The organism is Fictibacillus iocasae (genome assembly GCF_042665465.1).
Classification (GTDB): Bacteria; Bacillota; Bacilli; order Bacillales; family Fictibacillaceae; genus Fictibacillus; species Fictibacillus iocasae.
In genome coordinates, this window is the sequence record NZ_JBHTCP010000002.1 from 172,575 (window position 1) to 228,143 (window position 55,569).

61 protein-coding genes and 1 riboswitch (2 of these 62 running past the window's edge) are annotated in these 55,569 nt (G+C 45.0%); of the genes, 37 read left to right on the forward strand and 24 right to left on the reverse strand.

What is annotated here, in order from left to right:
- Positions 1–477, forward strand: partial view of a hypothetical protein gene (locus tag ACFQPF_RS00755; protein ID WP_379745030.1) — the 3' portion only. The gene continues 177 nt to the left of window position 1, outside the view; 477 of the gene's 654 nt are visible here — the last part of the coding sequence; the start codon falls outside the window, past its left edge; the stop codon is at positions 475–477.
- A gap of 126 nt (positions 478–603) precedes the next feature.
- Here the strand turns inward: ACFQPF_RS00755 and ACFQPF_RS00760 are convergent, their stop codons facing one another.
- Together ACFQPF_RS00760 and ACFQPF_RS00765 are read right to left on the reverse strand one after the other, a co-directional pair.
- Complete coding sequence (locus ACFQPF_RS00760) at positions 604–1,446, reverse strand: TIGR03943 family putative permease subunit (protein WP_379745033.1); 843 nt, start codon at positions 1,444–1,446, stop codon at positions 604–606.
- A gap of 14 nt (positions 1,447–1,460) precedes the next feature.
- Positions 1,461–2,312: a permease gene (locus ACFQPF_RS00765; protein WP_379745485.1), complete on the reverse strand. Its 852-nt coding sequence runs from the start codon at positions 2,310–2,312 to the stop codon at positions 1,461–1,463.
- Between the two features lie 400 nt (positions 2,313–2,712).
- On the opposite strand from ACFQPF_RS00765, the gene corA reads away from it, so the two are divergent.
- From corA to ACFQPF_RS00810, 9 genes are all read left to right on the forward strand, one after another.
- Complete coding sequence (gene corA, locus ACFQPF_RS00770) at positions 2,713–3,663, forward strand: magnesium/cobalt transporter CorA (RefSeq protein ID WP_379745036.1); 951 nt, start codon at positions 2,713–2,715, stop codon at positions 3,661–3,663.
- A 74-nt stretch (positions 3,664–3,737) separates the two neighbouring features.
- Positions 3,738–4,181: a general stress protein gene (locus ACFQPF_RS00775; RefSeq protein ID WP_379745039.1), complete on the forward strand. Its 444-nt coding sequence runs from the start codon at positions 3,738–3,740 to the stop codon at positions 4,179–4,181.
- Positions 4,182–4,470: 289 nt separating this feature from the next.
- Positions 4,471–4,578: riboswitch (SAM riboswitch) on the forward strand.
- A 199-nt stretch (positions 4,579–4,777) separates the two neighbouring features.
- On the forward strand, positions 4,778–6,577 hold the full coding sequence (locus ACFQPF_RS00780) for a PLP-dependent aspartate aminotransferase family protein (protein ID WP_379745042.1): 1,800 nt from the start codon (positions 4,778–4,780) through the stop codon (positions 6,575–6,577).
- A gap of 23 nt (positions 6,578–6,600) precedes the next feature.
- Entirely contained in the window at positions 6,601–7,581 is a 981-nt protein-coding gene (locus ACFQPF_RS00785; protein WP_379745045.1) for an aliphatic sulfonate ABC transporter substrate-binding protein, read from the forward strand.
- 75 nt (positions 7,582–7,656) lie between these two features.
- A complete protein-coding gene (locus ACFQPF_RS00790) occupies positions 7,657–8,433 on the forward strand; it encodes an ABC transporter permease (protein WP_379745488.1) in 777 nt (258 codons plus the stop codon).
- A 12-nt stretch (positions 8,434–8,445) separates the two neighbouring features.
- Positions 8,446–9,177, forward strand: a complete 732-nt coding sequence (locus tag ACFQPF_RS00795; RefSeq protein ID WP_379745048.1) for an ABC transporter ATP-binding protein — start codon at positions 8,446–8,448, stop codon at positions 9,175–9,177.
- Positions 9,174–10,871, forward strand: coding sequence for an acetate--CoA ligase (acsA, locus tag ACFQPF_RS00800; protein ID WP_379745051.1), 1,698 nt, complete (start codon positions 9,174–9,176; stop codon positions 10,869–10,871). The genes ACFQPF_RS00795 and acsA overlap by 4 nt, the downstream gene beginning before the upstream one ends.
- Positions 10,840–11,907, forward strand: coding sequence for a homoserine O-acetyltransferase MetX (gene metX / locus ACFQPF_RS00805; RefSeq protein WP_379745054.1), 1,068 nt, complete (start codon positions 10,840–10,842; stop codon positions 11,905–11,907). The genes acsA and metX overlap by 32 nt, the downstream gene beginning before the upstream one ends.
- Positions 11,908–11,997: 90 nt before the next feature.
- On the forward strand, positions 11,998–13,002 hold the full coding sequence (locus ACFQPF_RS00810; RefSeq protein WP_379745057.1) for a homoserine dehydrogenase: 1,005 nt from the start codon (positions 11,998–12,000) through the stop codon (positions 13,000–13,002).
- Positions 13,003–13,077: 75 nt separating this feature from the next.
- Here ACFQPF_RS00810 and ACFQPF_RS00815 read toward each other — a convergent pair whose 3' ends face one another.
- Both ACFQPF_RS00815 and ACFQPF_RS00820 read right to left on the reverse strand, forming a co-directional pair.
- On the reverse strand, positions 13,078–13,839 hold the full coding sequence (locus ACFQPF_RS00815) for a MerR family transcriptional regulator (RefSeq protein WP_379745060.1): 762 nt from the start codon (positions 13,837–13,839) through the stop codon (positions 13,078–13,080).
- A gap of 335 nt (positions 13,840–14,174) precedes the next feature.
- The gene (locus ACFQPF_RS00820; protein WP_379745063.1) at positions 14,175–14,273 is read right to left on the reverse strand and encodes a YjcZ family sporulation protein; all 99 of its coding nucleotides are present in this window, start codon (positions 14,271–14,273) and stop codon (positions 14,175–14,177) included.
- 222 nt (positions 14,274–14,495) lie between these two features.
- On the opposite strand from ACFQPF_RS00820, the gene mscL reads away from it, so the two are divergent.
- Positions 14,496–14,942, forward strand: coding sequence for a large conductance mechanosensitive channel protein MscL (mscL, locus tag ACFQPF_RS00825; RefSeq protein ID WP_379745066.1), 447 nt, complete (start codon positions 14,496–14,498; stop codon positions 14,940–14,942).
- Between the two features lie 39 nt (positions 14,943–14,981).
- Here the strand turns inward: mscL and ACFQPF_RS00830 are convergent, their stop codons facing one another.
- On the reverse strand, positions 14,982–16,805 hold the full coding sequence (locus ACFQPF_RS00830) for an APC family permease (protein WP_379745069.1): 1,824 nt from the start codon (positions 16,803–16,805) through the stop codon (positions 14,982–14,984).
- A 157-nt stretch (positions 16,806–16,962) separates the two neighbouring features.
- Between ACFQPF_RS00830 and gltP the strand changes: the two genes are divergently transcribed.
- The 7 genes from gltP to msrA all read left to right on the forward strand — a co-directional run bounded on the left by gltP (position 16,963) and on the right by msrA (position 23,423).
- The gene (gene gltP, locus ACFQPF_RS00835) at positions 16,963–18,225 is read left to right on the forward strand and encodes a glutamate/aspartate:proton symporter GltP (RefSeq protein WP_379745072.1); all 1,263 of its coding nucleotides are present in this window, start codon (positions 16,963–16,965) and stop codon (positions 18,223–18,225) included.
- A 189-nt stretch (positions 18,226–18,414) separates the two neighbouring features.
- Positions 18,415–19,623, forward strand: a complete 1,209-nt coding sequence (locus ACFQPF_RS00840) for a M20 family metallopeptidase (RefSeq protein ID WP_379745075.1) — start codon at positions 18,415–18,417, stop codon at positions 19,621–19,623.
- Positions 19,624–19,767: 144 nt separating this feature from the next.
- Positions 19,768–20,598, forward strand: a complete 831-nt coding sequence (locus tag ACFQPF_RS00845; protein WP_379745491.1) for an aldo/keto reductase — start codon at positions 19,768–19,770, stop codon at positions 20,596–20,598.
- A 98-nt stretch (positions 20,599–20,696) separates the two neighbouring features.
- Positions 20,697–21,362 carry a type 1 glutamine amidotransferase domain-containing protein gene (locus ACFQPF_RS00850; RefSeq protein WP_379745078.1) on the forward strand — a complete coding sequence of 222 codons (666 nt, stop codon included), beginning with the start codon at positions 20,697–20,699 and terminating at the stop codon, positions 21,360–21,362.
- Between the two features lie 413 nt (positions 21,363–21,775).
- Positions 21,776–22,309, forward strand: coding sequence for a type 1 glutamine amidotransferase domain-containing protein (locus ACFQPF_RS00855; RefSeq protein WP_379745081.1), 534 nt, complete (start codon positions 21,776–21,778; stop codon positions 22,307–22,309).
- Positions 22,310–22,427: 118 nt separating this feature from the next.
- Positions 22,428–22,823, forward strand: coding sequence for a hypothetical protein (locus ACFQPF_RS00860; protein ID WP_379745084.1), 396 nt, complete (start codon positions 22,428–22,430; stop codon positions 22,821–22,823).
- 72 nt (positions 22,824–22,895) lie between these two features.
- Positions 22,896–23,423 (forward strand): peptide-methionine (S)-S-oxide reductase MsrA, encoded by a 528-nt coding sequence (gene msrA, locus ACFQPF_RS00865; RefSeq protein WP_379745087.1) that lies wholly within the window; start codon positions 22,896–22,898, stop codon positions 23,421–23,423.
- 32 nt (positions 23,424–23,455) lie between these two features.
- Here the strand turns inward: msrA and ACFQPF_RS00870 are convergent, their stop codons facing one another.
- Genes ACFQPF_RS00870 through ACFQPF_RS00880 form a run of 3 tightly spaced genes read right to left on the reverse strand, consistent with a single transcriptional unit; the run spans position 23,456 to position 26,685 of the window.
- Positions 23,456–25,429 (reverse strand): DUF6449 domain-containing protein, encoded by a 1,974-nt coding sequence (locus tag ACFQPF_RS00870; protein WP_379745091.1) that lies wholly within the window; start codon positions 25,427–25,429, stop codon positions 23,456–23,458.
- The gene (locus ACFQPF_RS00875; protein ID WP_379745494.1) at positions 25,404–26,303 is read right to left on the reverse strand and encodes an ABC transporter ATP-binding protein; all 900 of its coding nucleotides are present in this window, start codon (positions 26,301–26,303) and stop codon (positions 25,404–25,406) included. Before ACFQPF_RS00875 ends, ACFQPF_RS00870 begins: the two co-directional genes overlap by 26 nt.
- Positions 26,296–26,685 carry a GntR family transcriptional regulator gene (locus ACFQPF_RS00880; RefSeq protein WP_379745094.1) on the reverse strand — a complete coding sequence of 130 codons (390 nt, stop codon included), beginning with the start codon at positions 26,683–26,685 and terminating at the stop codon, positions 26,296–26,298. Before ACFQPF_RS00880 ends, ACFQPF_RS00875 begins: the two co-directional genes overlap by 8 nt.
- A 249-nt stretch (positions 26,686–26,934) precedes the next feature.
- On the opposite strand from ACFQPF_RS00880, the gene ACFQPF_RS00885 reads away from it, so the two are divergent.
- Together ACFQPF_RS00885 and ACFQPF_RS00890 are read left to right on the forward strand one after the other, a co-directional pair.
- Positions 26,935–27,843 (forward strand): manganese catalase family protein, encoded by a 909-nt coding sequence (locus tag ACFQPF_RS00885; protein ID WP_379745097.1) that lies wholly within the window; start codon positions 26,935–26,937, stop codon positions 27,841–27,843.
- A gap of 161 nt (positions 27,844–28,004) precedes the next feature.
- Complete coding sequence (locus ACFQPF_RS00890; protein WP_379745100.1) at positions 28,005–28,166, forward strand: DUF4025 domain-containing protein; 162 nt, start codon at positions 28,005–28,007, stop codon at positions 28,164–28,166.
- Positions 28,167–28,182: 16 nt separating this feature from the next.
- Here the strand turns inward: ACFQPF_RS00890 and ACFQPF_RS00895 are convergent, their stop codons facing one another.
- Positions 28,183–28,365 carry a hypothetical protein gene (locus ACFQPF_RS00895; RefSeq protein WP_379745103.1) on the reverse strand — a complete coding sequence of 61 codons (183 nt, stop codon included), beginning with the start codon at positions 28,363–28,365 and terminating at the stop codon, positions 28,183–28,185.
- A 98-nt stretch (positions 28,366–28,463) separates the two neighbouring features.
- On the opposite strand from ACFQPF_RS00895, the gene ACFQPF_RS00900 reads away from it, so the two are divergent.
- From ACFQPF_RS00900 to ACFQPF_RS00910, 3 genes are all read left to right on the forward strand, one after another.
- The gene (locus ACFQPF_RS00900; protein ID WP_379745106.1) at positions 28,464–28,724 is read left to right on the forward strand and encodes a hypothetical protein; all 261 of its coding nucleotides are present in this window, start codon (positions 28,464–28,466) and stop codon (positions 28,722–28,724) included.
- An 88-nt stretch (positions 28,725–28,812) separates the two neighbouring features.
- Positions 28,813–29,103: a DUF3817 domain-containing protein gene (locus ACFQPF_RS00905; protein WP_379745109.1), complete on the forward strand. Its 291-nt coding sequence runs from the start codon at positions 28,813–28,815 to the stop codon at positions 29,101–29,103.
- Positions 29,104–29,188: 85 nt separating this feature from the next.
- Entirely contained in the window at positions 29,189–29,407 is a 219-nt protein-coding gene (locus ACFQPF_RS00910; protein ID WP_379745112.1) for a hypothetical protein, read from the forward strand.
- Here the strand turns inward: ACFQPF_RS00910 and ACFQPF_RS00915 are convergent.
- Genes ACFQPF_RS00915 through ACFQPF_RS00925 form a run of 3 tightly spaced genes read right to left on the reverse strand, consistent with a single transcriptional unit; the run spans position 29,404 to position 33,181 of the window.
- The gene (locus ACFQPF_RS00915) at positions 29,404–30,498 is read right to left on the reverse strand and encodes a GerAB/ArcD/ProY family transporter (RefSeq protein ID WP_379745115.1); all 1,095 of its coding nucleotides are present in this window, start codon (positions 30,496–30,498) and stop codon (positions 29,404–29,406) included. The genes ACFQPF_RS00910 and ACFQPF_RS00915 overlap by 4 nt on opposite strands.
- A gap of 14 nt (positions 30,499–30,512) precedes the next feature.
- The gene (locus tag ACFQPF_RS00920) at positions 30,513–31,703 is read right to left on the reverse strand and encodes a Ger(x)C family spore germination protein (RefSeq protein ID WP_379745118.1); all 1,191 of its coding nucleotides are present in this window, start codon (positions 31,701–31,703) and stop codon (positions 30,513–30,515) included.
- Positions 31,700–33,181, reverse strand: coding sequence for a spore germination protein (locus ACFQPF_RS00925; protein WP_379745121.1), 1,482 nt, complete (start codon positions 33,179–33,181; stop codon positions 31,700–31,702). Before ACFQPF_RS00925 ends, ACFQPF_RS00920 begins: the two co-directional genes overlap by 4 nt.
- A gap of 308 nt (positions 33,182–33,489) precedes the next feature.
- Here ACFQPF_RS00925 and ACFQPF_RS00930 point away from each other — a divergent pair, with 308 nt between their 5' ends.
- Positions 33,490–34,224: a YqcI/YcgG family protein gene (locus tag ACFQPF_RS00930; RefSeq protein WP_379745124.1), complete on the forward strand. Its 735-nt coding sequence runs from the start codon at positions 33,490–33,492 to the stop codon at positions 34,222–34,224.
- A 45-nt stretch (positions 34,225–34,269) separates the two neighbouring features.
- On the opposite strand, the gene ACFQPF_RS00935 is transcribed toward ACFQPF_RS00930, so the two are convergent.
- Both ACFQPF_RS00935 and ACFQPF_RS00940 read right to left on the reverse strand, forming a co-directional pair.
- Positions 34,270–34,482: a hypothetical protein gene (locus tag ACFQPF_RS00935; RefSeq protein ID WP_379745127.1), complete on the reverse strand. Its 213-nt coding sequence runs from the start codon at positions 34,480–34,482 to the stop codon at positions 34,270–34,272.
- Positions 34,483–34,570: 88 nt separating this feature from the next.
- Positions 34,571–35,134: a maltose acetyltransferase domain-containing protein gene (locus tag ACFQPF_RS00940; protein WP_379745130.1), complete on the reverse strand. Its 564-nt coding sequence runs from the start codon at positions 35,132–35,134 to the stop codon at positions 34,571–34,573.
- A 165-nt stretch (positions 35,135–35,299) separates the two neighbouring features.
- Between ACFQPF_RS00940 and ACFQPF_RS00945 the strand changes: the two genes are divergently transcribed.
- Positions 35,300–36,160 (forward strand): dimethylarginine dimethylaminohydrolase family protein, encoded by an 861-nt coding sequence (locus tag ACFQPF_RS00945; protein WP_379745133.1) that lies wholly within the window; start codon positions 35,300–35,302, stop codon positions 36,158–36,160.
- Positions 36,161–36,283: 123 nt separating this feature from the next.
- Here ACFQPF_RS00945 and ACFQPF_RS00950 read toward each other — a convergent pair whose 3' ends face one another.
- Positions 36,284–36,610 carry a hypothetical protein gene (locus ACFQPF_RS00950; RefSeq protein ID WP_379745136.1) on the reverse strand — a complete coding sequence of 109 codons (327 nt, stop codon included), beginning with the start codon at positions 36,608–36,610 and terminating at the stop codon, positions 36,284–36,286.
- Positions 36,611–36,781: 171 nt separating this feature from the next.
- On the opposite strand from ACFQPF_RS00950, the gene ACFQPF_RS00955 reads away from it, so the two are divergent.
- The 5 genes from ACFQPF_RS00955 to ACFQPF_RS00975 all read left to right on the forward strand — a co-directional run bounded on the left by ACFQPF_RS00955 (position 36,782) and on the right by ACFQPF_RS00975 (position 41,027).
- Positions 36,782–37,495, forward strand: a complete 714-nt coding sequence (locus tag ACFQPF_RS00955; protein WP_379745139.1) for a gamma-glutamyl-gamma-aminobutyrate hydrolase family protein — start codon at positions 36,782–36,784, stop codon at positions 37,493–37,495.
- 230 nt (positions 37,496–37,725) lie between these two features.
- Positions 37,726–38,550: a sensor histidine kinase gene (locus tag ACFQPF_RS00960; RefSeq protein ID WP_379745142.1), complete on the forward strand. Its 825-nt coding sequence runs from the start codon at positions 37,726–37,728 to the stop codon at positions 38,548–38,550.
- On the forward strand, positions 38,550–39,179 hold the full coding sequence (locus ACFQPF_RS00965) for a response regulator (RefSeq protein ID WP_379745145.1): 630 nt from the start codon (positions 38,550–38,552) through the stop codon (positions 39,177–39,179). The genes ACFQPF_RS00960 and ACFQPF_RS00965 overlap by 1 nt, the downstream gene beginning before the upstream one ends.
- 107 nt (positions 39,180–39,286) lie before the next feature.
- Entirely contained in the window at positions 39,287–39,529 is a 243-nt protein-coding gene (locus tag ACFQPF_RS00970) for a hypothetical protein (RefSeq protein WP_379745148.1), read from the forward strand.
- A gap of 127 nt (positions 39,530–39,656) precedes the next feature.
- Complete coding sequence (locus ACFQPF_RS00975) at positions 39,657–41,027, forward strand: PepSY-associated TM helix domain-containing protein (protein WP_379745151.1); 1,371 nt, start codon at positions 39,657–39,659, stop codon at positions 41,025–41,027.
- 535 nt (positions 41,028–41,562) lie between these two features.
- On the opposite strand, the gene ACFQPF_RS00980 is transcribed toward ACFQPF_RS00975, so the two are convergent.
- From ACFQPF_RS00980 to ACFQPF_RS00990, 3 genes are all read right to left on the reverse strand, one after another.
- Positions 41,563–42,396 carry a serine/threonine protein kinase gene (locus ACFQPF_RS00980; protein WP_379745154.1) on the reverse strand — a complete coding sequence of 278 codons (834 nt, stop codon included), beginning with the start codon at positions 42,394–42,396 and terminating at the stop codon, positions 41,563–41,565.
- 6 nt (positions 42,397–42,402) lie between these two features.
- Positions 42,403–42,582 carry a hypothetical protein gene (locus ACFQPF_RS00985; RefSeq protein ID WP_379745157.1) on the reverse strand — a complete coding sequence of 60 codons (180 nt, stop codon included), beginning with the start codon at positions 42,580–42,582 and terminating at the stop codon, positions 42,403–42,405.
- A 296-nt stretch (positions 42,583–42,878) separates the two neighbouring features.
- A complete protein-coding gene (locus ACFQPF_RS00990; protein WP_379745160.1) occupies positions 42,879–43,088 on the reverse strand; it encodes a hypothetical protein in 210 nt (69 codons plus the stop codon).
- Positions 43,089–43,305: 217 nt separating this feature from the next.
- On the opposite strand from ACFQPF_RS00990, the gene ACFQPF_RS00995 reads away from it, so the two are divergent.
- Genes ACFQPF_RS00995 through ACFQPF_RS01005 form a run of 3 tightly spaced genes read left to right on the forward strand, consistent with a single transcriptional unit; the run spans position 43,306 to position 44,033 of the window.
- A complete protein-coding gene (locus tag ACFQPF_RS00995) occupies positions 43,306–43,464 on the forward strand; it encodes an FMN-binding negative transcriptional regulator (protein WP_379745163.1) in 159 nt (52 codons plus the stop codon).
- A 1-nt stretch (position 43,465) separates the two neighbouring features.
- Positions 43,466–43,606 (forward strand): hypothetical protein, encoded by a 141-nt coding sequence (locus tag ACFQPF_RS01000; protein WP_379745166.1) that lies wholly within the window; start codon positions 43,466–43,468, stop codon positions 43,604–43,606.
- Positions 43,590–44,033, forward strand: coding sequence for an HIT family protein (locus ACFQPF_RS01005; protein WP_379745169.1), 444 nt, complete (start codon positions 43,590–43,592; stop codon positions 44,031–44,033). Before ACFQPF_RS01000 ends, ACFQPF_RS01005 begins: the two co-directional genes overlap by 17 nt.
- Positions 44,034–44,073: 40 nt before the next feature.
- On the opposite strand, the gene ACFQPF_RS01010 is transcribed toward ACFQPF_RS01005, so the two are convergent.
- Together ACFQPF_RS01010 and ACFQPF_RS01015 are read right to left on the reverse strand one after the other, a co-directional pair.
- Complete coding sequence (locus ACFQPF_RS01010; RefSeq protein ID WP_379745172.1) at positions 44,074–45,729, reverse strand: methyl-accepting chemotaxis protein; 1,656 nt, start codon at positions 45,727–45,729, stop codon at positions 44,074–44,076.
- A gap of 75 nt (positions 45,730–45,804) precedes the next feature.
- A complete protein-coding gene (locus ACFQPF_RS01015) occupies positions 45,805–46,263 on the reverse strand; it encodes a GNAT family N-acetyltransferase (RefSeq protein WP_379745175.1) in 459 nt (152 codons plus the stop codon).
- 528 nt (positions 46,264–46,791) lie between these two features.
- Between ACFQPF_RS01015 and ACFQPF_RS01020 the strand changes: the two genes are divergently transcribed.
- Positions 46,792–48,726: an endonuclease MutS2 gene (locus ACFQPF_RS01020; RefSeq protein WP_379745178.1), complete on the forward strand. Its 1,935-nt coding sequence runs from the start codon at positions 46,792–46,794 to the stop codon at positions 48,724–48,726.
- Positions 48,727–48,772: 46 nt separating this feature from the next.
- Here ACFQPF_RS01020 and ACFQPF_RS01025 read toward each other — a convergent pair whose 3' ends face one another.
- Positions 48,773–49,876 carry a citrate synthase/methylcitrate synthase gene (locus ACFQPF_RS01025; protein WP_379745181.1) on the reverse strand — a complete coding sequence of 368 codons (1,104 nt, stop codon included), beginning with the start codon at positions 49,874–49,876 and terminating at the stop codon, positions 48,773–48,775.
- Positions 49,877–49,983: 107 nt separating this feature from the next.
- On the opposite strand from ACFQPF_RS01025, the gene ACFQPF_RS01030 reads away from it, so the two are divergent.
- Complete coding sequence (locus ACFQPF_RS01030) at positions 49,984–50,862, forward strand: LysR family transcriptional regulator (protein WP_379745184.1); 879 nt, start codon at positions 49,984–49,986, stop codon at positions 50,860–50,862.
- 29 nt (positions 50,863–50,891) lie between these two features.
- Positions 50,892–51,368: a GNAT family N-acetyltransferase gene (locus ACFQPF_RS01035; protein ID WP_379745187.1), complete on the forward strand. Its 477-nt coding sequence runs from the start codon at positions 50,892–50,894 to the stop codon at positions 51,366–51,368.
- Positions 51,369–51,400: 32 nt separating this feature from the next.
- Here ACFQPF_RS01035 and ACFQPF_RS01040 read toward each other — a convergent pair whose 3' ends face one another.
- The 3 genes from ACFQPF_RS01040 to ACFQPF_RS01050 all read right to left on the reverse strand — a co-directional run bounded on the left by ACFQPF_RS01040 (position 51,401) and on the right by ACFQPF_RS01050 (position 55,230).
- The gene (locus tag ACFQPF_RS01040; RefSeq protein WP_379745190.1) at positions 51,401–52,288 is read right to left on the reverse strand and encodes a diacylglycerol/lipid kinase family protein; all 888 of its coding nucleotides are present in this window, start codon (positions 52,286–52,288) and stop codon (positions 51,401–51,403) included.
- A 107-nt stretch (positions 52,289–52,395) separates the two neighbouring features.
- Positions 52,396–52,956, reverse strand: a complete 561-nt coding sequence (locus tag ACFQPF_RS01045) for a biotin transporter BioY (RefSeq protein WP_379745193.1) — start codon at positions 52,954–52,956, stop codon at positions 52,396–52,398.
- Positions 52,957–53,121: 165 nt separating this feature from the next.
- The gene (locus tag ACFQPF_RS01050) at positions 53,122–55,230 is read right to left on the reverse strand and encodes a DNA topoisomerase III (protein WP_379745196.1); all 2,109 of its coding nucleotides are present in this window, start codon (positions 55,228–55,230) and stop codon (positions 53,122–53,124) included.
- Positions 55,231–55,349: 119 nt separating this feature from the next.
- Here ACFQPF_RS01050 and ACFQPF_RS01055 point away from each other — a divergent pair, with 119 nt between their 5' ends.
- Positions 55,350–55,569: the 5' end (the start) of a GNAT family N-acetyltransferase gene (locus ACFQPF_RS01055; RefSeq protein ID WP_379745199.1), read on the forward strand. Its footprint extends 356 nt past the window's final position; the window shows 220 of its 576 coding nt (coding positions 1–220); its start codon is at positions 55,350–55,352; its stop codon lies off the right edge, out of view.

A 55,569-nucleotide genomic window follows, 5' to 3' on the forward strand; every position in this document is an offset into this window, starting at 1 on the left:
TCTGCAGCGGTTCAAGGCGAAATGAATTTTCTACAGAATCTGAAAGACCGTACATATAAGGAAGCCGCAGTCTTTCAAGAAGGTGCGGAAAATGAGGTGCTGAACATTATTTCAAAACAGCATTCATATTTGAACAACTTGGTTGGATTTGGCGGAGCGGATGTGTTCAAGGCTGACTATGTTCAAACCAGTACAGGATGGATTGAGCTTAAGGAGGATATTGTCTGGCTGCGTGAAAAAGGATTTGCTGAGTCGAATGTATGGAATGATATGGACCGTGCACGTGCATTGATGCTTGTCACGATTCATTATGAGGATACGATGTCATTGCGTTATTTGCACCGCATCTTTCATGACTTGGATGTTGAATTGAATGGATACAGTGATAAAGACAAGAAGTATTGGAACGTGACCGACGCTTTTGGAAAGAATGGCGATAAAATACAAAACCATTTAAACGGTGCGAAAGCGGAATAACATGAAACAAACCTGGCAGCTTCAGGTTATGCAAAAGGCTGATTCTCGGAAGGAAGAGAATCAGCCTTTTGCGTTGTTTATAGCATTGCAAGCAATCGGCACAATGGCTTGTATGGGAGTTATGCTCTAATTCCTGTAAACGTACGGATCCTTTGGTTTTGATGTCGTTTTCCAGCTGCTAACTTTGACGTACGGTATTGCAGCTTTAAATGGCTGGTAATACATTTCGGAGATTTTTCCTTTTACTTCAATCCATTCGTCATCTTTAAAGTTAACGTCGTCCGGAAATTCGATCAGCATGCCGAACACACCTGAATCAGCGACACAGTGAATGATGCCGAAACGAAGCAGAAATACCTGTCTTTTGTTTCTCAGCTCGTTGCTGTTAAACGTAAAGCCATGCATCTGTATGTCTTTGCCAATAAATTCACCTGGAGCGTAATAGATCAGCTCTAGCCCTTTTAAGTAGTCTTTTTCGTTTAAAAGGATGGTGTCCTTGTTTTCAAAGGCTTTCTTTTCTTTGCCGATGATGTTTTCGTAGCCTTCCTCTCCATAATAGACGCTCAAGTCAGGTTTCAAGAATTGATGCTCTCCAAAATCTCCTTCATTTTCAACGCCTTTAAACGCAAATCCTTTTGTTTTCACTGTTTGAGAGTCTAGTGTGGCTACTGGGAGAAAAAGACCTGCAGCGACAGGAATCAGCAGGACGGTGTTAACGAGCAGGGAACGCCAGCCAGGCTTTTTCTCGTGATCGTGGTCATGCCCGCAGTCTGGCGAATCGCAGTGCTCTTCTGATCGGTCACCTTTACCATAAATATAGAACTGGACAAGCATGAGCAGACCGAGAAAAAAGATAGCAGAAAAAGAAATATACGCATATTTCATGTTAATGTATTTGCTGATGTCACCTGTGGCGTGCAAATGCATGAACAAAAACGTATAGCCGAGCAATATGAAAATTCGAAACATCGTACACACCTCCTCTAAAAGAATAATGAACCAACAAATACGAGCAATGTTACGTAGGTGATAATGCTGATTACAAGGCGCTTCTTAAAGGTGCCAAGCATCATGAGCGTATTTTTTACATCAAGCATCGGTCCGTATACAAGGAACGCGACGAGTGATCCTGTAGAAAAGGTCGTTTGGAAGGAAGAGGCGATAAAAGCGTCCGCCTCTGAACAAAGCGACAGCACGAAAGCGAGTCCCATCATCACAAGTGAAGAAGCGGCTTCGCTCTGGCCGATTTCAAGCAGGGTGGATGTTTGGATGTATGTCTGCATCGCGGCCGCGACCAACGCACCAATCACCAAATACTTTCCAACCGAAAAAAATTCGTCCACAGCATGAGTGAGTGTACCGAGCAGCTTTCGGCCAAACGGCACGTTCGCAGTACTTTGGCTTGTAGTGACAGGATGGAGCAATAATGGCTCGTTCTTAAATTGATAGGAAAGAATGATGCCGACAAGCGCGGCAACCAGCATCGCGAGACCACCGCGGTAGATCATCATGTCCCAAGAATTTCCGAACGCCACGTATGTAGAAAATAGGACGACTGGGTTGATTACAGGCCCTGTGAGCATAAAGGCGATTCCCGCATACATTGGAACACCCTTGGAGACGAGCCGCCGGACGATCGGGATGATGCCGCACTCGCATGCGGGAAACAGTGCGCCTAGAATGGTAGCCATCAAGACGGCAAGCACCCGGTTCTTTGGCATGATGCGTGCGACCATCTGCTCACTCACAAACATCTGAATAATGCCTGCCAAGAAAACGCCAATCAATACGAATGGCAGTGATTCTATTAAAATCGAGATGAACACCGTATTCATCTGAAGTAAAGTTTTATCAAACAATGAACACACTTCCGATCGTTATTTTTATGAAAAAATGTTGCTGAACATCGTTTAAAATCTTTTTCAATGCCTGATTCTTACCCATCTTTTTATTTTAGAATTGACTACAAAGACTTGTTCAATCATCAACTTTGAATCCATATTTGAAAAAGTTGACCGCAGTAGAATAAGTCAAAGAACCCTGCTTTACGCCACGCCCCGCGGAAAGCATGCACCTGTAACGGAGATCAACCACTTCGAAGAAGAAATCTTAAAAGAACTTAAATTAAACCATAATCATGACCACAGTATACAGCAAAATCTGTTCTTTCATAAATGCCTCGTGTGGGAAGGATATACTATAATAGGGATGAAGCTTTGAGGTGAGGGGATTATCATGATTAGAATCGTTGCAAAAAAAGAGAAGGATTTGCTGTTCGATCTGCCGATGGAACAAATAATGAACCAGGAGATAAAATGGTTTTGGGTGGATATCTCAGAGCCAACTCCAGAAGAGGCATCCTTGCTGCTGGAGTTCTTCCACTTTCATCCGCTCGCTGTAGAGGACTGCTTAAACGAGCTGCAGCGTCCGAAGCTGGAGTATTATGAAGACCATCAATTTTTGGTTGTTCATGCCATAAATGAGCAGACACTAAAAGCAGAGGAAGTGGATGTGTTTTTTGGAGCGAATTTCATCGTTTCGTTTCATCAGACTAACCTGAAGGAACTGGACTACGTTTATGAGTATGTGAAGAAAACAAAGAAACCTGACCAAATGAACCCGATGCAAATTTTATATAAAGTGATGGATAAACTAGTGGACACGTATTTTCCCATTTTACACAGAATGGAAGATACCGTGCTGGCGCTTGATGATGAGCTGGAACTGGAAAAGCCGAAGCTGATCAACGAACTCTTTGATATAAGAGGAGAGGTTCTCCGTCTGCGTAAAACGATTGTTCCTATGAGAGAGCTGCTGTACAGGATGCTAGAGTCCAAGCGGATCACGATCAGCGACAAACGAAAAGCATATTTTCACGATATTTACGATCATCTGATAAAACTATCTGAAACGCTCGACTCCATAAGAGAGATGACTTCAGATATTCGGGACAATTATATTTCACTTAGTTCACATAGGATGAACACCATCATGAAGACACTGACCGTCATAACGACCATTTTCATGCCGCTGACCTTTATTGCCGGAATTTACGGTATGAATTTTTCCCATATGCCGGAGCTGCATTATCGTTACGGCTATTTTGCGGCAGTAGGCTTTATGGTGCTGATCGGCATGTCGATGTTTTTATGGTTCAAGCGAAAAGGGTGGTTCGATCAGAAGTAAGGAATCCATGTAGTTTAGACCTCACCAAGCAGGGTACATAATAAGATAGAGATGCACCCATAGGAGGGATAACAATGAAAAGACACATCACAGGCGCCTACGAAACAGAAAGAGAAGCTGTCAGCGCCATTAAAGAAATGATACATCGAGGGTATGAATCCCAGCATATCTCGATAGTAGCGAAAGATGATGATACGCTCTCATCTATAGCTGACCAGACTCATGTAATTGAAAAGCGTGTAGTAGAGGACGATTTAGACAACGCGACCTATGGAACGATTGCCGGTTTTCTTGCAGGCATCGGTGGAGGCATTGCAGTCCCGGGATTAGGCGTACCGGGTGTCGGCCCGCTGCTCGCAGCAGGACCATTTGCATCCATGTTCACACATGATGAAAAAGATTTTAAAGAGGTGCTGCTTGAGCAGGACTTATCAGAAGAAGAAGCAGAAAAGTACACAACCGCATTGATCGACGGGAAGATCATTGTTATGGTCGACGAAAACCACACACCTGCCTGAACGGCGAGTGTGTGGTTTTTTTGTGAATATTAAGGTTTGGGGGTACGGTACATATTTTTACGAACGGCGTGATTTAAAGGAATGTGGAGAGAAGTACCGTACCCCTCACACAATTGGTGAAAATATTTTTTTCTGCTAAAAGTTCCCGCTATTAAGCTATTTTGATCATGCCTGTGTGCTTGAAATAATATAATTTTCTGAAAATGTGTTGACGGATTGAATGTTGCTGTCATATAATCCATTTCAAGCAATAAAATGTTTTTATCACCACCACACATTTAAATAGCAACTCTTATCCAGAGCGGCGGAGGGAATAGGCCCTATGAAGCCCGGCAACCTTTAAACAGCAGTTTAAAAAGGTGCTACATCCTACAGACACAAGTCTGGAAGATAAGAGGAGGATTCTACATAACCCTCTTCTTATGAAGAGGGTTTTTTATATGCCCTCTTCATAAACCTCATGTTACACACCATCTTTGTATACATTCTTCCGGAATTTTAAAAACACAAACAGAAGGAAAGGAGCTTCTTATACTTTAATCCGTAGTTTTCGCATAGGGATAATAAAATTTAAATGATAAAAAGGAGAGATTATAGTGGCTAATTCTTTTGACAGCTATGATATTGAAACGGTGCTTTTGCATGGGGGACAGTCTCCCGATCCGACGACAGGTTCACGGGCGGTTCCGATTTACCAGACAACGTCATATGTGTTTCATGATACCGATCACGCACAAAGCTTATTTGCGCTCGATGAGCCTGGCAACATTTATTCCCGTATCGGCAACCCGACGGTCGATGTGTTCGAGAAACGAATCGCTCTTCTTGAAGACGGAGTAGCGGCGGTTGCTACCTCTTCCGGAATGGCGGCGATATCGCTTGCGATCTTCAACCTCGCTCACGCAGGTGACGAAATTGTCGCAGCATCCAATCTTTATGGAGGCACGTACAATTTGTTTGCCATCACGCTTCCTAAATACGGAATCAATGTAAGGTTCGTTGATGCGTCGGATCCCGAAAATTTCCGCACAGCCATCACACCAAAGACGAAGGCCATATTCGGTGAGGTGATCGGCAATCCAAGTTTGAATGTCCTCGATATTGAAGCTGTTGCGGATATCGCACATGAAAACGGAATTCCGCTCATCGTCGACAGTACATTCGCGACACCTTACCTTTGCAAGCCGCTCAGCTGGGGTGCCGATATCGTCGTACATTCGGCGACAAAATGGATCGGCGGACACGGCACCGCGATAGGCGGCGTGGTCGTTGATGGCGGCCGCTTTAACTGGAACAGCGAAAAGTTTCCAGGCTTTACGGAGCCGGATAAAAGCTATAACGGCATCCGTTATGCAACAGACTTCGGAACATTGGCGTACAGCGCAAAATTGCGCGTTCAGCTGCTGCGCGACTTTGGTGCATGCTTAAGCCCGCAAAACGCGTTTCTCTTATTGCAAGGCTTGGAAACGCTGCACCTTCGTGTAGAAAAGCATACAAAAAATGCGCTTGAAGTCGCACGGTATTTAGAGAAGCATCCTGCGGTGGATTGGGTGTCCTACCCAGGCCTTACCACGCATGGAGCTCACTCTCTTGCACAAAAATATTTGCGCAATGGCTTCGGCTCTATCGTGAACTTCGGGATAAAAGGCGGTAGAGAAGCCGGCAAGAAAGTCATCGATAACATCGCGCTCTGGTCGCATGTCGCAAACGTCGGTGATGCCAAATCATTGATCATCCATCCAGCGTCAACGACACATCAGCAGCTCGGTGCCGACGAACTCAAGACAACGGGCGTAACAGAAGAACTGATCAGGCTTTCCATCGGCCTTGAGTCGGTGAAAGATTTGACGAACGATCTTGATCGTGCGATCCAGATTGCAACGGGAACTTCTTTTAATGGGAATGAAAAAGCGGAAGTGGCCGTGAATGATGAGGGCGTGATCCGCTGGGCGCTTCAATCGCCGATCTATCGAGCGACCGAAAACGGCCAGGAAATTCAGCGGCCGAAAACGCTCGCGGTTGTCGGGCTAAGCTCCAATCCTGCACGGCCTAGCCACAGGCTGGCACGTAAAATGCAGCGCCTCGGCTATAAAATTGTACCCGTAAATCCGGGAGAAACTGAAGTTCTTGGAGAAAAAGCGTATCCAGATCTCAAATCTGTTCCATTTCCGCTCGATGTTGTGCAGATCTTTAGAAGCCCTGAAGCGGCAATCGAACTGGCGAAGGAAGCGGTCCTCGTTCAGCCGAAAGTGTTCTGGCTGCAGGAAGGCGTTATTTCTCCAGAAGCAGCATCCATAGCCAAAGATGCTGGAATCGATGTTGTTCATAATCGCTGCACATATAAAGAAGCACAACGGCTGCGTGGAACGATCGCCACGTACGCTTGTGAAGTGTAAGCAGAGAGAAAAGGAGAGAGATCATGAAAAAATGGGGAAAACAGCTGCTGCTGACTGCGGCGGCAGCCTTCCTGCTCGCAGGATGCTCAGACAAAGCAAGCGGCGGGGATGAAAAACCGAAGACGATTAAACTGGATTATGCCTATTATTCACCAACAAGCCTTGTTTTGAAGAAGTTTGGCTGGGCTGAAAAGGAGTTAAAGAAAGAAGGTATTAAGGTAGAGTGGGTGCAGAGCCAGGGCAGCAACAAGGCACTTGAGTTCTTGAATTCTAAAAGCGTCGATTTCGGCTCAACGGCAGGCGCTGCCGCTTTTATCGCCAAGTCTAAGGGCGCCCCGATCGAGTCGGTCTACATCTTCTCTCAGCCAGAATGGACGGCTCTCGTCACAAAAAGCAGCTCCATTTCTTCCGTCAAAGACTTAAAAGGCAAAAAGATAGCCGCCACCATTGGTACAGATCCTTATATCTTCCTTCTGCGAGCATTGCAAGAGGAAGGTCTAAGCTCGAGTGATGTGGAGATTGTGAACCTGCAGCATCAGGATGGCGCAAACGCGCTTCTTACCGGGCAAGTGGATGCCTGGGCAGGGCTTGACCCGCATATGGCTAAGGTGGAATTAGAGTCGGGCGGCGAATTTTTATACCGCAACCCAGAATTTAACACGTATGGCACTTTGAACGTCCGTTCAGCGTTCGCAGAGAATTATCCAGAATACGTGGAAAAAGTGATCGCTCTTTATGAAAAAGCTAGAAAGTGGACGGATAAAAACCCGGATGAAGCAGCAGAAATTTTATCAAAAGAATCCGGGCTTTCACTAGATGTCGCAAGAAAACAGCTTGAACGCAACAATTTTGAACAGCCGATACCAGGAGATGATCAAATTCAGGCGATTTCCGCCGCTGGAGAGGTGCTGAAAGCCGAAAAAGTAATCAGTCCAAATGCTGACATTGAAAAGCTTGTTAATGAGCTAATCAATCCGTCATACGCGAAAAGGGCTGTGAAATAGTCAGGAGGATTCATGATGGCTAGTAAAACGGAGGTTTGGCAAACGGCAGCTAGAAAAAGGAAGCAGCCGTTGGCAATGGCAGGCTGGAAGTGGCAAGGAAGCTGGCTCGGGCTGATCATCCCGGTCCTTCTTCTTGCAGGATGGGAGATTGCGAGTTCAAGAGGGCTGTTTGAAGCTCATCTTCTTCCTGCACCAAGCGCTGTACTTGAGAGAGTAGCGGCAATGGTAGCTGAAGGAACGCTTTATGGTCATATAGGAATCACGTTATATCGAGTGTTCATCGGATTTGCCATTGGTACGGCGAGCGCTCTTGTTATTGGATCGCTTGTCGGCTACTGGCGGCTTGCCGAGCAGCTTCTCGATTCGCTGCTTCAGGCATTCCGCTCGATTCCATCACTCGCGTGGGTTCCCTTATTTATTCTTTGGATGGGAATTGGTGAAACGTCCAAAATCGTGCTGATCGCCGTGGGAGTGTTTTTTCCGGTCTACCTGAACACCGTATCAGGCATTCAAGGCGTTGATCGAAAGCTGATTGAAGTGGGGCGAATTTATCAGTTTACGAGCTTTCAGATTGTGAGAAGAATTATCCTTCCGTCCTCGCTCCCTAGCTTTATAACAGGTGTGAGAAGCGGGCTTGGTGTCGGCTGGATGTTCGTGGTAGCGGCAGAATTAATGGGTGCAAGCAAGGGTCTCGGCTACTTGCTAGTTGAAGGGCAGAACACGTACTCACCTGATGTGGTCATTGCCAGTATATTATTGTTTGCTTTGCTGGGAAAAGGAACCGATTCACTGTTAAAACTAGCAGAAAAGAAGGCATTGCATTATCAAGATAATCTAGCAAACCAAGGGTAAGGAGGGTCTGTGATGCTGGCTGTACAGCAGCTTGAGAGAGTGTTCAATGACGGAAGCGCTGGCTTTCGCAACATCAGCTTTACTGTCCAAGACAGCGAGGTGATCGGCATCCTCGGAACGAGCGGCTGCGGCAAAAGCACGCTGCTCAGGGTGCTTGCCGGACTTGATCCCAACTATACAGGGAAATTGAGGAATGCCAACAACAATGGCAAACAGCCTGGCATGATGTTTCAAGAGCCAAGGCTGATGCCGTGGCTGAACGTAAGAGAAAACATCGCATTTGGTTTGAAAAATAAAGAAGAGCAGTCTAAGGAAGTGCAGCAGTTTATCGACTTGGTCGGACTGACTGGGTTTGAAGAGCAATACCCGAAAGATTTGAGCGGCGGCATGGCACAGCGCACGGCGATTGCACGCGCGCTGATCACGAACCCGTCTGTTTTATTGCTTGATGAGCCATTCAGCGCGCTCGATGCTTTCACGAAAATGCAGCTGCAAGACTTGCTGCTGTCGCTATGGGAAGAGCGAAAGACGACGATGGTGCTCGTGACGCACGATATTGATGAAGCGCTCTATTTATGTGACCGGATTTTCGTGTTAAAAGGTCAGCCGGGAGAGCAGTATGCAGAGATTATTCTGGATATTCAAAAGCCCCGTCAGCGCGGCAGTGTGGAGCTGGCAGAAAGAAAATCGAACATATTAAATTTATTGGATGTAAGCAGGGCAGGAGGCGGACTAAATAGATGACGGCAACAAACTTACAGCCTGCTGATGTTTTCAGCAACCTTGAAAAAGATGGAGGGCGAAGCAATTTTTCGTGGGAGGCAGTAGAGAAACGGTTCAAAGGATATTCAGAGAATCGTGTGAACATGGCGTATGAGTGCGCTGACAGGCATGTGGTAGAAGGGCGCGGTGGGAAAACAGCGCTGCACTTTATTAATGAAAGGGAAGAATGGAAAATCAGCTACCGCGAATTGAAAGAGCGGACCGATCAGCTGGCGGCCGTGTTAAAAAAGCATGGTGTGAAAAAAGGCGACTTTGTGTTTATCTTTTTGCCAAAACATCCTGACTGTCATATCGCGATGCTCGCGGCAATCAAGCTTGGCGCAGTAGCAGGACCGCTGTTCGAAGCGTTCATGACTGACGCGGTGCGCGACCGGATCGGGGACTGTGAAGGAAAGTTTTTGATTACAGATAGTGAGCTTCTTACCCGCGTTCCTCGTGAAGAACTGCCGCACTTAACGACCGTCTTTTTAACGGACGGAAAAGGCGAAGAAAGAGACATATCGCTGCTCGAAGAACTGCAAAAGCCGCTTGATACCTCATCTGTTCTGGAATGGGTTGAGGTCGATCATGGACTAAACATCCATTATACGAGCGGCTCAACAGGAAAACCTAAAGGCATTATCCACGCTCACCGTGCGATGGTGCAGCAATATCAGACAGGACGCTGGGTGCTTGATTTAAACGAGGATGATGTGTATTGGTGCACGGCGCATCCTGGCTGGGTGACGGGCACAGTGTATGGCGTATTTGCACCGCTTTTAAATGGTGCCACAGTCGTCATTCACGGCGGAAGATTCAGTGCTGAACAGTGGTATGAAACACTTGAAAAAACGGGTGTGACCGTCTGGTACAGTGCGCCGACCGCGTTTCGCATGCTGAAGGCTGAAGGCGATGAGCTGCCCCGAAAATATGATCTCTCCCGCTTGCGTCATATTTTAAGTGTCGGTGAGCCGCTTAATCCGGAAGTGATATATTGGGGTGCCGATGTGCTTGGCCTTCGCATTCACGACACATGGTGGATGACGGAAACAGGAGCTCAGCTTATCGTGAATCTGCCGTCAGAAGTGATCAAGCCTGGATCGATGGGAAGGCCGTTTCCAGGCATTGAAGCCGCTGTTCTTGATGATTTTGGTAAAGAACTTCCTAGAGGTGCTCTCGGGCATCTGGCAGTCAAAGCTCCATGGCCGGCAATCATGAAAGAGGTTTGGCAGAACGAAGAGAAGTATAAAACGTATTTTCCGTATGAGAACTGGTACGTTTCTGGTGATCTTGCTGTGATGGATGAAAAAGGATATCTCTTTTTCCAAGGTCGCAGTGATGACATGATCAATTCATCAGGAGAGAGGATCGGACCGTTTGAGGTCGAGAGCAAGCTGATCGAACATCCGGCTGTTGCTGAGGCTGGCGTGATCGGCAAGCCCGATCCTGTAAGAGGAGAAATCGTGAAAGCGTTCATCGTGCTGAAAAAAGGATTCGCTGATACTCCTGAGCTGAAAGAAGAGGTGCGGAAATTCGTTCGCAGTGAATTGGCTGCTCACTCAGCACCGCGAGAGATAGAGGTAGTAGAAGAGCTGCCGAAAACGAAGATATCAGGAAAAATTTTGCGAAGAGAGTTGAAAGCCCGTGAACTTGAAAAGCTCAGTCCAGGCGCCTGATGTGACCATTCGGAAAGTGAAAATTGGCAGCATTCTTCTCGAAAGCGGAAAACAGCTTGATGATGTTGAGCTTGCGTATGAGAGCGCAGGCAGTACAACCGGTCCGGTCATTCTTGTATGCCATGCGCTTACCGGCAGCCAGTATGCGGTAGGAACCGAAAAAGAACCTGGCTGGTGGGCAGGGCTGATCGGGAGTGGTCAATATGTAGACACCTCGCGATACAGAGTATTGACGTTTAATGTTCTTGGCGGTTGCAGCGGGTCGACGGGACCACGGTCGGTTTGTAAAAAGTCGGGACAGACGTATCGAGCTGATTTTCCTCACATTTCTGTAAGGGACATGGTAAGAGCTCAGAAAAAAGCGCTTGAAGTCCTCGGTATTTCAGAACTATTCGCGGTGATGGGCGGTTCGCTAGGCGGCATGCAAGTGTTTGAATGGGGAGTGATGTATCCTTCATTCATGAAAAAGCTGTTTGTTTTTGCGTCATCACCATATTTGAGCGATTACGGCATCGCGTTTAACAGGATCGGCATCACGGCCATCTGCAACGATCCTGCGTTCAACGGCGGTGATTATACAGAAGGTGCTGTGCTGAAAGGTCTTGAAATCGCACGTATGGCTGGACTTGTCACGTACCGGACCCCTGCTCTGTTTGACGGACGGTTCCGCCGTGAAGAAGCAGATGACGGTGAAAGACCATATTATCAAGTGGAATCGTATTTGAATTATCAAGGAGAGAAGCTGGCTAAACGATTCGACGCTAACAGCTATTTATCATTGCTGTATGCGATGAATGCACACGATATTGGAGCAGGGCGGGGCGGCTGGGAACAAGCATCTAACACGATACAAGCAGAGTTTTATGCGTTCGGATTTGAAGGCGATTTGCTTTATGACCCAGATGTGCTCCGTGCTTGTGCAAGTACAGTTAAATCGGGACATTATTTTCACGTTGAGACCTTGTTCGGGCATGACGGGTTCCTAACGGAATACGACCGCTGGGGCGGTTATGTTTCAGAAGCGCTTGAAAACTAAAAGTCGGGGTCCGGTACCATTTGATAAGAAGATTGAATTGGAAGCATTCTCGGTAAATGGTACCGGACCCCAGCACATAAGGGGGTACGAATGACGGTTATAAAAGCAGCACTTCTCGGGTTCGGCACGGTCGGGCAAGGTGTTTATGAAGCAATCCAGACACATAGTGAACAGTTAAAAAAGCTGCTGGGAGCAAGTGTTTCCGTTGAAGCTGTTCTTGTTAAAGATATAACAAAAGAACGGCCAGGGGTGCCGCGTGAGCTGTTGACGGATAACTTTAATGACATTCTTTCTATACCCGACTTGCAGATAGTATTTGAAGCCATTGTCGGAGTTGAGCCGGCATTAGGTTATTTAAAGCAGTCTATTGCGAAAGGATGCCACATCGTGACGGCCAATAAAGTACTTTTTGCACAGCATGGAAATTCTCTGCAGCAGGAAGCCAGCCGGAAAGGAGTAACGGTAGGGTTCGAGGCGACGACCGCTGGGGGCGCACCCGTCATCAGGACGATCAAGGAACTGTTGAGAGTGAACAAGATCAGCCGGATTGAAGGCATCCTCAACGGCACATCCAATTATATTTTGACATTGATGAGAGAAGAGAATTATACGTTTGAAGCCGCGCTAAAGCTGTCACAAGAAAAAGGCTATGCTGAAGCGGATCCGGAAAATGATGTGGAAGGATATGATGCTTTAAATAAGCTGCTTATTCTCAGTGAACTCGCGTTTGGTGAAAAGCCAGATTTGTCTGTATCAGGGGTAGAGGGTATTACACGCATTACGTTAGAGGATATCCAAAAAGCGAAGAAGGCAGGTCAGCGCTATAGGCATCTTGTAAGCGCCGAAATGACCGAGCACGGTGTTGCTGCAAGCATCAAGCCTGTCTTGCTAAGCGAAGACCATCCGCTGTACAGTGTGGATGGCGTGCTGAATGCAGTCGCGATCACCGCCAGTCTCGCGGGCACAGTGACCATCAAGGGTGCTGGCGCCGGTAAACTGCCGACAGCAAGCGCCATGATCGAGGATGCAGCAGCACTTTCAGGTAAACTGCAAACGGTTCAACCGCTAAGTGCGCGCAGCTTATTTGCAGGTTAAGAAGTAAGCATTAAAAAGACCGCTTCAATGTGTGCCGTTATCTTTTGAACGGACACTTGAAGCGGTCTTATGCATTTAGTTGGATTGACGGTCACAATAAATGTGCATGGCATCTCTCATAAAAGCGGCAAGTCCTTTTTTGTGTTTATCAATATTCTTTGTGAATCGCGGATCATCCACATACAAATCACCAAGGCCGCGAAAAATATCAAGCGTGCACTCATAAAAGTGATCAGTGATCAGCTGTCGCCATTTAGCGATCACTTGCTGAACTACTTCGTCATCAGGACCGTGATCCATACGAGAAGCTAGGGTGCGATAAATTTCATCGCTTTTAGCCTGAATACGAGCCCAATCTTCTTTGCTGTATTGCTGTGTCTTTTTTTCTGATTCGGCTACGATGGTTTTATCGTATTTCTTTCGCACTTCTTCTTTATATTTTTCTTCGTGCTTTCGAATATCTTCCATGCTAAAGCTGTCGAACATTTCCTTTTCTTTCATAGTTGTTCCTCCTTCAATGGATCGAATGGTCTTATCCACCGTTTTAATAATGTTTTCAAGCCGTTCTTTTTTCTTTAAAAGAAGCTCTTTATGCGATATCATCGCTTCTTTTCGGTCAAAACCAGGCTGATCTAAAATCTCTTTGATCTGCAGCAGGCCAAATCCGAGTTCTTTAAAGAATAAAATTTGCTGCAAACGCTCCAGATTCGATTTGGAATAAAGACGGTATCCCGAAGCTGAGGAAGAGTCAGGAACAAGCAAGCCGATTTCATCATAATGATGAAGCGTCCGGACACTCACACCTGATAAAACAGCCATTTCCTTGACTTTATACATGTCACTCACCTCCATATATGTATCGTAAATCATCACGTAACGTTAGGGTCAACAAAAAAAAATAAAAATAATGAGGGGTCCGGTACGATTTCCTTCTTTCTGCAAAGTGACGCCTCTTAGCGAGAAGTGTACCGGACCCCAAAAAACCAAACCCCCCAAAAAAAAAAGACGCGGAAAACCCTCTTTCAGATTGAAAGAGGGTTTTCCGCTGTGTCATCGTATGGGAGTTGCCGCTCTTCGTGCAGTGCTTTTTTTTAAGAAGGTTTGAAGCGGGCGTGACGAACGCATGCAGCTTGCATTCAGTTCTTTAAATAAAAGCAAAAGCATTCAGTGGATTAGTATCCGCACCAGCAAGCACCGATAATGATTAACAAGATGAACAACACAATGATCAAAGCGAAGCCGTGGCCATAACCGCAACCTTTAGTTCCCATCCCTTACACCTCCTTCATCTCTACACCCCTAACATATACACCGTACAAGTTAGGCGATTGGGCGGATGACTATAGGAATAAGCCTATTTTTAAAAAAAGAGGTATTTCTTTTAAATATGGAGACCATACAAGAATAAATTGGAATCTTAATGGGATTTGTCATTCACAGCTTTTTATGTAAAATAGACAGTAACATGGCTTAAGAAAGGAGCTCTTTCAAACATGTGGCAAGAATTTAAAACATTTATTATGAGAGGGAACGTGATTGACCTGGCAGTGGGTGTCATCATTGGAGCTGCCTTTTCAAAAATTGTCACGTCGCTTGTAGAGGATGTCATCATGCCGCCGATAGGGCTGCTGCTAGGGAAAGTGGATTTCAGCAACCTGTACGTGAACCTGAGCGGTAAAGGCTACAGTTCTCTTGCCGAAGCGCAAAAAGCAGGTGCGGCTACCATCAATTACGGGCTGTTCTTCAACAGCTTAATCAACTTCCTTATTATTGCGGTTGTTATATTTCTAGTTGTTAAACAAGTGAACCGTTTTAAAAAACAAGAAGAAGTGAAAGAACCGGATACAAAAGAATGTCCGTACTGCCTTTCACAGATTCCTCTTCGCGCAAGAAAGTGTCAATGCTGCACAGCCGATCTTGCTGTTGAAACAGATGCATAAAACAAAAACGCGGTCATCCTAAATGGAGACCGCGTTTTATCATTTTTTAAACCGGTATGGAACGGTCGTCACGATCACATTTTTTACATAAAGCAAATACGTTCTCAGCAATAAGCTGGATTGGTTGTGCAGTATGTTATGCCAGCTTTTTTTCGTGATAAATTGCGGAATCAGCACGGTGACCGCATACGAATCTTCTTCTGCTTTAGCCGCCACAATATCGATGAACTTCGTTAACGGCTGTGTCACGCTACGGTAATGGGACATAAGCGTCACGAGGCGAATGTCTGGGTAGCGAGCTCGCCACTTTTCCTCCATCTCCAGTTCGCTTTCCCTGTCGAACGCAACATAAACAGCGATAACTTGATCGCCAATTGATCTTGCATATGTTAATGAATTTTCAACGACCTTCGTTATTCCAGCCACAGGCACAATGATGACGTTGCCCTTTATGTGAGGAGCAGGAGTCTGGTTATCCAGTCTTAACTGGCTCCCAACATCCTGATAATGACGGTTGATCCGGATAAATATATACACAATGATTGGAAGGAAGATGAGAACCGACCACACTTGAGCAAACTTGGTCACAAACAAAATCGACAGGACCGTGAACGTGATGACCGCCCCTACAGCGTTGGTTAACAGCTTGAGCTGCCACCCTTTAGGTTTGTCGCGCAGCCATTTTATGATCATGCCTGACTGAGACAGCGTGAACGGAATGAACACACCGACTGCATACAGAGGTATCAATTCCTCCGTCATGCCACTGAAAGCGACAATCAGTACGATAGAAGACACACCAAGCGTGATGATCCCGTTCGAATAGCCTAAACGGTCACCGCGCTGCAGAAACATTCTCGGCATATATTTGTCGCTCGCTAGATTATAAGCGAGCAGAGGGAAGGCGGAAAATCCGGTGTTCGCCGCCAGAACGAGAATCAGTGCTGTGGTTGCTTGGATGAAATAATACATCGTTTCCCTTCCGAAAATGGTAGAAGCGATTTGAGACACAACGGTTTCATCTGCCTTTGGCGATATGCCAAGGTAAAATGCTAAATAAGTGATGCCGGAAAACAGCACGGCAAGGATGATGCCCATTAAAACAAGCGTGCGTGCCGCATTTTTAGGTGCGGGATCTTTAAAGTTTGGTATTGCGTTAGAAATCGCCTCAACTCCTGTCAAAGCCGAGCAGCCGGAAGCGAACGCACGCAGCAAGAGAAACAGCGTGATGCCAGGTACGGCTGTGCCGACAGGATCATGAAGATCAGGAGAAATCTGCCCGGTGGCAATTCGGTATCCTCCAACTGCAATCATTGCAACAAGTGCGAACACGAATAAATAAACAGGATAAGCAAGAACAGAAGCGGATTCGGTCACACCTCTTAGATTAAGGATCGTAATAAAAATGACCAGAACAGAGGCGATGACGACATTGTAATCGTGAAATTCAGGGAATGCAGATGTGATTGCGTCAGCTCCGGCTGACACGCTCACCGCCACGGTCAGTATGTAATCCACGAGCAGAGACCCGCCTGCGATCAAACCAGGCGTAACTCCTAGATTTTCCCTAGATACGACGTATGCTCCTCCACCGTGCGGATACGTGTAGATGATTTGACGGTAAGAAAGAATAAGTGCTGCGAGCAAGAAAAGCACGCCTGCAGCGATCGGGAGCGAGTACCAATAAGCAACTGTCCCGACAACGGCAAGCACGAGCAATATTTGCTCTGTGCCATACGCGACGGATGACAAGGCATCGGATGACAAAATGGCAAGCGCTTTCAACTTGGCTAACTTTTGTTCACCAAGTGCGGAAGATTTAAGCGGTCGGCCGATCAATATTCGTTTTATGGTAGAAAACATAGTGCACCAGCTTTCTGAAAAATATTACTTGACGATTTTATCATACAGAACTTTATGTGTAAGCTGTTATTTAACAGTTGAATTGACAATTTTAGTTTAAAATAATAAACTTGTAAACATGTGTTAGTGTCATAATTTGTCGAAAGGAGTCAACAACATGAAAAGAATTGGATTAGCATGGCAGATTCTGATCGGGTTAGCACTAGGTATTGCGGTAGGCGCCATTTTTTATGGAAACCCTTCCGTACAGACATATCTGCAGCCAATCGGCGATATCTTTATAAGGCTCATTAAGATGATTGTCATCCCAATAGTCGTTTCAAGCTTGATCGTCGGAGTGGCAAGTGTAGGCGATATTAAGAAGCTTGGACGTCTCGGGGGAAAGACAATCCTTTATTTTGAAATAATAACCACCATCGCTATCATTGTAGGCCTAGCGGTTGCCAATATTTTTAAACCAGGTGCCGGAATCAATATGTCAGCTCTGTCAAAAGGCGATATCTCCAGTTACATGGGAACTACTGAGGAAGTGCAGAGCCACGGTTTTGCTGACACATTCATTAATATGATTCCTTCTAATCTGTTTCAGTCGCTCGCAGAAGGGAATATGCTAGCGATCATTTTCTTCAGCGTCATTTTCGGAGTTGGTGTAGCAGCGATCGGTGAAAGAGGGAAGCCTGTTCTTTCGTTCTTTCAAGGCGTAGCAGATGCTATGTTTTACGTGACGAACCAAATAATGAAGTTTGCTCCATTCGGAGTTTTCGCCCTTATCGGTGTAACGGTATCAAAATTTGGCGTACAATCGCTTATCCCATTAAGTAAGCTCGTGCTTGTCGTATACGGCTCGATGTTCTTCTTCGTTTTTGTCATTCTTGGAGCTGTTGCATTCATGTTTAAGATTAATATTTTCAACATGATCAAGCTGTTGAAGGATGAATTGATTCTTGCATACTCTACAGCAAGTTCTGAAACCGTCCTTCCTAGAATCATGGAAAAGATGGAGAAGTTTGGATGTCCAAAATCCATTACGTCTTTCGTGATTCCGACTGGTTACTCGTTCAACTTAGATGGATCTACCCTATACCAAGCAACTGCGGCAATATTTATCGCACAGATGTATGGAATTGACCTTTCCATTTCAGAGCAGATTTCACTAATGCTTGTTCTTATGGTAACTTCTAAAGGGATTGCAGGAGTTCCCGGCGTTTCGTTTGTCGTCCTTCTTGCAACCTTAGGAACAGTTGGAATTCCATTAGAAGGACTTGCATTTATAGCAGGTATCGACCGAATCCTTGATATGGCTCGAACAGCGGTAAACGTTGTGGGTAACTCGCTAGCTGCTGTGGTCATGTCTAAATGGGAAAGACAGTATGATGACCAAAAAGGCGCGCAATATTTGAACGAACAAAAAATAGCATAATGAGCAAAAAGACCAGTTCATCATCATTTGATCTGGTTTTTTTTTTTTTTTTTTTATGAAAAACTTGAATTTAGAGGTTAAGACAGGTAAAATGTTAAGAATTTAAATTTTCTGATTTTTTTAAAACGAGTTATCAAAAGGAATTAGGAAGACTCATCGAGAAGTAGCAGTAAAAGGAGGCTGATAATTTTGGAACATCTGTATAAAAAACTGGAAAGCTATTATGCTGAAATGGTGGAGATTCGCCGCCATTTGCATCAATATCCGGAGCTGTCTTTTCAAGAAGTACAGACGCCAAACTATATTGCTGCCTATCATGAGCAGCTCGGGCTAGAAGTACGAACGAACGTAGGAGGAAGGGGTGTTGTCGCCACGCTAAAAGGAGGCAAGCCCGGACGAACGGTCGCGCTGAGAGCAGACTTTGACGCCCTCCCGATTCAGGAAGAAAATGATGTTCCTTATGCCTCTAAAGTACCGGGTGTGATGCACGCCTGCGGCCATGATGGCCATACCGCGACACTGCTCGTACTCGCCAAAGCACTGTCAGAAATGAAGGATGAATTAGAAGGAAACATCGTGTTCATCCATCAGCATGCAGAAGAGCTTGCCCCAGGCGGAGCAATCGCCATGATTGAAGACGGCTGCCTGGACGGTGTGGACGTCATATACGGCACACACCTATGGACGATCCTTCCTTTTGGAGATGTCGGCTACCGCTCAGGGCCAGTTATGGCAGCGGCTGATTCATTTAAAATCAAAATACAAGGAAAAGGCGGCCATGGAGCGCAGCCTCACCGTACAAAGGATTCTGTTGTGGTTGGTGCACAGCTTGTCGGCAACCTGCAGCAAGTCGTCAGCCGCCGCACGAACCCGCTTGATCCGGCTGTATTGACAGTGGCCTCATTCGTTGCCCAAAACGCATTTAACGTCATTGCCGATACAGCGGAGCTTGTCGGAACAGTAAGAACGTTTAAAGAAGAAACACGCTCGCTTATTGAGAAAGAAATGGAACGAATTATCGGCGGAACATGTGCTGCTGCCGATGTGAGCTATGAATTTGATTACAGCCGAGGCTACCCGGCTGTCGTGAATCATCAAGAAGACACGGAGTTCGTAGCGGGGCTGGCTCCTCACGTTCCTGGTGTAGCGAATGTCTATGAAATAGAACCTTCGATGGGCGGAGAAGATTTTGCCTACTACCTGCAGAACGTACCCGGGACTTTTTTCTTTACAGGCGTACAGAACCCTAAATGGGACGTCACGTACCCGCATCATCATCCGAAGTTCGATATCGATGAACGGGGACTGCTTGTTGCAGCGAACGTGCTTGGAACGGCAGCTCTCTCTTATTTGAAGAAGGAAGCGGCCGAAGCGGCCAGCGAAATTAAAGCCGTATAAGGAATTCGAAGCACCGGCTCTAAGGATGAGCCGGTGTTTTTTCACAAGCTTGGGGGTCCGGTACGATTCCCGCTGCTTCCTTTACTGCTGCTTCCTGTGCGAGAATGGTACCGTACCCCATAACTTTTTTACGAGGTGAAGATGATGGCGATGAGCATTCATGATCGGACTGTGCTGCATAATGGTGTAAAGATGCCTTGGCTTGGGCTTGGTGTCTATAAGGCTGAAGAAGGGGAGCAGGTTGAGCGAGCTATACAACACGCTCTTCACGCTGGCTATAGAAGCATTGACACAGCCAAGCTTTATGAGAATGAGCACGGTGTAGGCAAGGCAGTTCGAGAATCCGGGATACCGCGTGAAGAGATATTTGTGACGACAAAGCTTTGGAACACCGATCAAGGCTATGAATCTGCACTTACTGCTTTTAATGAAAGCCTTGAAAAGCTTCAGCTGAATTATGTGGACCTTTATTTGATTCATTGGCCTGTTGCCAATAAATACAAGGAGTCCTGGCGTGCACTGGAGGAAATTTATCGGCAAGGAAAAGCGAAGGCGATCGGAGTGAGTAACTTTACCATTTCACAGCTGGAAGATCTGATGAGCAGCGCTAACGTGAAACCGATGATCAATCAAGTCGAGTTTCATCCTTATCTCACCCAAAAGGAACTGCTCGCCTATTGTTCGGAACAAGGTATTCAGCTTGAAGCATGGCGCCCTCTTGTAAAGGGAGACATCTTGCAAGAGCCAGTATTGCTTAAAATCGCGGAACAACATAGCAAAACAGCCGCTCAAGTTGTGCTGCGCTGGAACCTGCAATGCGGTGTCGTCACCATTCCTAAATCTGTGAACAAAAATCGGATTCGTGAAAATGCTGAGATCTTTGATTTTAAGCTCTCTCCAGAAGAGATGCAGGCAATCGATGGGTTGAACCGCAATCAAAGAAACGGAGCAGACCCCGAGAACTTTGATTTTTAATAAAGTGGTAAAAAAAGGATGCTAATATCCGTTTACTTTAGAGTGTGTTCAGGGAATAGATAGAGAGTAAAATTCTGTGAAAGGAAGTGGATCTAAGCATGAGCAAACGCATTCTAATCGTTGTAACGAACCATTCAAAAATTGGAGGGAACGACACGGGCCTTTGGCTTGAAGAGTTCGCTGTGCCTTTTAACCAGTTTAAAAAGCAGCAATACGATATTACTGTAAAAAGCATCAAGGGCGGTGATATCCCGCTCGACCCAAACTCGCTTGAGGGCATCAATGAAAGCGAATATAAAGAAGCAATCTCAAACCTGAAAAATACAAAGCCGCTCAACTCAGCGGATGCTCTCGGATATGATGCCATTTACCTGCCGGGTGGACATGGCACGGTGTTTGATTTCCCCAACAGCCCTGAGCTGAAAGAGGTTGTCAGCCAGATGGCTCAAAGCAATAAAGTGATCGGTTCAGTGTGCCATGGACCTGCGGGGCTTACGACGGCTGTCATGAAAGATGGCGAACCGATCGTGAAAGGAAAAAAAGTGACAGGGTTCACGAATGAGGAAGAAGAAGAAATGAAACTCACTGAAGAAGTGCCATTCCTGCTCGAAACGAAGCTTCGCGAGCTAGGTGCTGAATATGTACGAGGCGGCAAGTGGGAAGATTTCACCGTGGCAGACGGGACACTTATCACTGGACAGAACCCTCAGTCATCCTTAAGCACCGCACAGAAAATGATCGAAGTACTGGAAGCTTCAGAATAATAGGGAAAAATGCTGCCGCTGCAACTGGCAGCATTTTTGCTTGGCGTCAGCCAAGTATTAAGCGAAAAACAATAAAAGGACGATCGGCCATCTTCATTGAAGTGGTTGAATCGTCCTTTATGCTTTAGTTGCAGCAGCTGCTCTTGCTTGGTTTTGGTCCTTCTTGTTCGCAAATCTGCACTCGTGAAGCAGCCTCTTCCAATAATAGGATCTCGTTTTCCTTCACGAACACTCTTTTCTCTTTGTTTTCGTGCACGGCTTTTGGCCATATCCGATCACTCCTTTATTTACACATTGATACACGTGTGACTCTATTTTATGTAAAATTCTAGAAATGTGCAAACAGGTTTAAATCACGTGCTGTGCGGCAAAGTATAAAAGGTGTAGAGCAAACTAATAAAGGAGTGTGGAGCATGACGAAAATTGCAACAGTATTAGACAGCATGTTTGAGGATGTGGAATACACAGAACCGGCGAAAGCGTTTAAAGAAGCAGGTCACGAGGTTATCGTGATTGGATCAGAGAAAGGGAAATCGCTGCAAGGCAAACAGAAGGAAGAGGTGCTGACGGCGGATAATGGAATCGACGACGTTTCACCAGGAGAATTCGACGCTCTCTTCATTCCAGGAGGATTTTCTCCTGATCTGCTGAGAGGCGATGACCGATTCGTTCAGTTTACCAAAGCATTTGCGGATGCTGGTAAGCCAATATTTGCGATCTGCCACGGTCCACAGCTGCTCATTACAGCTGAGGCATTAAAAGGGAGAAAGGTTACCGGCTATAAGTCCATTCATGTGGATCTGAAAAATGCTGGAGCGACAGTCGAAGACAAGGAAGTTGTCGTGTGCGGCGGAAACCTTGTAACAAGCCGCCAGCCAGAAGATATCCCTGCATTTATAAAAGAGTCACTCGGCGTTCTTGAAAAGAGAACTTCAGCTGTTCAATAACTTTTCTGCAAAAAGAGGCGCCCATGCTGCCTCTTTTTGCGTTTTTCGTATGAAACCCCTGTTAGATAGGAAAAGAACACGAATATTGTAAAAAGATGTATGAAAAGGAGGGGCTTTTTTGGGAACGAGACATGATGCGTGCACACATGTGATGAGCAAAAATCAAGTGGTTGATGCTGTAACGAATTATTTGCAGAAAGAACGATACTATGTGAACAGGCTGAATAAAAGCAATGAAGCAGATGTCATGGCCGCGAACGAATATCACACTCTTTACATTGAAGCAGAAGGCAATGAAGAGGCAGCGTACAGCAGAAAGCTAGAAGCAGATTTTAGCTGCCAGGTCATGCGGCTTTTAAAGAAGTATGATAAAGAACCAGGCAGGACGCTCGTTCTCGCTAATCCTGACACTCCTTTTCTGCGGGAACGTGCATCCTCTTTAAAAGATGCGTTAGATCAGCTGGAGATCGTCCGTTTTTGGGTGAAAAAAGATGGTGGAGTGGAATGGGAATGATGAGCTGTCTTTTTGTTTTTTCCTGTGTAATCTGATACGTTCATTAGTAGAAGATGTAGGGAGTGAGTACTGATGAGCGAAAAGAAAGAATTAGCTACCTTTGCCGGAGGCTGCTTTTGGTGCATGGTGAAGCCGTTTGACGAGCTTCCGGGCATCCATTCCATCCTTTCAGGCTATATGGGCGGGGACGTAAAGAATCCAAGTTATAAACAAATTAAAACAGGTACGACCGGCCACCGAGAAGTCGTACAGATCACGTTCGATTCTGAACAGTTTCCATATGAAAAGCTGCTCGAGCTATACTGGCCGCAAATTGATCCGACAGATGATGGAGGACAGTTTATCGACCGCGGCTCACAATATAGGACGGCCATTTTCTATCATAACGAACAGCAGAGAGTGCTGGCTGAAGCGTCAAAACAAAAGCTGGCAGAGAGCGGCCGATTCAGTAATCCAATTGTTACAGAAATTATTCCAGCAGAAGCGTTTTACGTTGCAGAAGAAGAGCATCAAGGATTCTACAAAAAGAACCCTGAGGCGTATAAAAAAGAACGTATTGAATCAGGCAGAGACAGCTTCATAAGCGAAAATTGGAAATAAGAAAAGCCCGCGGAATATGCGGGCTTTTCTGCTTATTCTAATCTATTGGTCACTTCAGGCAACAGGTCGGCATGAAAGTTGCCGATTTCCGGTTGTTTTCGATCTTTGAAGAAGAGTGCAGCCATATAATCCTTGCTTGAACCTGAATGGAAGTGCCGGATCAGTTGATCAAGTTCTTGTGTTTCCGTAACCTTCACAGCTTCGCCTTGCTCTACCATCTTGTCAAAATACTCAGCGCTGTATTCTTTCGTATGATAAGGATCAGATGTTGGATCGGTAAGCTTATAAATGATGGCATATGATAGATCGTCCGGCATGATGCGTGCGTTCTTCATTTCACCTTTTTCAGACAGCCATGTTTCAAGCGTTTTATAGGAAGTCTTGAACTCCATAAAATGAGTAGTGTTATCGTTCAGTAAAAATTCAACGGTGGAGAAGGTAGGTGCATGCTCATTGGCTCCATCATAACGCTCATTGAACAATTCCTGCTGTGCGAGCTTTGTGAATGCAACCATATCTCCTGGGTCAGTTAAGGTTACTGATTTCCCGTCTAAGTTATTTGCCCTGATTTTAATCTTTTCCACTTCTTCGGCCTGCATGGCGGCAACGGGGTTGGTTGCTTTTTTGTATTCTTTTGACTGGATGATCGGGCGAAGCTCTTCTTTAAATGCATCCCGAGATGGCAGTTTAAATTCTCGAATCAGTTTTTCTCCGTTCGTTAATTCATAAGCGATAAACAGATAATCCCCTGGTCCCGCTGCTGCCAAACGGTCATTGCGGCTGATGATGCTTTCATGGAGCCGCTGGACAGAACGAATATTTTCTTTTGATGTGAGTTTATTGGTGGTTAGAATCTCCTCTTCAGGAGCTGCATACTCATAATAGCTGTTTAAAAGGTATACACTTTGAACGCGTTTCTCTTCCGGCACATTTTTCTCATAACCAGTCAAATCCAGCTGCAATAAGAAAAGAATAGCCGCCGCACCTGCTGCATACACAGCATATCCCCTCCAATGACTGGCAACTCGCCATGTTTTTTCAACGATCATGACAGCGATGAGGTAACCGATTAAAGATCCGGCAGTGTATCCAAAGAAAATCCAGGCTGCGCTGTTTTGGGTTTGCCCATAATAAACCCCGGCAAGCAGCATAAAGCACAACGTGATGCCGTATATGAAAAATGGCTGAAGCCCTCTAATACTGACGGCCTGCGAAACAGACTCGATTCTCCGTTTCTTATAAAGCAAGATAGAGGTTACATAAAGAGCGGCTGCTATAAGGATATAGATGATGAAATAAGATGTCTTTAACCCCTCTTGCATAAGTTCTGGAACCATTAAAAACGGAGAGAGGCTTTCTAGATTTTGATCGCTATAATACTCGACAGCGAATCCGTTTAAAAAGAAAGACAAGTTAGCGATGACAAGGACACTAATGCCGTAAGGGAACAGCAGCATGATTAGGGTAATGACACCCTGCACGGCGGTCATCCCGGTCAGCATGCCGACAAAGATGCATAAAATAAACGTGAAACAAGTAAACAAAAGTGTTTGTCCTGTCCAAAGCATGACATCTGAAGAAGAATAGAGCGGTTCTATACTGGACGAGCTGTGCATGAGAAGCAAGATGAAAGCTGTAATCAAGACAGGCATCAGGATAAACAGTAAACCAGCTGCTGTAAATTGATGAAGCAGATTCGTTCTTTTAATTGGCAGGCTGTGAATGAATACCGCGGCCTGCTTGCTTTGCAAATAGCGGAACAAAACGAGTGCAAGCAGGATTGGTGTACCGAACATGAACACTAATTGTATCTCAAAATGATAGTGAAAAAGCGTTTCATAGGATGGTATATAGTTTTCCAATCGCGTGTGATTTGTCATCTCTGTCGCGATGCGCAGCGGCAGGGCGAATAGAAGGGCGACAAGATAGACGATGCTGATCCAGCCGGCTGTGCGGAAGGTCTGGACGAATAGCTCTTTATTAAACAAGGATGTTCTTGATCGCATAGCCTCTGTCCCCCATTTCATAAATGAATATCTCTTCCAATGTCAGCGGCAGGATGTCATAGATGACAGGATCATATTGCTGGAATATACTCGTGATTTCTTCATAATCGCCACGTACGATCGCTAGCATGACGCTGCCTCTCTCTTCCTTATAGAGCAGCTGAATGTGATCAAATAATGTGGATGGAACCTTATTCTTGAACGCAAGCTGGACTTTATGTACATCCGATTTCAGGTCATCGATGTCTTTTTCAAGAAGCAGACTTCCTTTATGAAGGATTCCGATATGATCACACAAATCTTCTACCTCACGAAGGTTATGGGAAGAGATGATGATGGTCATGCCGCGCTCGGCCACATCCTGAACAAGCAGGTTTTTAATTTTCTTGCGCATGACCGGATCAAGGCCGTCAAACGGTTCATCTAAAATAAGGATGTCTGGCATGGCAGAGAGTGAAAGCCAAAATGACACCTGGCGCTGCATGCCTTTAGAGAGTTTATGGACCTTTTTGGAAGTATCAATATCGAACGCCTCACGGAGCGCTTCAAATCGCTCCTCGTTCCATCCAGAGTAAACATTTCGATAAAAAGCAGCACTCTGTTCAATCGTATATTGCGGAAAGAAGTACAGAGCATCTGGAATGAACACCATTTTATCTTTTATATCCAGGTTTTCAAATACGGTTTCTTCATTAATAAAAACATTGCCTTTGTCTTGACGATAAACGCCTGCAGCAATGTTCAGCAGCGTTGTTTTCCCCGCACCGTTCGAGCCGAGAAGTCCATATATTGAACCTTTCTTGACCGAAAGCGATACGCCGTTTAAAATTGGCTGATTATCAAAATGCTTCGTTAAATTGATGATGTCAATCATCATGGCTGCCCCCTTTAACCGCTTCTTCTATCTCTTCAAGCATTTTTTGCAGCTGCTCCATCGACATGCCCAAGTACATCGCCTCCGATAGCAGCCTTACAAGCTCGCCTTGCACCTTTTTGAGCTTTTCTTCGTTTGGACTTATGGAGGATGGGCTGACGAAGCTGCCTTTCCCTTTTATTGAGTAAATGTAGCCTTCTGTTTCGAGCTCTCGGTACGCCCGCTGAATCGTGTTCGGGTTAATGGTGAGCTGCTGAGCGAGTGTTCTGACAGAAGGAAGCTGTTCATCAGACTTTAAAATATCGTTAATGATCAGCTCCTTCATCTTATCAACAAGCTGTTCGTAGATAGGCTTACGGCTTCTTACATCAAGATCAAACATATGCCCCTCCAATCCGTATGAACTGTATTATTAAACTTAATACAGTTATTATAATATGTGCCTCCTTCTTTTGGTATGATTATTTTTAAAAAGTTCGGGGTCCGGTACTTTTTCACATTATCGTTGTAGTTACAAAACTCTTAGGAAAGAGTACCGGACCCCATGTATCAACCAGGAAAGAAAAGTGAGAATAGTACATCCTGCGCCGCACATACAACTAAAAGTAGAGCTGTGACAGGAGGAGAAAACATGTTTACTCGAATCAATAAACTGCTTATCGAGCTTCCGACACCCAAAAATCCGGATGCCAATGCCGCCGCTGCTGTTCAAGATCTGCTTGGCGGCAAATTTGGCGAGATGTCTACGTTGAATAATTATTTGTATCAATCGTTTAACTTTCGAGAAAAGAAGAAGCTGAAGCCTTTTTATGACCTAGTAGCAAGTATTACAGCAGAAGAGATCGGCCATGTGGAGCTGGTTACCAATACGATAAATTTAATGATTCGTGGTACAACTCGGCCTGGTGATGTGAACAGTGCTCCGATGGGACCTGCTAAAGATAAAAGAAACACTGACCACTTTATCAGCTCCGCACAGACAGGTTTGCCGTTTGATTCAATGGGCCGTTACTGGACAGGAGATTATGTGTTTTCAAGCGGAAATCTTGTGCTGGACCTTCTTCACAATTTTTTCCTAGAGTGCGGTGCCCGGACACATAAAATGAGAGTGTATGAGATGACCGATAATCCTGTTGCCCGTGAGATGATTGGCTACCTTCTTGTCCGGGGTGGCGTTCATGTTCTCGCATACGCGAAAGCGCTTGAGATGGCTACAGGGGTCGACGTAAAAAAAATGCTCCCTGTACCGGATTTGAGCAATGCGGCTTTCGAGACGACACGCAAGTTTGAAGCGGTAGGAATCAACCGAAAGCTCTATACCTTCAGTGACAAATATTATCAGGATATGGCATGGATATGGCATGGAAAGCATCCCGAGGATGGCGGCGATCTTGAAGTCGTCATGGGCACTCCGAGAGGCGGCCCGATACCTGACCTTCCGGAGGTGCCTGAAGAGTTCGCGCCTGGCATCTCGCAGGAAGATTTCCTTGAAATCGGCAGACGGTTGCAGAAGAACGCCGGCATCAATCCGCAGCAATAATTTATATGTCGATAGGGGTCCGGTACATTTGTCCGCAAATGCTGTGAAATCAGCGTAAGGCGGACAAAGTACCGGACCCCGGTTTGCGTTTCGTCTTTGTTTAAAAGAATCCTGTTGTGGTAAACATGATACATGTACAACTAACAACAGGAGGGATGAAGATGAGCGAAAGAAATAAGGATGTGGATGATAAGAACTACAAGCCGGAGCGTAAGGACAACGATGCTGGAGTAGAAAAGACGCACGAGCAGATCAATGACATGTTCAATGACGGCGCAGTTGACCAGAAAGAAAAGAACAAGAGAAGAAGCGACGAAGAGTAATGAGAAGCGGGGCATGTCAGCTCCGCTTCTCATTGCTTTTTTTCATCAACTGTTTAACGTTTTCTTTCGGGTCCCAGCAATTGAATGTATACTCAGGCTTCGTCTCATACTGCAGCCTGACACAATGATAACGCATGCCGTCCTTCGCCTTTAAAGACGCAAAATGAACACAGGTCGCACAGCAGTGAAAATCTTTCAAGGAAATCCTCCTCTTTCACCGAATTTTTAAAGGGTAGTAACAACGTGTGGCGAATGCATACGTGTACATCCATTACAATCAAGAAAGGAAATGTCAGGATGAAGGTAAGTTTTGTTATTCATTTTATGATTGGTTTTGCCGTATTGCTGCTCGGCTCTGTGTTCATTGAGAGGCTGACGGATCAAAGAATATGGAAGTATATCATTCTTTCCCTGCTGTTTGCGATCCTTACCATTTGGACGCAAAAAATGGAAAACGCAGCAAATAAAACGATTCCGTTCTGGTTGGGTCTTCTCCTATTGATCGTTTATTTAGCAGCCGGCATGTGGATGAATTCCCTGTTTATCGAAAAAGTTTAACGAATGTTCATATATAGAAAGAATATCTTGTCTATGTTTCCTTTACAATAGATAACAATGAGTAATGGAAAACTGGAGGGAATGTTTTATGTTAAATTCACCAATTGGACGGTTGCGTATTATCGGAAACCTTGAAGGCTTGTCGTTCATCGTCCTGCTTGTCATCGCGATGCCCCTGAAATACTTGGCAGACATGCCGATGGCTGTTTCGATAGTCGGAGCACTTCACGGCCTGCTATTCGTTTTGTATATTGCTGCTATCCTGCATGTTTGGCTCGTGAAAAAATGGCCTGTATTCCGCGTCATCCTGGCGATGGCAGCATCGGTCATCCCGTTTGGCCCTTTTTTCTTTGATGCGAAGTTTTTGAAATCTTACTAAGAAACCATAATTTTGGTTTCTTTTTTTTACAATAAAATTCACATAACTTCTGCCTTAATATTAGACACTAATGAAAAAGGTGGTGATGATGCTGAGGGTAATTTTACTATTTGTATTCATAGCGGGAGCTGGCCTTGGCATGACGATCGTGATGGATATAGTCATGGGCGTGGGTTTGCTTTACTTTGCTGAAAGGTTTAGGGAAATCCTTGAAACAGCTGTTGCTGAAGATTATGTCTCACTCTTTATATTGTTCGTTCCATTTTTACTACACATAACATTTGGGAAAAAGCAGCCAAATTAATGATCTGCTTTTTTTTGTTTGAACAAAATTGTGAGAAGAAGTAGAAGTGGTATGACAAATTGAAAAGGCAGGTGAAGAAAGTATGGAGCAGCTTCTAATCCTTCTTCAATGTGTGCAGAATGATTGCCCGCAATCAAAAGGGAAAGCCAGAGCACAGTCACGCAGACCGGATAAATCAAGCTGTTTTGTGAAGAGGCAGTAAATAGGCTTCTCATACCGATGACGGCGCAGAATATGAAGATGGTAATTTTCACAAAGCCAAGCAGTACGATAATAATAATCAGCAACGATTCTAAACGCTGAATGAAGTCAGCAATGTTAATATAGCCAACCGTTGTTAAAAGAGGGAAAGCGGATCGATGAGCAATGCTTTCACCTAATACTAATGTATTTAAAAACGATAGAGCCGCTAAAATAAAACCACCGCTTAAAATGGCGTAGAATCCCTTTTTTACTATGTTATCTGAGGTTTTTACATACGGCAGCAGCATCGTAAACGCAATCAGTTCTCCAAAAGGTATGGTTAATGTTTGCGGAAAAAAACCTTTAAACACAGGAATTAAGCCATTTTCAAGAAAAGGGCTAAAATTACTCATCTTCGGCAGGCCGTTTATAAATAGAAGAAAAGTGAGCAGAATCAAGGTTGATATTATAAAGAATATAAAGACTTCTGTCATACGTGCCAGTACCGGAAAGCCTTTATATAATGCATAAATGATGGCGATCATCATAGCCGATCCGACCGTCAGGAGCGAGGTTTGCTGGTAGGAGGAAATGACAAGAAGTTCTTCAAAATCTCTCAAAACCCTTGCAGCCATATAGACAAAATAACCTACATATATAACCGTAAGAAAGCTGCCAAGTGCGTTTCCCCAATACAATGAAAAAAGCGAGGTAAGGGGCATATTGCTAGAGCGGGCAAAAAGTTTTGAATACAGTAGAAATAAGAGCAGTCCCGTTGTCGTTCCCGCTAAAAAAGAAAGCCACGCATCTTTTCCTGCATCAGAAGCAGGATTGATGAGAATAGCACTGCCAAGAAGAAACATCACCATCGTTGTGTATAACTGAAATCCAGTTATTGTTTTTATCACGTTAAGTTTCCTTTCTAATAAGGATATGCCTCGATCCTCATTCCAGTATTACGGAATTTTACTTCCGACTTCACATGGATATCTGCCGCTGCAAACACGTCGTTCCAGTTGTTTTTCAGCTTTTTCCAGTCTTTGGGGTTTTGTCTGTGGAGGGTGTCCCCGAAACCGTAAACATCGGTTTTCTTTTGCTGAGCTTTTTTAATTCCTCCCCTTATTTCTTTCATCACCAGCTTTTCTGCGGAACGTTCAATTTTTTCAATGACAGTCCCCTTTTTGATATTAGGATTACACATCATCTCGTCAATTCGCCCTTTCATGCTTACCTTTATCGTGATTAATGGCCGCCTATTAGTATTTATGACTTTGATGTCAGCATGTGATCGAGTCATGACAGCGGAAATGTAATTACCATCTGTTGAGTTTAAACATGGGATGCTAAGGTTTGTCTCTTTTAGCTCATTCCTTACAATCTGAACGCTCCTGGCATCTTGCTTATCAAGCCAGCCAATCAGCTTGCCTTTTTTAAAGATGCCCATACCGTTCAAATACTGGTAATCATTCTTTAGGGTTTCATTGTTTTGAGCAGTTGCACCTGTTCCAGAACGTTTTTTTACTGTCACGCCATTCAATACTGGTTCTCTGCCTTTACTTGTGAGCGCTTCAATGACTTCATAAATATGCATGTTCGAGTTCTCTCCTAGCATTCCGGAAGTAGAGGCTAGCTTGTTTGCAATGGAAACAGCAGGCGTCTTGTCCATGGAAGGGATTGTGTTCATAACATCAAACACAGAGCTGTCGCGTGCGAGAACGACAGGAATGTTCACCCTCACTTTGGAATCTCTTTCAAGTGCGTCGAAGATAAAGTTTAGTCCTTGTTTTCGTGCCAAGTTCTCACCTATCACTAAGAGCGCAATTTGAGAATAGGTAATCTCACGTGAGAACTTCTTAGAAATGTTTCGTGCAGCTTCAGTAATCGTACGGCCTCGGCCCACAATGCTAATCACTGGGAGAGAAGAGCCTGATGCGCCCATTGTTGGAGACATCCCGGATGGATTGACTACCTGCAGGATAAGTTCATACTCTTGTTCAGCTTCAAGATAATCCACGCCAAACCCAATTGCGATTCCAAGATTAGTTAGTTCTTTGTAATCTGAGCAGCCTGTCAGTGAAAAGACAACCAAAAGGCTAATGATGGTTTTTTTCACTTTGCAGGTCCTCCTTCATTTTTGTTTGAGTTATTGGCGATTAAAGAGAAACGCAAGAATGCATCTTTTTGTTTCTTCCATTGGAATGGGCTCATTGGGGTGAAATAGGGAACCCCAAAAGAATGAAGCCCGCACATATGCAAAACGATTATTATGGTTGCCAGCATAATTCCGTATAAACCAAAATAAGATCCCGCCAGCAATAAAATAAACCGCAGCAGTCTCGCCGAAATCGCCATGTTGTAATGTGGCATAGCAAAGCTGGCGATAGCTGTTAGTGAAACAATAATTACGATGGCGGCTGAAACGAAGCCAGCTTGAACAGCAGCTTGTCCGAGAATTAACGCACCAACGATCGACAAGGCGCTTCCTACAGCCCGCGGCATTCGAATTCCAGCCTCTCGCAAAATTTCGAACGCTAACTCCATCAGCAGCGCTTCTACAATGACTGGAAACGGAACTCCTTCACGCTGTGACGCCAGACTGACAAGTAAAACGGTAGGAACGAGAGATTCATGATGAGAAATCAGCGCTACATACACAGCAGGAGCATAAAGCGCCATAATAAACGCTGCAAAACGCAGCAATCGTAGAAATGAGCCAATGTACGCATTCTGATAATAATCTTCAGGTGATTGAAAAAATTGCAGAAAAACCGAGGGTATGAGCAGCACATATGGCGTTCCTTGAATAAGGATGGCTACTTTACCGTCAAGCAAGTTTGCTGTAACAACATCCGGCCGTTCTGTATTCATCATTAATGGAAAGACCGTAGGGTTTTTATCCTTTATTAGTGCTTCGATATATGCGGACTCTAAAATACCATTAATGTGAATCTGATTCAGTTTTTCTTCCAGGTCGTGTAATACAGCTTGGTCGACCATGTTAGCTAAATACATATAAGCAAGGTTTGTCTGAGTGACGGACCCAATCTTTTTTGAACGGACTCTAAGCTGCGGCGTTTTCATTCTGTCACGCACAAGGGCTATATTTGTGTTTAGACTCTCGGTGAATCCGTCTTTAGGGCCTCTTATTACGGTTTGAGTCGTGGGCTCAGATATACTTCTTGTTTCGGGACCTCGGGTACCGGCGGACAATATCGTGCTGCAGTCATCCAGTATGATAAGAGTATTTCCTGACAAAAGTTCAGACAGAGCCACATTAAGTGTGTTTGCATGCGATAGGGAAGTGGTGGTTAACGCCTGCACGATGGTAGATAAATTGTTGCCGGACTGGCCAGCCTGAAGAGCTGTTAGAGGTGCGATGACTGATTCTGAAACACGCTGTTCATCTGCTAATCCTTCAATCTGCATGATGCAGACAGAGATCTTAGCATGATCTTCCGTTATAGATATATTTCTTATGACAATATCGGAACTATCACCTAGCGTATTAAAGATTAGGCTGGTTGATTCCTTTAAAGAAGCGGGAATGTCGATATGTTTCAGCTTATCCAGGTCGCTTATGCTTACGCTCAAAACTCATCCCCCTCTCATATATTGTTAGGTTTCCAAGCATGTCAGGGAATATTCACAGTAAGGCTTTCTCGTAAGGCAGCAATGCATTATGTAGCATTAAGATTAAGGAAAAGAAGGCACCCTATATGCATATGAAATCCGCATGTCACATACTAAAATATAGAGATTAAAAAACACCATTCATTTTGGATTATCAAGATTTCAACATCGGGTTCATTAAAATGAAATGAATGGATGTAGCTGTTTTCTGTTTACAAGCCAGTTGGCAAGGGAAGTGTTTGATAATCATTAAGTTTAGGAGTGGTGCCATGAAAACCTTGAACAAATTTTTGCTGTCAAAGGAAGATATGACGAATCCAGAAATGGTTCCGGAGTGGGTGATAGAGGAATATAAGACGTTCAACAGCGTCGTGACGAACCCAACGTTCCCCTGCTATTTCGGCATGAGCGCTGAAAACAAGGGAGAGCTTCGCTACGCGTATGTCACAAAAGAGGATTGGTCTAACCTGCCAAAGGCGATAGAGGAGTTTATCTTATTGTTTGATGCTCCTAAGCTGATTCGGCACGGTCTCTTCGTTTTCGTAGAACCGGAAACCGAAGAAAAAGGCATCCCCTACTACCGGGAGTACTTTTGGAACATGCTGCAGTACTTGCATACGGTGGATGAAAAGCCGTGGCCGCAGGATTACCCGACAGATCCGGATCATCACCTGTGGGCGTTTTCATTCGCTGGCGAGCCTTTTTTTGTATTCGGCAACACACCTGCATATAAGCAGCGCAAAACGCGCGACCTTGGAAACAGTCTGGTGCTTGGGTTTCAGCCGCGACGTATATTTGAAGGGCTTGAAGGAACGTCCAAGGGCGGTATCATGAGCCGGGAGAAAGTGCGCGAGCGAGTAGAGAAGTGGGATAATCTTCCGAAGCATCCTAACATCAGCCATTATGGCGATCCTGAGCATCGCGAATGGAAGCAATATTTTATCGGCGATGACATTGAACCCATTCAGGGAAAATGCCCGTTTCATCATAAATCAGAAGATTAAAGTGAAAAAACAGCCCGGGAAGAGGGCTGTTTTTCCTTATGCTGCCTATTGCTTGGCCATAAGCTTATACCCGATGGAGGAGAGTTCGGGCAAGTAATTCTTTTCTGTGACACAAATGGAATCATCTTCAATTCGGCAGACGACAACTTGATTTTGATCGCAATGGCAAAGAGCGCCGACAAACGATTCGAACTCTCTTCCTGCGATTTTTTTCTCGCCAATCAGCCACATTCGGTTCCAAGACAGATGAGCAGCCATGTTATCACATCACCTCCACAGTTTATATAAAGAGTCTTACCCGTTCTCTTTAAAATTAATGTTAAAGTTGTGTATCAGAAAATAGGTGTTACGACACATCCAGCATCTTAATGACTTTAGCCGGATTGCCCCCGACCACTGCATTGGCAGGTACATCCTTCACGACGACAGCTCCTGAGGCGATGATGGCGTTATCTCCAATGTTCACGCCAGGATTGATAACAGCACGTCCGCCGATCCAAACATTGTTTCCAACGGTGACTGGTTTGCCAAACTCTGGCCCGGCTGCCCGCTCAATGGGATTCGTGGGGTGTGAAGCCGTATAAATATGAACGCCTGGTGCCAACAGGACATTATCTCCGAAGGTAATCCTGCAAACATCCAGCATTACACAATCAAAGTTAGCGTAGAAATTCTGTCCAAGGTGAATGTTGTACCCATAATCACAGCGAAACGTCGGCTCGATATAAACGCTTCCAGCAACAGAGCCGAACAGCTCCGTTAAAAGTGACGTGCGTCTACTTTCCTCCGACTCAGCTGTTTCATTAAAAAGGCGGGTCAGCCTTCTCGCGTTTGCCCGTTCTTTTAGCAGCAGTTCGTCTGAAGCGAGGTACATTTCCCCATCCATCATTTTTTCTTTTTCTGTTTTCATCTTGCACCGCCTGCTCTTTTTGAAGAATTGTAACGCATAAACCAAATTATTTAAAGAATGAAGGTGAGGAATGTGGGAGAGAATGGTGATAATAACATGCCGCCGTACGTTAATTTATTGGGAATTAGGGAACAGTTCCATAAGAAAACGTTTGGAGGCCTGACCATGTCACTTTTGTTAAAACGAGGGAAAACAATGACAGTACACAACGAATACGATCCACTAAAAAGTGTGATTGTATGTCCGCCTTTATTCATGAAGATACATGAAGTGATCAACGAAACACAAAAGCACTTTATTGAAGAAAACATTAACCGAGATGTGGCCATTGCCCAGCATCAGCAGTTTGTACAGAAGATGGAAGAACACGGTGTAGAAGTCATCAGCCTGCCTGCCGTCCGAAACTTTCCTGAGCAGGTGTTTACGAGAGATATCGGATTCACACTCGGCAGCACGATTTTTATCTCTGAGATGGAGAGCGAGATCCGACGCGGAGAGGAACAGGTGTTTAAGAGCTGGCTTGAAAAGCAGCAGGTCAAGCTCTATGACTTAAAGGGTCAGCCGATCGAAGGTGGAGATGTCATCATTGATGGACGAACCATCTATGTTGGCATCAGCAACCGAACGACCAAGGAAGCGATTGATAACCTGCAGACCGTTCTGCCTGATTATGAGGTCATACCCGTTCCCTTTACTGAAAAATACCTTCATCTCGATTGCGTGTTCAACATTCTTTCCCCATCTGAAGCGCTCATTTTTCCTGGAGCATTAGAGCGAAAAGAATATAAGATGTTCACTTCTCGATTCGACTGTATCGAAGTAACGGAAGAAGAGCAGTTTACGCTCGGAACGAACGTTTTATCAATCGGTGATAAAAAGGTATTCAGCCTGCCAGTGAACAAAAATGTGAACAGTGAGCTAAGAAAGCGTGGGTACGAGGTTATCGAAGTAGATATTTCCGAAATCATTAAGTCAGGTGGATCATTCCGCTGCTGTACATTGCCAATCTTAAGAGACGAAGCGTAAAAAGAGCATGCCGTTTAAATTCAATTAAACGGCACGCTCTTTTTATTTTTAACAGCGTTTGGATAATGGTGGGGGTCCGGTACTCAAACGTTTAAACGCCTGAAGATATATCGATTAGCTGTTTTAAGTACCGGACCCCAGATACCCCAGATAATATATACCAGAAACCAGTAAAGAGAGAAGGCCGAAGCAAGCTGCTGCTAAAATAATGGGGTTAACGATTGGCCATCTGTTCTCAACAGGCGCTTCATATCCATTTCCTGCTCTTTGATAAGCCGTATATTGGCCGGTTTTGGTTTTAATGTTTAACAAAAACAGCAGCAGCACAGAAAAGGTGAGAACTCCGATTGTAAACAAGGCATCGATCCAAAAGTATTGATAGGTGTAGCTCAAAATAAAAACGAAAAATAATTCCACCATTATGGTAAGCCAAAATCTTGCATGTTTCACTACCGACAGCTCCTTTGTTAACATTCTCATTATTTTAGAGTAGATTTCGTGAAGGTTTTGAATATCTCCTTTAACTGCGTATTCTTTTTCCATTTTTTGCAGAGCATATTATTTAGGGTGACGGGAATACATACTAGAATGCCTGACAGCACCAAAGAATGGAGAGAATGCATGAAACCGATTATTGGCATTACAAGTTCAACACAGAAACACAATGGTCTAGACAGTGTAAGTGTTCATCAAAAATATGTGGATTCCGTTATAACAGCGGGAGGGATTCCGTTCGTTCTTCCGATTGGAAATCGAGAGACGGCCAAGAAGTCTGCTGAGTTTTGTGATGGTATCCTGTTAAGCGGAGGAGAAGATCTCAATCCCGTAAGCTATGATGAGACGCCTCATCCTGATGTTGGGAAGGTCAACAGCAAACGAGATGATTTTGAAATTGCGCTCGTAAAGTACACGAGAGAACAGAAGAAACCCATCTTTGCAATATGCCGCGGTATCGCGAGTCTGAATGTGGCACTTGGTGGAAAGCTGATCCAAGACGTTCATAGTCAGCTAGAAAAAAGCATCAAGCACTACCAAGAGGCTGCAAGAGGTGAGGTCACTCACCATGTCAAGGTAGAAAAGGAAAGCCTGCTTCACGAAATTACAGGCCAAGATGAGCTGCAAGTAAACAGCTTTCATCATCAAGCGGTAGGGCGACTGGCGGATGAGTTAAAGGTGTCAGCCAAAGCCCCTGATGGAGTCATTGAAGCGATAGAAGGTAAGAGCCGGAATCCGATGATGCTTGCGGTACAGTGGCATCCAGAAGAGATGGCTCATGAAAACGAAGACATGCACAAACTATTCAAAGCGTTTGTGCAAGAAGCCACAAAACCTTAAGCCATTTTAAGCGAATCTGAACACACCTTTTCCAAGGTGTGTTTTTTTTGTGCTATATTCTGGGGTCCGGTACACCAACTTATTGTAACTTAACGGAATAAAGAATTTTTGGATTGTGTACCGGACCCCTCTAACCTCTAAAATTCCAAAAAGTTGTTAAATTAGTCACATCCGTTTGGACTTTGTTTGCGTTAGTATAAGTAATGAACATAGGAAACGGAGTGATAGCGTTGACGTATCGGCAAATTAAGTGGCTTATCCTGCTGCTGCCGGCATTTTCGGTAGGTCTTTGGGAATATGTAAGACATACGGTTCTTGAACCGTATTTGTCCATGACGATTGGAAACTATGTTTCTGGGGCTCTCGTTTTTATAGTGACACTTTACTTTTTGAACAAGCTTTTTAGCTTGCTGGAGAAAACACAAAGTGAGCTTCAAAGAGAGCGAGAGGAAAAAGCTGTACTGGAAGAGAGAGAGAAAGTTGCTAAAGAATTGCATGACGGCATCGCACAGTCATTATTCTTCTTATCTGTAAAATTGAACAAACTTGGCAATAAACATAACTTATTGGAAGAGGAAATGTTTTCTAACCTGAAGCAGACTCTGCAGCATGTACACGAAGATACACGACAAGCGATTCAAAGCTTAAGGCAGCCAGAGGAATGCGCCCCTAAATTATGGACAGAAAACATGGATGTATTCCTTAACGAGCTTGAGCGCGACCATCAGGTGACGATCCATCGTGAATGGAACTTGACCGAACACGATCTCGGTCCAAAAGATAAAATAGAGCTGTTCGCCTGTGTGAAAGAAGCATTGGTAAATGTGATTAAACATGCTGAAACAAACGAGGCATGGGTCAACGCATCACGGAATGATAAAGGATGGATCTGCTCGGTTTCGGACAATGGAAAAGGATTATGCGGCAATGAACACAATGGCGGCTATGGCTTGAAGATTGTGAAAGACCGTGCAGCCTCCATGGGGTGGTCGTTTGAACTATTCAAGAAGCCAACAGGTACAAAGCTTGTGATACAAAAAGGAGGAATTTTCTAATGCAGCCCATTCGACTAATTATAGCGGATGACCATGCTCTTGCTCGGGCGGGGGTGATGGAGCTGCTTGAAGATTGCCCTGATTTTACGGTGATCGGCGAAGCATGCAATGGAAAAGAAGCTGTGAATTTAACAAAACAGCTGCATCCTGACCTCATCTTAATGGATATATCAATGCCTGAAATGAACGGTTTTGAAGCAACCAAAACGATTAAAGAGCGCTTTCCGGGTGTAAAGGTTGTCATGATGACTGTTTCTGATGACGTAATGGATTGGTTTGAGGCATTAAAGCGCGGTGCGCAAGGGTATTTGCTGAAAAATCTTCATACAGAAGACTGGGTAAACGGCCTGCGGGCTTTTGCTGTGGATGAAATTCCGATGTCTAAAGAAATGGCATTTCGCATTCTACAGGAGTTTAAATGGAAGGACACACAAGAAACGCCTCTTTCTTCTAGGGAGCAAGAGGTGCTGCAGCTTGTCGCGAAAGGTCTGTCTAACAAGGATATTTCCAAAACTCTGTTTATTTCAGAGCATACGGTGAAAAGCCATCTCAAAAACATTCTCAGCAAGCTGCAGCTTGCTAATCGCGTGCAGCTTACAAGCTATGCGTACAGCAAGGGATTAGTTTAACGGTAAGGGAGTTTTCCGGATCTTATAATAAAAATTGGTTGATTATGTAAAAAAGTTGAATCCGTAAGTCTTCTTTTCTCGTATACTAAAGAAAAGGAGGGATGGCAATGGAGCAAATTTTCATTTTTTTCACCTTTTTTATCGCTATCATTTTTGCAGCAGCTTTAAAGTCTTCTTATAAAGGAAACGGTAATGTGAAAAGACATTCAGCGAGGAACAGTCCTTTCTTTTTTTCAAACGATCAAACAGATTATGATCATTCGTATAATCATCATGATTGCCATAATGGCGGAGGATTTTTTGATGGCGGCAGTAGCGGTGGAGGCGACTGCGCCGGTGGTGGAAATTAACAGGTAACAAAAAACGGCAGAATGACTCACTGCTGTTTTTTTGTTCCAAAATCACTCTGCAGGGTGATGCGCAGCACAGGAAATACGATTAAACTTTCCTTATACAAACGTTAGAGGAGAGTTAACGATGGAAGCTGCTCGTAACCTGGATATGACGAAGGATGAAAAAGAATCCAAACATTCCGCAGGCCTTTATCAAACATTTTGGCGGTGGCATTTTTATGCGGGAATTCTTTTCGCTCCGTTTTTGATCGTGCTCTCAATAAGCGGTGCGCTTTATTTGTATCAAAGTGAAATAGAAACAATGCTGTATAAAGACGAGCTCATCGTTCAAAAGCAAGGAGAAGCCTTGCCGCTGTCACAGCAAGTCGAAGCAGTAACCGCAGCGTATCCTAAGGCTGAAATGAGCTCCATTCGGGTACCCAAAGAAAAGGATGTGGCGACTCAAATCAAAGTAAGTGAAAATGATGTTGTGACTCGAGTATATGTAAACCCGTACAACGCAAAAATTACCGGAATGATACTTGATGAAAATCATTTCACAAACGTAGCCGCTCGGCTGCATAGCGAATGGATTATAGGGGGCACATTCATCAACCGGTTTGTCGAGCTGGCCGCATGCTGGACGGTTATCCTGCTCGCGACAGGTCTATACATCTGGTGGCCAAGAAATAGAAAATCCATTTGGGGAACGATTCTTCCGCGATTCAGACACAGCGGCCGCACATTCTGGCGCGATATGCATGCGGTTCCTGCTTTTTGGCTTTCCTTGTTAATCATGATTCTTATCATAACAGGCCTTCCGTGGTCAGGTGTGATGGGAGAAGGCATTAACCGCATTGCAACGTCTACGAATACAGGCTATCCTGTGTATGCGTTCATGCCTCCAGAATCGGATACACCAACGAAGGAAGTGGCCCAGGATGTTCCTTGGGCGGCTGAAAATGTTCCAATTCCTGCTTCTGAAAGCGGTACGAATTCGTTGAATGTTGATCAAATCACAGCGCTCGCTGCAAAAGAAAAAGTGGAGAAGCCTTACACCTTATCATTGCCTGAGGGAGATAATGGTGTGTATACCGTTGCCTCTTCAAGAGACAAGCCTGAAAACGAGGCGACCGTCTATTTTGACCAATATAACGGAAAAGTGGTAGAGGATGTCAGGTTCAGCGACTATGGCTGGATGGCAAAAGCCATCTCAATCGGAATTGCTCTGCATGAGGGAAGATACTTCGGACTTGCCAATCAGCTTCTTGGAACAGTAGCAGCTCTCGGTTTAGTCGGCATCGTCATCAGCTCCCTTATCATGTGGCGCAAACGAAAGCCAAAGAATAAACTCGGTGCGCCGGCGAGAAACGGGAAAGTGAAGCCATTTCTTGTTGTTGTGATTGTGATAACCGGACTGATCATGCCGCTGGCAGGAATATCGTTTGTGCTGGTTTACGTGCTGGACCGTTTTGTCCTTCGGAAAATCAAACCTCTTAAAGCGTGGTTATATTAGAGCGAAAAGCCGTTCCTTTGAAAAGGGTGCGGCTTTATTTCTTGACACACATAGAGTTTAAGGAAATAAAGTGCGGGAATGTATGTGAGTTCACTCGAAATTAGAAGAGCAATTATATGGAACAAGGTTTATCCTGCTTTCGGTGGAGGAAGAAAGCGCTGAGATCCTTCCAGATTCCGACCATTCAGGAGCTGGCGGACAATCATCGCCAGACGAAGAAGATCAGCGGCCAAAACGTAATTGGGGTCCGGTACGTTTTGTAAAGAGGCTTTCATACAAACAGTTGGAAAGCGCCGGACCCCTGCATGTGTTATTGCCAACTCACTTAAATATAAAAAACGGCGCACATTGGAGCCGTTTTTACTTGCGCTTTAAAAAAGTGTCAAAAGATAACGAACAAAGTATAAGGTCCACTAGATCTGACGAAAAGGCTTGGGATCAGCCGAGTTTTCTTTACACTTTAAGAAAGTATAACTTTATAACAAAGGAGAAATTCGACGCAGTCAAAAAGTGTAGGAAAAAAGTATAAGGTCAACTAAGACTGACTATAAGGCATGAAGTCAGCCGAGTTTTCTTTATATGTTAAATGCTGCAGGGAAGTCTGCAATTGCTTGATGGATTGAAAAGGACGCTCGATTTGCAGCATTTTCCGCAATATATGCTTCAACTCTTCAGAAATATTCAGCTCTTCTTCCCAGCTGCGTTCCTTTTTTTCAGCAGGTTTGTACTGAGAGTAGAGTAAAAAGAGGGAAAAGTGCCCGAGATGATACAAATCGGCTGTGGGTGAAACAGCCCGCATCACCTGTTTTTCTGGATACCGCCAGTCAGGTTCTTCCGGCGGGTCATCATGATAGCAGGCAAGTCCAAAGTCAATCACACGGAGAACACCGTTTACATCAAGAATATTTGGGATGCGCAGATCGCGATGATAGATGCCCTGTTCGTGAAGAGATGCGACTATGCTGCACAGCTCAAGAAGAACAGCGATTGTTTCTTTTTCCGAAAACGTTCGGCGGTCTTCAAAAATCAAGTCCTCGAATGTTCGGCCATTCACAAATTCCATGATAAGAAAATGATAGCCGTCTTGCTCAATCACCTCATACAATCTGGGAAAACTGACGCCGCTGGCAAGCTGCATCAGCTCCGCCTCACGATGAAAAGACCGGAGTCCAGCTGTGGTTTTCGCCTTAGTCGGGCGAAGCTGTTTCACCGCACAGACTTTTCCGGTCCATTTATGATGTGCAGCATAAGTCATTCCATAGCTCCCCATGCCAAGAACATGCGAAATCCTATACCCGCCGACCATATATCCTTTTTTTAGCGGGCGGTCAAAGATTGCGCGCAGCACGCGTTCCTTTATTGAAGCCACGGAAAATTAGCTCGAAAAGAAGCTGCTGCGGCTTTTCTTTTTGTAATGTTTGTGGCCAAAGCTCTTGCCGTGCCGGTAGTCGCTGGAGCTGTATTTTTTATAATGAGACTTGCGATGTTTATAATCGCTCGAGCTGTACTTTTTGTGGCTAGAGCTTAGCAGCATTTTTAAAATTTTCTTCAGCATTGTCACGTCACTCCTTTTTAATCATTCAGCAGGATAATGAAACCCTGAGCCGTCTTAGTCAGGCTTGGCGGCCCTCATCTTTCATTTCTACCTTTTCAGCTTCAGGGAAAAATTTTGTACTTATTGTGTAAAAAAGACGACGGCTTACACAAACTATACGGACGAGTGAGTAAAAAGTTTCTTAATTTGATGAGAAAGGATGATTTTTTTGAAATATATGTTCCTGTGTATCGGCATTGAGATTTTAATGGGGGGCGCTGCCATTTTGCTGACCTTCTTGTTTTCGGACATGTGATCTATTCTTCTCTAATTCGGCTTTCTGAAATACGTCTCCATTGAAGGCGGGCGTCTGCTTTTAACAATTCGTCGTCACTTTTCTTTAAATCGTCAATCGTACAACGAACGATACAGCCTCCATGGAAATCCATAAATTGAATCGTAACTTCTCCTGACAGTTTAGAGCGTCCGCGATACATAAAATGATAGCGTTTAGGCTTCGGTATCATCTCTGCAGCTCCTCTTCCAGCTTTTCAATGATCTGTATTACAACCTTCAGTTCCACTTCACTCTGTTTCAGCCATTCCAATAAATCGTTCATTTCGTCACACCTTTCTATGATGTGCTTTCTATATCAATGATATACGAACACTTGTTCCTTTTTCAATATAAATTCACTTAAGAATTCAGAGAAAATATGGTAAATTTATTCGAGGAGGGGAGAGCATGTATAATCCAAAGTCATTTAGAGAAGAAGATAAGACAAAATTGTTCTCGTTTGTAAAAGAAAACAGCTTCGGTATCTTGTTCTCTACAGAAGAAGGCCGGGCGGAAAGGCGTGCACGGCTTTTAAATTCAGATAAACGACATACAAGGAACAGTTAAGATGAACCAGCACCACCCAAAAGAGAGAAGAAGAAAAACCGCTGAAGGATTATTAAATGAGGAAATGGATGAAGCAAAAAAAGTAGGACGTATGATGAAAAGCAGCTTGATGAGGAGATCAATCAATGACCGAGTACAATAACACTTGTTTAGGATGTTCGCTTGCCAATGAACAACTGCCTGTTTATACCGTTTATGAAACAGAGCTAGTGACCTGCATCTTAGATCATGATCCATTTCAGGAAGGGCATGTTCTTATCCTTCCGAAAGTACATGTTAAAGAAGCGGTGCATCTGGAATTAACGACCGCAACGGCGATAATGGAAACAGCGGTTTTACTTTCTAAGGCTATTAATAATACTTTTAAGCCAGATGGCATTACCATTTGTCAAAATGGCGGGACCTTCAATGAACTCGATCATGTGCATGTGCATGTTGTGCCGCGTTATCAGCATCAGTCGTTTGCGGATTTTTATTCTGATGCTCCTTCAGATAACGAGCATTTGAAGAAAAAATTAGCCGAGACACACGTAATCTTACAAAATGCCATTCGTGAAGTATTACGATGAGAAACGCCCTGATCATGATGATCGGGGCGTTTCCTGCTTCTTATGTCCGGTATCGAGCCGTAAGCTGCTGCAGTGCCTTTGACAGCTGTCCGAGTGTCTCTCCGACCTCAATAGCCTTTTCAATTTCATTTATCTGCTTGACTGATGATGCGGCAACTTGATTGAATCCAGCAACCGTCTCTTGGTTAATAGTGACAAGCTGGGCTGAAATCTGTTCGAATTCCGGCAAAGTGTCATCAATGGATTGTAGCTGCTGCTGTAGCGATACTATTTGTTTTTTTAGCATTTCAGTGGACGATGTAATTTGGGACATCGACCGTGCTGTTTCATGAACGGCTGTACCTTGACGGCTGTTTTGCTCTCTCAGTTCATGGGACTGGCTGGAAGCCAATCGTGCCTGCTGTTCCATCTCTTGTAACGATTCAGTGATGGAAGCCGCAGCTTCAGCCGATCTGAATGATAATTTGCCTACCTCGTCTGCGACGACAGCGAATCCTTTTCCGGCATCTCCGGCACGTGCCGCTTCAATTTGTGCGTTTAATGCCAGCAGCTTAGTCTGTTCGGATAGTTCTTTCATAAGCGTAATCATTTGAGCAGAGTGAGAGGTATGCTGTCTTAACGTTTCAATAGACAAAGCAAGTGATTCAAACACCTCATACTGGCTTTTGTATTCCTGTTCGAGATTTTGGGAAACATTTTTTCCATAAACGGAAGAACGCTGAACGCCGTCGAGGTCTGCGACAGCGGCATGTATTTGTGAAAACACCGTTTCAAGACGAGTATGTATCGTTGCGGATATGGCGCTGTTTTCCTCTGAGCTGGCGGCAGCTTGTCCGATAAACTCATGAACCGAGGATATTGCATGATTCACATCATCTTTGTTTTGCACAGCTTTTTCATAGGAATTCTTGAGCTCGATACCGTTTGATTGAAGTGACTCCGACACAGCCTGCAGCTCGCGGTTCACATTTTGTGTAGACTGAACCATCTCTTCAAAGCGGCTGATCAGGTGGCGGATTTCCGGGTAGCTCGTCTTGCCGTCGAAACGTACGGTTAAATCTCCGTTTTTAACCTTCTCCATGCTTCCACTTAACCTTGAAAGCGGAACAGTAATCGAGCGGACGATGAAACGGACAATGACCGAGGCGATCAAAAGGGCAGCTGCTGCGAATGAGAGTACCCATGTCCGTATGTCGTTTACGGCTCCTAAATAACTCTCTTTTTCAACACTGATCACATAGATGGCACCAAGTTCTTGCACTTCTTTATACACATAAATAAAATCCGCTGTTTTCGTTTCGCCGTTTTTCAACCGGCTGATCATTCTCGCCGCTTCTTTATCGAGAGGCAGCCTGCTCGTTATTCCTTCTGCACGACCATTTTTAATCAAGTGCATCTGAGCGGAGTATCCTTGCTGAATGAGCGCGGTGTGCTGTGATTTGATCGATTTTTCTGCTCGTTCTTCAAATCGCTTCTGATCGTTGGCAAAAGAGAACTTCAGATTGGTTACCATTTCGTTCATGCTCTGAACTTCGCGCTCCAGCCGGCTTTCCATCAGCTGTGAAGCGGCAGAAAACGCCTTGAAATAACTGACCGCTCCAATTGAGGCCATTGAAAACACGAGAACACTAATAAACATAAATAAGAGCTTTGCTTGTAGTGAGCGTACTTTACGCTCCTTTTTTTTATTGTTCATATTGACACCCCCACAGTAAATTATGACTATATTTGAAGGCTGGAGGTGTAAAGTTTTTGTAAATATAGTACAAATTTACCGGTTTGCTGTTTCCTTGGAGTAAGTGATGAAGCTGCCAGGACGGCTTCCCATCTTTTCATAAAAGCTTTGAGCGCGGTGGTTATCTGCTGCCGTTTCCCAAAGCATCGCTGCATAGCCGTGTGTTCTTGTGTATGCCTCACACGCGGAAAAGAGAGCGGTGGCAGCCTCTGTTCCTCGAGCCTGTTCAGCAACAAACAAATCATTCATGATCGTCACTTTATCGGCGCGCGTTGTGCTGAACGAAAAGTATAACGTGGCAAAGCCGACCAGCGATCCATCTTGTTCTGCGACAAACTGTATTCCTTTCTCGGTCAGCAGCAGTTCGCTGATCAGAGTGTCTAGCTTTGAATCAGACGGTCTGGGTGACTCATAAAAGTCGACAATATACGATAACATCAACTGCTTTAGAGCAGAAATATCCTGCGAACCGGCTGTACGTACTTCAAGTGGCATAGAGAATTCCTCCTAATAGGTCAGTAAAAAAGATTTCGCTTGAAATAAGGAAAATCCTTTTGACAAACTATGGTTAATTACATATGATGAAAGTAATAAAAACGGAGGGATGGTGTGTTTGTGAGCGTTTTGGTTCTTAACTAACATAATTGGATATCGGTATACAAAAGCGATAGTACCCGTGCGCAGTGGGTGTATTTGCTATGCTTTTGATGCCGCCATTAGTTAAGAACAACGGTCTCATAATACGCCATCACACACGATCTGATGACGAAGCCGTGCTCTTAAAAAGAGCCGGCTTTTTTTTCAGGGAGAAGTGTATGCAAAGGCGGAGATGACTTGTTCATCTCCGCCTTTTTTTACTTTAAGGGAGTATAACTTTTTAACAGTGAAGGAATTCAGCGCAGTTAAATAGTTAACAAACAAAGAAAGGTCCCCTAAGGCTGACGAAAAGACTAGGCGTCAACCAAGTTTTCTTTATGTTCTTTATTAATGGCGGCTATCTCACTTTAAAATGGAGGAATCACCGTGAATACGAATGCTTTTAAAACGCTGGAATTTAATAAAATCATTGAAAAACTGAGTACATTCGCGATGAATGATTTAACTAGAAAACGATTTATCGAGCTTCGTCCCGCAACAGAAGAAGCGGTCGTGCGAACATGGCTGAACGAGACAGCAGAAGCCGCTGCGATACTTGAAAGAAGTTCAAGTGTTCCAATCGCCAACCTGAACGGAATCGAAAACGTCCTGTGTGTTCCGGATAAAGGATTGAACCTGACTCCAGAACAGCTGTGGCTGATATACGGCCTACTCGAGAACGCGGTGCGGTTTCAGCGATTCATGCGAGACAAAGAATACATCGCGCCGACCGTTTCCACATATGCGTACTCCATGTATGATCTGTCAGAGCTTAAAAATGAGATCGAACGGTGCATCCGCAACAACCGGGTAGATGACCATGCGAGCAAGGGTCTTGCAAAAGCACGAAAACGGGCTGCAGCGATGGAAGATAAGATCAAGTCAAAACTAGAAAGTCTTGTAAAGTCCTCATCTTACCGTGACATGCTTCAAGACAAAATTGTGTCTGTAAGAGACGGGCGCTATGTGATACCGGTCAAAAGCGAGTATAAACGAAATGTTGACGGTACCATTCTAGACAGCTCATCGAGCGGGGCGACGGTTTATATGGAACCGCAGGAAATTAAAAAGCTGCAGCATGAACTGAACATGCTTCGTGCGGAAGAGGACATTGAAATCTCCAAAATTCTCGGCCAGTTGACAGACATGGTCGTCGGATACGAACGCGAGATTTCGGTCACGATGGAGGCCATGGTCACGTACGATTTTATCTTCGCAAAAGCCAAGTACGGCCGCGCGATCGATGGAGTGATGGCAGCCGTCAATACAGATAACCGCATCATCATCCACGAAGGACGCCATCCGCTGCTCGGCAGCAAGTGTGTGCCGCTAAACTTTTCTTTAGGAGAAGAATACGGTGCACTCGTCATAACCGGACCGAACACAGGCGGAAAGACGGTCGCCATCAAAACGGTGGGTCTGCTAACGATGATGGTGCAGTGCGGTCTGCTCGTGCCGGTTGGTGAAGGAAGCGAGTTCTCTATTTATCACAATGTGCTAGTGGATATCGGTGACAACCAAAGCATCGAGCAGTCGCTCAGTACGTTCTCGGCGCACATGACGAACATTATTTCCATTTTAAAAGAAGCAGGTCCGCGCGATCTCGTCATTCTCGATGAATTGGGTGCAGGAACAGATCCGGTAGAAGGGATGGCACTAGCCGTTTCGATCATGGAGAAAGTGTACAGCAAAGGCTCTTCGCTGCTGGCAACCACTCATTACAGCGAGATTAAAGAGTTTGCACATCAGACAAAAGGGTTCGAGAACGGTTCGATGGCGTTTGATTTGGAAACATTAAAGCCACTGTACCGATTATCGATTGGAAAAGCGGGGGCGAGCCAGGCGTTCGCGATCGCTTTGAAACTTGGCATGGATATTGAATTAATTGAGCGGGCTCGTTCTGTCGCAGGTCGAAGTGGCGAACGGACATCTGTTGACTTAAGCGTTCCTGAAGAAATTCAGCATATCAGGGAGCAGGCGATCTTAAAGCAGCGAAAGATTGTGAAGAAAGAAAGTGTGTTCAGTGCGGACGAAGATAAAAAGGTATTCCAAATTGGAGACCGAGTGCATGTTTCAAGCATGAATGCAGCAGGCATCATCTATGCAGAAGAGAATGACCGCGGCGAATACGGCGTGCACGTGAACGAACAAAAAGTATGGGTGCCAAAAAAACGATTGTCACTCAGCATCAAAGCAGAAGCCCTTTATCCCGAGCAGTACGACATGGATATCGTGTTTGAAACAAAAGAAAATCGAAAAAAAGATAAACTTATGAAAAAAAGACATGTTGATGGTATATCAATCGAGAGAGAAGGGCTGTAAAATAGGAAAGAAGCTGCCGTATTAGTTGGCAGCTTCTTTTTATACCTTATAAATTAATAGAGCTCTTAACAAATGTCCCTACATACTCCGACTGTGGACGGTAAATCGTATTGTCTTCCGCCTGCTCCAGCACATGTGCCGTCCAGCCAACAACTCGGCTTGCGGTGAAGGTTGGCGTGAACAGTGAAGATTCTAGCTGGACCGCCTTCATGATCGCCGCAGCGTAAAACTCGACGTTCGTATACAGTGACCGGCCAGGCTTGAATTCTGCAAGCAGCTCAACGGCTTTTTCCTCAACGATTAAGGCAAGGTCAAGCCATTCGTCATTGCCGACCAACTCTCGCAGCTTATCCTTCAGAGCAAGTGAACGCGGATCATGCGTCTTGTAAACACGGTGTCCGAATCCCATTAATTTCTCGCCATTTTGCAGTTTACGTCTGATCACACCTTCAACTGTTCCTTCAGCCGAAATGTTCTCTAACAAATCAATAACACCAGAAGGAGCACCGCCGTGCAGCGGCCCTTTCATTGTTCCGACCGCAGAAGTGACGGCGGACACCATATCCGATTCAGTCGAAGCGGTTACTCTCGCGGAAAAGGTAGACGCGTTCATTCCGTGCTCGAGCGTCAGAATCATGTATGTTTCAAGTGCTTCAACGTGCGCTCTTGTTGGCTTTTCACCTTTTAACATGTAAAGATAATTCTCTACATGATCAAAAGACTCAACGGGTTCGCTGTAACGTTTTCCTTCAAGCATGCTGTTGCGGTAAGCGATGATCGAAGGGAGAAGGGCGGTCAGCCGGATCGCTTGAGAAACGTCAGGTTTCCAGCTGTAAGCAGCTGAGCCTTCTGCTGAAACCGCAGTCCGGATCACGCTCATCATGTCCATACTAGGCGGCAGCTGGTCGATGATTGTTTTCATAGAGCCACTGAGCTGCCGGTTATTTTTCAGTTCTGTTTTTAGCTGCTGAAGCTGTGTTTCGTCTGGTAAAACGCCATACCACAGCAAGTAGGCTGCTTCCTCAAAGCAACATTTTTCTGTGATGTCTGCAATTTCATACCCTCTGTATACGAGTCTGCCTTCGTTGCCGTCAATATGGCTGATCGATGTTTCTGCAGCCACTATTCCTTTCAGACCTTTCGCAATCATGACATTCACCTCTTTTATTATTTAATATCAGTGTATACAATCAATGTGATAAATAAAATTAAATATATTTAAAGAGATTGATTACATTTAATAATCAGGAGGGTGCGATGGAATTCACATGGCTGAAAACATTCATAACAGCGGCAGAATCCGGAAATTTCAGAAGAACAGCGGAAGAACTTCACATCTCGCAGCCTGCCGTCACCGTCCACATCAAGCAGCTGGAGAAAGCAACAGGGGTAAAATTGTTTCATCGCGACGGCCGACGCATTAAGCTGACGGAAGAAGGCAAGCGTTATAGCGAGCATGCTAGAGCGTTGCTGGAACTCTATCAAAAAGGATTGGAAGATTTAAACTCGTTAAGACAAGGCTATGTTTCCAAACTATTAATCGGCATCTCGCCGTTAATCGCAGATACGATTTTGCCGTACGTTCTGAAAAGTTATATTAAAAAGAATCCAGAAGTCGAGATATCGGTGAAAATTATTGATTCCGCTGATATAGAGAGAGCGGTGCTGACTGATGAGGTAGACCTTGGATTGTCCTGTCTGCGCAGTACGAATCCTGAGTTAGCTTGCGAACTGCTGTACAACGATAAAGTCGTATTCGTCGCCCCTCATGACGGCAGAGATGCAGAAACCGCGCCGCCGCTCGACGAAAAAGAAATACTAGAATATAACACACTCCTCACACATAACCACCCAGGATATTGGGATGAACTGTGCCGTGCGATAAAAAACACGTATCCAGGAACGAGAATGATGAAAGTTTCGCAGACTCATATCACGAAACGGTTCATCGCCGAAGGGTTGGGTGTATCGTTTCTGCCACTGTCGACGGTGAGAAGAGAACTTCTTGAAGGACGCTTGCTCGAAGTGGACTGCTATTCTCTTAAACTGCCAGAAGCAAACACCTATGCGGTCACGAAATACAGCCATTCCAAGCAGAGAGAGTTCATTAAGTATATATCCGGATATCGATTTTAACTAATGGAAACAGGAGAAAGGAGAATAACATGAAAATTTTGGATAAGAATCACATTTCAAAGGAGAAAATCTCTGAATTCTTTGCTGAACACTGGGGAAGCTCGCAGATGGTTGTTTCAACAGGCGTATATGAGTGCAGTCTGCTGGATGGCTTTGTTGTTACAAGCGAGTGCGGCGTAATAAAAGGCTTGATTACGTTTCAGATTGACAGAAGCATCTGTGAGATTATTTCATTAGACAGCATAGAGGAAGGGAGAGGAATTGGAACGGCATTGTTAAAGCAAACAGAAAAAAAGGCTGCTGTTAACCACTGTAAAACCATGAAGCTCATAACCACGAATGATAATGTAGAAGCGTTGCGTTTTTACCAAAAGAGAGGGTATATTCTATCCAAATTGCTTCCCAACGCGGTGGAGAAGGCAAGGGTGCTGAAGCCATCGATTCCCCACATTGGAAATCACGGCATACCGCTGCGTGATGAAATCGAGTTAAGGAAACAGCTGTAAACAAAGCTGTCCATGGCAGCTTTGTTTACAGTTTAAGAGACAGGCACGATTACGCGAAGGTGCTGTTTTAAGTTTTCCACAGAGATTGGAAGGCTGTCACCTTCATCACCGTCAATGTTCGGAATCATGTCTTTTGAAGAAGAAAGAATGAGCGAAGAGGTCTGAACATATTCGACCTGTTTCTTGTTCTTTAAATCTCCCTTGAAAAGAGAAGGAAGCAGTGAGGCAAATTCTAGAAGTGAGACGTCTTTAATGATGAACACGTGAAGCTTTCCGTCGTTCACTTTGGCGTCTGGTGAGAGTGATTCGAATCCGCCTATTGAGTTCGTTAGTGCGATAAGCACGATCAGAGCCTCTCCGCGGAACTCGCCGCCGTCAGATTTGAGAACAAGGTCGAACGGCTGCTTTTCTTTGATCGTTTTCACACCTTCAATAAAATAAGCGAGAGGTCCAAGCTTCGTTTTTTGCTCTGGTGAAACAGCGAATGTGGCTTCTGCCAGTGCACCGACCGCCACGACGTTCATAAAATAACGGCTGTTAATCTTACCAATGTCTACCGCTTTTGTATCAAAGTGTTTGAGCAAAGTGATGGCTTCCTCGGGTTTAAGCGGAATGTTCAGCGCACGTGCAAAATCATTCACTGTTCCGAGCGGAATCAGCCCGAAAATCGGCTGATGAGACTGTTCGGCCAGTCCGTTGACCGTTTCGTTCATCGTCCCGTCGCCGCCCATCGCCACAACACAGTCAAACGTTTCGGCACACGCTTCCTTAGCAAATCGGGTAGCGCAGCCTTCTTTTTGTGTTTCTCGTATAGAGACGTCATACCCACTCTCCTGCAGTGCCGAGACAGCTTTTTCCGCATAAACGTGTGCTTCTTCTTTACCAGCTGAAGGGTTGACGATCAGCATCGCTTTTTTCATATAAGTCGTCCTCTCTCAAAAAACGTTCTTCTCTCCTTATTCCACTTTTTATGAGAAAGCAACCATGAAGAAAAAAGAAAAACCAGAGAAAATGTTCTCTGGTCTGTTTAAGCGGCTTTCGTCTGCGGCAGCAGTCGTGCTTTTGCGAGACGAGAACGGACGGTGATGCCTATCCAGCTTGCCAAGAAGGCTTTGATCAGCCCGACAATGATAAAAGGATAAACTCCGGCAGCCATCGCCTGGCCCCAGCTTAAATCCAGCACATATTTCAACTGAATCACACCGATTAACAATGTAATTATCATACCCACTGTGTTGCCAATCATGGCGTTCTTAAGCGTAAACGACGTCTTTTCAAGAATTAGTCCAGTAAAATAAGCTGCAAATATAAAACCAATGATATACCCGCCTGTCGGTCCGACAATAACGCTTAATCCGCCTTTCGCCTCTGCGAAAACAGGAGCACCGGCTGCACCGACGGCCATATAGCCAATCATCGCAAGTGCGCCGTATCGGCTTCCAAGAATAGTAGCGGTGAGACCGACTGCAAGTGTCTGTCCAGAGATGGGAACGAGCGGCAGTGGAATCTCCACCTGCGCAAGAATGGCAGTGATCGCCACAAACAAAGAGCAAATAATGGTCATACGTAAACGTGCTGAAGAACTCATTTTGTTTCTTCCTTTCTTTTTAATGTTAACTAGTTATAAATATAAGTTAACATTTATTGAGAAAGGAGAAAAGATTTTTTTGTCCTCCTCATTTGTTTGATAGACAACCTCATTCACAAACAAAGCACCCTCCATCATTTAGGAAGGTGCTTTTTATCATCTATATTAATCTTTCTTTTCCATCGCAGCTTTCAATGCATCAGCCAAACTGCTGCCGCCAAAGCCGCTGTCATCATTATTATTATTCGCGGTGTATTTTTTCATTAATTGGCGTTCTTCACGTTTGGAGACAGTCTTTTTCTTGTCGGCCGCTTTATCAACCACGTTGCACGGTCGGCACTGGAAATACGTGCCGGCTTTGCCGTTGTGAATCTCCATCTTCTTGTGGCACTGTGGGCAGCGGCGGTTGGACAGCTTCGGGTCCTTGCGTCTGCGGTAGCCGCATTCAGCACTCGAACAGACTAAGGATTTGCCGTCACGGCCTTTGACTTCCTTCATGAGCTCGCCGCATTCCGGACACTTCGAGCCTGTCAGGTTGTGGGCGCGGTACGTCTGTTCACTTGTTTTGATTTCCATCACAAGCTGCTTCGTTTGAGCACGGATGCTGCTTAAGAATTCCTTCGGGTTGCCTTTTCCGCGTGAGATCTCCTCAAGCTGCTGCTCCCATTTCGCTGTTAGTTCAGGCGACTTTAGGTCATTGTTGACGAGCTCGATCAGCTGCTTGCCTTTTGGCGTCGGGAACAGCTTGCCGTTTTGGCGGTCAATCGACTCAGAACCGAGCAGTTTCTCGATAATATCCGCGCGTGTTGCCGGTGTGCCGAGGCTGTATTTTTCCATGCGTGATAAAAGGTCCGCTTCTGTCAGGCGGGAAGGTGCTTCTGTCAGCTTTTTCTGCAGATTCACGGATTTGACCGAAAGCTCCTGGCCGACGCGCAGCTGAGCTAAATGTTGAGAACTTGAAGCATTCTCATCACGGCCATCGAGCACCTTAAACCCAGCGTCAAGAACAGCCGTCTCACGCGCACCGAACGTTTCGCCAGCCACGTCGATCACCGCCGATATGGTTTCATAGCGGTAAGCCGGATAGAAGAGAGCAAGGAACCGGCGGACGATTAAATCGTACAGCTTGCGCTCGTCGTTATCCAGGTCGCCAAGGAACAATGGTTCGTCTGTCGGAATGATTGCATGGTGATCGGTCACCTTTGAGTCGTTGAACACTTTTTTCGCCACAACCGCGCCTTTGCTTTTTAACCCTGGCTTCACTTCATCGCGATAGCCGCTCGAGATCGCCTGCAACCGGTCAAGCATCGTGCTTTCCATGTCCTTCGTCAGATAGCGGGAATCTGTCCGCGGGTACGTGACAAGCTTGTATTGCTCATACAGCTTTTGCAGAACAGATGACGTTTTTTTCGCTGAAAACCCGAAACGGCGGTTCGCATCGCGCTGCAGGTCGGTCAAATCATACGGCAGGGGATGTGCTTCAGTCTTCTCCTTTTTATCAAGCGACTTCACGACGCCTTTGCTGCCTCTTACTTTTGCGGCTGTCTCTTCTGCGGTGTTACCGTCAAACTGGCGCTTCTCACCGCTCTTTTCCCACGACGCATCGAGCATGCCTATACTCGCGTTGATTGTCCAATATTCTTTCGGCTGGAATGCAGCAATTTCTCGCTCTCGCTCTAAGATCATCGCCAGTGTCGGTGTCTGAACACGTCCAGCAGATAAAGGATCATTAAAGCGCGTTGTCAGGGCGCGGGTCACGTTTAATCCGATCAGCCAGTCGGCTTCTGCTCGGCAAAGTGCAGACTGATACAGGTTGTCGTATTCAGCTGATGGCTTTAAGTTTTTAAAGCCGTCCCGTATCGCTTTATCTGTGATAGAAGAGATCCACAGGCGTTTAACGGGTTTTTGCCATCTTACTTTTTCCAATATCCAGCGTGCGACGAGCTCCCCTTCGCGCCCAGCATCGGTTGCGATGATGAATTCGTCCACATCCTTGCGTTTGGCCAGGCTCTCAATGGCACGAAGCTGGTGGCTTACCTGGCGGATAGGCTTTAATCCCATCTGCTTCGGGATGATCGGTAAATCCTCCAATCGCCATTGCTGATAGTTTTTATCGTAATCCTCGGGCATTTTTAGCTCTACTAAGTGCCCGAGCGCCCATGTGACGATATGCTTCGGTCCTTCTATAAAGCTTTTATTTTTCTGGCTGGCACCGAGCACACGCGCCAAATCGCGGGCCACACTCGGTTTCTCAGCTAATATGAGTTGTTTCATGATCATTCTCCTCTCAAAAACCATCCACACAACAGTATAGCGCAAATATACGGTAAAATTACAGAAGGATAGCCACCCGTTGTGGCGAATGTAAGGAAACAGCAGAAGGAGGAAGACAGATGTTTACATACCGTATTGATGAAGACGTATCGTTAAGGTTAATGACAGAAGAGGACGCAAGTGAATTGTACAGCCTGATCGATTCGTCGCGACCTTATTTAAGGGAATGGCTCGGCTGGGTGGATTATTCCACAAGCGTGCAGGAATCGCGCGATTTTATTAAAGCCGGCCGAAAAAATTACGCCGAGGACGTCTCTATGACAGCGGCTATTATTTATA

Excerpts from the sequence above, each read along its gene's own strand:
- ACFQPF_RS00810 (WP_379745057.1), top strand. The coding sequence starts at position 11,998 with ATGACGGTTATAAAAGCAGCACTTCTCGGGTTCGGCACGGTCGGGCAA.
- ACFQPF_RS01035 (WP_379745187.1), top strand. The coding sequence starts at position 50,892 with ATGAAAATTTTGGATAAGAATCACATTTCAAAGGAGAAAATCTCTGAA.
- ACFQPF_RS00875 (WP_379745494.1), bottom strand. The coding sequence starts at position 26,303 with ATGATTGACATCATCAATTTAACGAAGCATTTTGATAATCAGCCAATT.
- ACFQPF_RS01040 (WP_379745190.1), bottom strand. The coding sequence starts at position 52,288 with ATGAAAAAAGCGATGCTGATCGTCAACCCTTCAGCTGGTAAAGAAGAA.
- msrA (WP_379745087.1), top strand. The coding sequence starts at position 22,896 with ATGAGCGAAAAGAAAGAATTAGCTACCTTTGCCGGAGGCTGCTTTTGG.
- ACFQPF_RS00820 (WP_379745063.1), bottom strand. The coding sequence starts at position 14,273 with ATGGGAACTAAAGGTTGCGGTTATGGCCACGGCTTCGCTTTGATCATT.
- ACFQPF_RS00900 (WP_379745106.1), top strand. The coding sequence starts at position 28,464 with ATGAAGGTAAGTTTTGTTATTCATTTTATGATTGGTTTTGCCGTATTG.
- ACFQPF_RS01030 (WP_379745184.1), top strand. The coding sequence starts at position 49,984 with ATGGAATTCACATGGCTGAAAACATTCATAACAGCGGCAGAATCCGGA.
- gltP (WP_379745072.1), top strand. The coding sequence starts at position 16,963 with ATGAAAAGAATTGGATTAGCATGGCAGATTCTGATCGGGTTAGCACTA.
- ACFQPF_RS00795 (WP_379745048.1), top strand. The coding sequence starts at position 8,446 with ATGCTGGCTGTACAGCAGCTTGAGAGAGTGTTCAATGACGGAAGCGCT.
- ACFQPF_RS00945 (WP_379745133.1), top strand. The coding sequence starts at position 35,300 with ATGTCACTTTTGTTAAAACGAGGGAAAACAATGACAGTACACAACGAA.
- corA (WP_379745036.1), top strand. The coding sequence starts at position 2,713 with ATGATTAGAATCGTTGCAAAAAAAGAGAAGGATTTGCTGTTCGATCTG.
- ACFQPF_RS00935 (WP_379745127.1), bottom strand. The coding sequence starts at position 34,482 with ATGGCTGCTCATCTGTCTTGGAACCGAATGTGGCTGATTGGCGAGAAA.
- ACFQPF_RS00910 (WP_379745112.1), top strand. The coding sequence starts at position 29,189 with ATGATGCTGAGGGTAATTTTACTATTTGTATTCATAGCGGGAGCTGGC.
- ACFQPF_RS00985 (WP_379745157.1), bottom strand. The coding sequence starts at position 42,582 with ATGCTGAAGAAAATTTTAAAAATGCTGCTAAGCTCTAGCCACAAAAAG.
- ACFQPF_RS00995 (WP_379745163.1), top strand. The coding sequence starts at position 43,306 with ATGTATAATCCAAAGTCATTTAGAGAAGAAGATAAGACAAAATTGTTC.
- ACFQPF_RS00815 (WP_379745060.1), bottom strand. The coding sequence starts at position 13,839 with ATGTATAAAGTCAAGGAAATGGCTGTTTTATCAGGTGTGAGTGTCCGG.
- ACFQPF_RS01000 (WP_379745166.1), top strand. The coding sequence starts at position 43,466 with ATGAACCAGCACCACCCAAAAGAGAGAAGAAGAAAAACCGCTGAAGGA.
- ACFQPF_RS00765 (WP_379745485.1), bottom strand. The coding sequence starts at position 2,312 with ATGAATACGGTGTTCATCTCGATTTTAATAGAATCACTGCCATTCGTA.
- mscL (WP_379745066.1), top strand. The coding sequence starts at position 14,496 with ATGTGGCAAGAATTTAAAACATTTATTATGAGAGGGAACGTGATTGAC.
- ACFQPF_RS00970 (WP_379745148.1), top strand. The coding sequence starts at position 39,287 with ATGGAGCAAATTTTCATTTTTTTCACCTTTTTTATCGCTATCATTTTT.
- ACFQPF_RS00940 (WP_379745130.1), bottom strand. The coding sequence starts at position 35,134 with ATGAAAACAGAAAAAGAAAAAATGATGGATGGGGAAATGTACCTCGCT.
- ACFQPF_RS00955 (WP_379745139.1), top strand. The coding sequence starts at position 36,782 with ATGAAACCGATTATTGGCATTACAAGTTCAACACAGAAACACAATGGT.
- ACFQPF_RS00760 (WP_379745033.1), bottom strand. The coding sequence starts at position 1,446 with ATGTTTCGAATTTTCATATTGCTCGGCTATACGTTTTTGTTCATGCAT.
- ACFQPF_RS00905 (WP_379745109.1), top strand. The coding sequence starts at position 28,813 with ATGTTAAATTCACCAATTGGACGGTTGCGTATTATCGGAAACCTTGAA.
- ACFQPF_RS00880 (WP_379745094.1), bottom strand. The coding sequence starts at position 26,685 with ATGTTTGATCTTGATGTAAGAAGCCGTAAGCCTATCTACGAACAGCTT.
- acsA (WP_379745051.1), top strand. The coding sequence starts at position 9,174 with ATGACGGCAACAAACTTACAGCCTGCTGATGTTTTCAGCAACCTTGAA.
- ACFQPF_RS01015 (WP_379745175.1), bottom strand. The coding sequence starts at position 46,263 with ATGCCACTTGAAGTACGTACAGCCGGTTCGCAGGATATTTCTGCTCTA.
- ACFQPF_RS00855 (WP_379745081.1), top strand. The coding sequence starts at position 21,776 with ATGACGAAAATTGCAACAGTATTAGACAGCATGTTTGAGGATGTGGAA.
- ACFQPF_RS00785 (WP_379745045.1), top strand. The coding sequence starts at position 6,601 with ATGAAAAAATGGGGAAAACAGCTGCTGCTGACTGCGGCGGCAGCCTTC.
- ACFQPF_RS00870 (WP_379745091.1), bottom strand. The coding sequence starts at position 25,429 with ATGCGATCAAGAACATCCTTGTTTAATAAAGAGCTATTCGTCCAGACC.
- ACFQPF_RS00845 (WP_379745491.1), top strand. The coding sequence starts at position 19,768 with ATGGCGATGAGCATTCATGATCGGACTGTGCTGCATAATGGTGTAAAG.
- ACFQPF_RS00930 (WP_379745124.1), top strand. The coding sequence starts at position 33,490 with ATGAAAACCTTGAACAAATTTTTGCTGTCAAAGGAAGATATGACGAAT.
- ACFQPF_RS01050 (WP_379745196.1), bottom strand. The coding sequence starts at position 55,230 with ATGAAACAACTCATATTAGCTGAGAAACCGAGTGTGGCCCGCGATTTG.
- ACFQPF_RS00990 (WP_379745160.1), bottom strand. The coding sequence starts at position 43,088 with ATGATACCGAAGCCTAAACGCTATCATTTTATGTATCGCGGACGCTCT.
- ACFQPF_RS00965 (WP_379745145.1), top strand. The coding sequence starts at position 38,550 with ATGCAGCCCATTCGACTAATTATAGCGGATGACCATGCTCTTGCTCGG.
- ACFQPF_RS00850 (WP_379745078.1), top strand. The coding sequence starts at position 20,697 with ATGAGCAAACGCATTCTAATCGTTGTAACGAACCATTCAAAAATTGGA.
- ACFQPF_RS00890 (WP_379745100.1), top strand. The coding sequence starts at position 28,005 with ATGAGCGAAAGAAATAAGGATGTGGATGATAAGAACTACAAGCCGGAG.
- ACFQPF_RS01010 (WP_379745172.1), bottom strand. The coding sequence starts at position 45,729 with ATGAACAATAAAAAAAAGGAGCGTAAAGTACGCTCACTACAAGCAAAG.
- ACFQPF_RS00790 (WP_379745488.1), top strand. The coding sequence starts at position 7,657 with ATGGCAGGCTGGAAGTGGCAAGGAAGCTGGCTCGGGCTGATCATCCCG.
- ACFQPF_RS01045 (WP_379745193.1), bottom strand. The coding sequence starts at position 52,956 with ATGAGTTCTTCAGCACGTTTACGTATGACCATTATTTGCTCTTTGTTT.
- ACFQPF_RS01025 (WP_379745181.1), bottom strand. The coding sequence starts at position 49,876 with ATGATTGCGAAAGGTCTGAAAGGAATAGTGGCTGCAGAAACATCGATC.
- ACFQPF_RS00975 (WP_379745151.1), top strand. The coding sequence starts at position 39,657 with ATGGAAGCTGCTCGTAACCTGGATATGACGAAGGATGAAAAAGAATCC.
- ACFQPF_RS01005 (WP_379745169.1), top strand. The coding sequence starts at position 43,590 with ATGACCGAGTACAATAACACTTGTTTAGGATGTTCGCTTGCCAATGAA.
- ACFQPF_RS00775 (WP_379745039.1), top strand. The coding sequence starts at position 3,738 with ATGAAAAGACACATCACAGGCGCCTACGAAACAGAAAGAGAAGCTGTC.
- ACFQPF_RS00830 (WP_379745069.1), bottom strand. The coding sequence starts at position 16,805 with ATGTTTTCTACCATAAAACGAATATTGATCGGCCGACCGCTTAAATCT.
- ACFQPF_RS00885 (WP_379745097.1), top strand. The coding sequence starts at position 26,935 with ATGTTTACTCGAATCAATAAACTGCTTATCGAGCTTCCGACACCCAAA.